We start from the raw sequence: 57,671 nt of genomic DNA on the forward strand, positions 1-57,671 counted from the left end.
GTTTCCAGAAGTGCCAACGTATGGCGAATTTTGTGTGAAATCTACGTCAAATTACTGATTATCCTCATCCAACACTGGATCATGCTCACCGGATTGTGGGAAATACCCCAGCGCAGCCTCACCAAAGGTGTTCAAGCCATTCAGGAACAGGCTTCCCATCTTGCCGCCTGCATCGCTGAGCGACGCAGCTTGATAAAATGCCTCAAGCAACTGGCAAAACTCTTCGCTTCTTCAACCGCTTGCCGACAAAACAAACGGAGGAAAAAACCTAATAATTGGATGAGATTACAGCAAGTTAGGGAATGGAGGGCTTAAAGTTGATGCGTATAGGGTATTCTGCGGATTACCCACGTGGAAGGTTGTACCCTGCAAATGGCGTTGGCTGGACAAATACACAATCGCACGGCAGGCATAATCCGCTGGTACAAAGTTATCCTCACCCAACGGGCTATCCAGCCCTATCCCCAATTGCACGGCGGTTAATATAGAACGATAAAAATTGTCTTTGACCAAGGTAAAGCCGCCATTTGCCAGCATCCCCGCTACCCCACTGACCCGGTGAATGGTCACAGGTAAGCCCCGCTGCCCGGCAAGGCTGACGATTTTATCTGCCACCCATTTGGTTTCCACATAACCATTTTCCAGCAATTCGGGTGAACCGAGATCCGCATCCTCATACATCTCGGTCACTTCCGCCGCAAACACCGACAAGCTGGAGATAAAATGCAAAGGTTTGGTACGAATACGGCACGCCAAACGCAAGGCTTCCTGTGTGCCACCCACGTTTGCGGCTTTCAGCACCGAATACGGGTAGACATGATTCACCCACGCGCCATTGTGGTAGATCACGTCAACCTGCTGCGCCAAGGCATCAAAAGCGGCGACATTCAAACCAAAACGCGGCAAACCCAAATCCCCCAATACGGTAATCAAACGGCTGCGGTACGTTTCCTGCCACAAACCGTGTGCGGTGAGTGTCGTCTGCAAGCGCTCTAAACCTTGCGTGGTGTCACTGGCACGCACCAAACAATGTATGTCCGCTTGTGTTTGGTGCAGCAATTCGTGCAGTAAAAATGCCCCCACAAAGCCGGTTGCGCCGGTCAAGAATACCGCTTGCCAGGTTTCGCGCTCCACGTTGAAATCAGCCGTAGGCGGCACAATGTCATCGTCCAGCCTTACCTCGGCGTGGAAATCCACCGCTTTTACCGTTCCCGGCAAACCTTGACGGGCATGGTCAATGTGTTCAGCAAATGCGCTCAGCGTGGGGAAATCAAACAAGCTGCGCACCGGCAAATCCACCTGAAAAGCTTGCGCCACCTGATGCAGCAAATGCGTAATTAGCAGCGAATGCCCACCTAACTCAAAGAAATTATCCTGTACCCCGACACTAGCGACTTCCAACAACGTCTGCCAAATACCTGCCACCACCTGTTCGGTCGCAGTACGCGGGGCAACATACCCATGCCCGGTTTGCAGATCCGGCTCTGGCAAAGCACGTACATCCAGCTTGCCACTCGGTGCTAACGGCATGGCATCCAGCAATACAAATGCGGTCGGTATCATGTAATCAGGCAAATGCTGGCGGGCGAATTCACGCAATACCTGTTGCAACGCAGACGGGTCAGCCACACTGACCGTATCCGCAAAGGTTGGATGCGCAATCACTTCGGCTGCCTGCCCTGCTACTACATACGCCACCAGATAGGCATGACCGTTAGCGGCCGTTTTTGCCAACACTACCGCTTCACGCACGGCTACATGCTGCTGCAATACCGCAGTAATTTCGCCCAGCTCAATGCGGAAACCGCGAATTTTCACCTGCGCATCCATCCGCCCCAAAAATTCGATATTGCCATCGGGCAGGTAACGCGCCAGATCACCGGTTTGGTACAAACGGCTATCCGCACCCGGCTGGAACGGGTTAGCAATAAACTTTTCGGCACTCAAATCGTCACGGTGCAAATAGCCACGCGCCAGTGCCACACCACCGAGATACAATTCCCCTGGTACACCGACAGGAACGGGCTGCTGGTGACGGTCAAGAATATAGGCTTGCGTATCCGGCAACGGTCGCCCGATCAACACACTATCGGTCAGCCCACGCTGCGTATCTTGCCCCGTATACAACGTTGCGGTAATGGTGGCTTCGGTTGGGCCATAACCGCAATACACCGGCACACGCCCTTGGGTATTCTGTTGCCAGCGTTGCAAGCGGGTTTTCAGTACCTTATCACTGCCTGCAATCACCAGACGCACACTGTCCGGCACGTTGTGGGTTGCCAATTGCGCTACCCATTCATGCCAGTAAGGGGCGGGTAGGTTCAGCACACTGATGTGTTGCTGAGTAACGAACTTCACCAACTCGGCGACGGAATGGGTGCAATCCTGCGGTGCAACCACCACACAGCCACCGCGTAACCACGTCGGAAACAGCTCTTCCCCTGCCACATCGAAGCTGAAAGCCGCAAATTGCAAGACGCGATCAGCGGCACTCAGAACATAACTATCCGCCAAACCCAAGGCGCGGTTGAGCAAAGCGCGTTGCGGAATCATCACCCCTTTGGGTAGGCCGGTTGAGCCGGAGGTATAAATCACATACGCCAGATGTTCCGGGCGCACGGCGGTATACGGTTCAGGGCAATCCAGCGAAGTCGCTGCCAGCCCAAGCTGATCCAGACACAGCACTTGCAAACCACTGTATGAGGTAAAACGCGGTGCCAACGGGCTTTGCGTCAGTAATACCTTGACCTTGGCATGTTCCAGCATATAGCTGAGTCGTTCTGGCGGGTAATGGGGGTCAAGCGGCACATAGGCAGCTCCGGCTTTCAATACACCCAGTACCGCAACACTGGTTTCCAGCGAACGCTCGACACAGATGCCGATCAGGTCATCCGGCTGTACGCCCTGTTGCAGCAAACTGAATGCCAGAGCATTGGCCTGGGCATTCAGTTCCCGATAACTGAGCTGTTGCCCAGCACAGAGGACGGCGGGTGCATCCGGGGTTTGGGCAGCTTGCTGGGCAAACAATTCGTGCAAACACATATCACTCGGATAAGTACTCGCTGTAGCATTCCAGTCCACCAGCAATTGCTGTTGTTCCGCAGCCGTCAGCAAGGGCAGTTGTGCGACAGGCAAACGTGGATTAGCCACGACCCCTGCCAGTAATACCTGCCAATGCGCCGCCATGCGGGTAATGGTGTCGGCATCAAACAAGGCAGTGGCATATTCCCACGAGCCGATCAACCCTTCGGGGCTTTCCTGCAAAGAAAGGGTTAGGTCAAACGCAGACACATCGCTAGGTGCAGCTTGTAACGTAGCTTGCAAACCGGGCAGTTGCAGGCTTTCAGCACGGGTATTCTGCAACACCAGCATTACCTGAAACAGCGGTGAATGGCTGGTGGTACGTTCCGGGTGCAGGGTTTCGACCAGCACATCGAACGGCAAATCCTGATGCTGGTAAGCGTCCAGCGTGGTCTTGCGCACCTGTGCCAGCAACGCCGTAAAGCTAGGATTGCCCTCCAAGCGGGTACGCAACACCAGCGTATTGATGAAACAGCCGATCAGCCCTTCGGTTTCCAGACGGTTGCGGTTGGCAATCGGCGAACCCAGCAACACATCATCCTGTCCCGCATAACGCCCCAGCAATACCGCAAACGCTGCCTGCAACACCATAAACAGGGTGGTATCGGTTTGCATCGCCAGTGTTTTCAGCTTTGCCAGCAAATCTGGCGGTAACACCGCATCGTGTACCGCGCCCTGATTGCTTTGCAGGGGCGGGCGTGGGCGATCCGTCGGCAAATTCAATAGCGCCGGAATGTCGATAAGTTGTTGCTGCCAGTATTCGAGCGGACGGGTGTATTCCCCGCGTTGCATCGCCTGACGCTGCCAATGGGCAAAATCGGCGTACTGAATCGGTAAGGCAGGTAATTCCGCCACGCTTCCCTGCACGGCAGCTCTGTACAGGCTTGCCAGTTCCGTCACCAACACATCCAGTGACCAGCCGTCGGCAATGATGTGATGCAGGTTCAACACCAACAGGTATTCCTGCGCGGGCAGATACAACAAATGCGCCTGCAATAATGGCGCACGCTCAAGACGGAATGGCGTATCAATCAGGTTTTGCACCTGCGCTTGCGCCAGTTCGCGGCTACTGCTTGCCAACACCTGCAACGGTACATGCACGACGGGCAGGATGCTTTGCCGCAACGTGCCATCTTGCTCTACAAACACGGTGCGCAGGTTTTCATGCCGCGCCACGATCTGGTTGATACTGGTTTCCAGTGCAGCGATAACGAGTTCGCCCTGCAAACGCCAGATACAGGGGATGTTGTACACCTGTTTCTGGTCTGCCAACTGGTGCAGCAACCACAAGCGTTGCTGGGAAAACGATAGCGGCAAAGGCTGGTTGCGTGTTACCAGCGGGATGCTTGCCGCTGCTGCTGGGGCTGGGGCTTGTAACTGCTGCAAATACGCCATGATCTCGGCTTTGCGGGCAGACAATTCACCGCGCAAGGCATCGGTCAACACGCCTTTGGCGGCTTTGACACCGAGCTTGTCACCTTCCAAGCGAAACTTGATACCCAAGGCTTGGACTTCATCCAGCAATGCCTGAATCGTTTTCATAGCAATTCCAACTCCTCCTCAGTATCATCCTCATCCGCCAGCAATGACTGGTTGCGCAGCAAGTGTTCCACCTGTACCGCCAGCCCTGCGATAGTCGGGTGTTCAAACAGGTAATGGAATGGCACATCCAGCCCGAATGCCTGACTGACCCGCGAAATCACCTGCGTTGCCAACAACGAATGCCCACCCAAGGCAAAGAAACTGTCATGGACACCCACGGCTTCCAGCCCCAGCACTTCCTGCCAAATGTCGGCAAGCTGCTGTTCGGTTGGAGTAGACGGCAGAGCTTGTACACTGACATTTGTTCCCCAAGCCGGGACAGGCAATGCTTTGCGGTCGAGCTTGCCACTGGGGGTCAGCGGGAAAGCCGCCAGCACCATCACAGCGGCAGGAACCATGTAATCCGGTAGTTTTTCCTGCAAGAAATGCTGCACTTGCACTGCCAAATCTGGCGTATCCGTTGTTGGTACGCAGTAAGCCACCAGCCGTTTATCGCCCGGTTTGGCTTCATGCACCACCACCGCGCCGTCCTGCACAGCAGGATGCTGGTTCAGTACCGCTTCGATTTCACCCGGTTCAATGCGGAAACCGCGAATCTTGAGCTGGTTGTCAGCACGCCCCAAAAATTCCACATTGCCATCTTCACGCCAATACGCCAGATCGCCGGTGCGGTACAGCAAACCATCTCCAAACGGATTGGGCAGGAAACGTTCCGCTGTCAGTTCCGGGCGATTGAGATAACCCTGCGCCAGACAGTCACCCGCCACAGACAATTCCCCCGGAATGCCGCGTGGCACGGATTGCCCATGCCGACCCAGCAAATACAGGCGGGTATTGGCAATCGGTCTGCCAATCGGCGGCAATACCGGCCACTGGGATGCATCACCTTGCAATGTATACGCCGTCACCACATGCGTTTCAGTCGGGCCGTAATGGTTGTGCAGGGCGCAATCACCATTCCTAAACCAGACGTTCAAGGCATCCGTCAGGCGTAATTGCTCCCCAGCAGTAATTACATCGCGCAAGCTCGGCGGCATCCAGCCCATTGCCACGTCTGCCAGTTGCTGCAAGGCTACAAACGGCAGAAACAGGCGTTCCACTTTTGCAGTATCGACAAACCGCAGCAATGCCGCCGCATCACGCCGCAGGTTTTCGGCAATCAACACTAACGTGCCGCCGCCACACAGCGTGGTGAAAATTTCCTGAAACGACACATCAAAGCTGATCGGCGAAAATTGCAGGGTACGTGCCGCCTGCCCCAAACGGATATCCGCCTGTTGCCACAAGGTCAGGTTGACCATGGCACGATGAGGCATGGCAACCCCTTTGGGCTGCCCGGTCGAACCGGAGGTGTACAGGCAATACGCCAAATGCTGCGCTTGGGTTTGGCAAGGCAGGTTACCCACTGGTAAACCGGACAACGTTTCCCATGCGGTAAATGTTTGCAGATTCGCAGTGAGTGGCAATTGCGCCTGCAATTCGGGTGTGGTCAGCAACAAACGGGCTTGCGCATTTTCCAGCATATACTGTAAACGTTCCGCCGGGTAACTGGGGTCAAGCGGCAAACACGCCCCGCCTGCTTTGAGGATACCCAACACACTCACCACCAGTTGCGGCGAACGAGGAAAACACAAGGCTACTGGCCTATCCGGCTGTACACCCTGCTCCCGCAACCACACCGCCAACTGGTTGGCTTGGGCATTCAACTCCCGGTAACTCAAACAGGTATCCGCAAATTCCAGCGCAATGGCATCGGGGTTACGGGCTACCTGTGCCTCAAACAGTTCGTGGATGCACACATCGGCAGGGTGAGGCACGGTGGTTGAATTCAGGTTTACCAACACATCCTGCGCTTCAACAGCCGTCAGCATCGGCACAGCGCATAACAGTGTGTCTGGCTTTGCCACCATATTTGCCAGCAAGGTTTGCACATGCCCCAACAGCCGTGTGATCAGGACAGGCGCAAAGCGGGTAGCATCGTAATGTACATGCAGTTCCATCACCCCGCGCAACATTGCCACGAAACTGAGTGGATACGGCACGCGCTCTATGGCCTGCATGTCACGGATCAGCCCCAGTTGTTCCCAACGCGCATCCAGCGGGTAATTTTCATAGGCAAAAATGCTTTCAAACAGCGGCGAACCGCGTGGCACTTCACTCCAACCCTGAATATCCACCAGCGAACAATGGGCATACTGTTCCTGTTCCACCTGCTGCTGTTGCAAGGTTTGCAACCACGGCAGCAGGCGGGTATTGGCATCGACCTTGACCCGCACTGGCAAGGTATTGGTGAACATGCCCACCATGCTTTCCACCCCAGCGAGTGTCGCGGGTCGCCCGGACACAATGCCGCCAAACAGCACGTCATCGGTGTTGCTGTAACGTGCCAGCACAATTGCCCACACACCTTGCAGCAGCGTATTCAGGGTGAGGCGATGTTGTTGGGCAAACGCACGTAAGGCTGCGGTCTGTTCAGGTGATAACAACAGGTGTTGCGTCTGGTAATCGGCTTGCCCGGTCGGTGTGGGCTTGCTTGCTCCCAAAGGCGTGGTGGTAGTGAAACCTTCCAATTGCCCACGCCAGAAACGTTCCGCTTGCGCCATATCCTGTTGTTGCAACCAGTCGATGTAATCCACAAACGGGCGCGGCAAAGGCAATGATAGCGTTTGCCCTGCGGTAGCCGCCTGATAAAACGCCAACACTTCATTCAACAGGATGGGGTAACTCCACCCATCGTTGATCAGGTGATGTATTGTCCAAACAAACCGGGTGGTTTCGACATTCACCCGGATCAGGGTACAACGGAACAGCGGCGCATCATCCAGCGCGAACGGCTGCTGCAAATCGGCAACCTGCCACTGCCCCCATTCCGCCTCAAGTGCTTCATTATGCCGCCAATCCAGCACCTTCCACGGCAATTCCACATCCAGTAAGGCGACCTGCACCGGCTTATCGAGGTCTTGCCAATAAAAAGCAGACCGCAACACCGCATGACGATCCAGCACCGTCTGCCACGCTTGGTGGAAAGCGGTTTCATCCAGCATTGCCGCATCCAACGTGAGGATAAACTGGATGGTGTACGCATCACTGTCCGGCTTGCTCAGGGTTTCGATCAGCAAGCCTTGCTGCAACGGGGTCAGTTCGTAGATGTTTTCCAGATTGTCCTGCATGGTCACTTCCTTTTGTTGACCTTGATGCGGTTCAACAATTGATCTAATTGGTTTTGTTTGAGTTTGGCTTGGGCAAAGTCACTGCTGGTATAACCGCCTGCTTGCGGGTCACGGCAATGCGCCAGCACGGCTTGTAAAGCAGTCATGAAGGCACCCGCGAACGCTTCCACGGTGGCAGGTTTATGCAAGGCTGTGCTGTAGGCGCAGTCAACTTGTAACTGCCCATCCACCACCAAACAGTTGATTTCCAATGCGTAAGGGCGTTGCTGTTGCGGGCTGTGCGGCTGTGTCGCCATATCCAACATGGCGTGGCGCAGCACCGCAGTGTCGGCGGCACTGGTATCGAATTGCCCCAGATAGTTGAAACACAGCTCGGCTTGCCCTGCCAATTCGTCTGCCTTACCCAGATAGCGCAGGATGCCGTAGCCCATGCCCCGATTAGGGATAGCACGCAACTGTTCCTTGACCGCTTTGATGGCATTCGCCGTATCATTGCCTTGCAGCGTCAAGGCGACTGGGTAAATGCTGGTGAACCACCCCACCGTGCGCGACAAGTCAAACGCGGGAACGGCTACGCCACCCGCCGGAGTATCCAGCACTTCGCGCCCATGCCCTTCCAGATCAAGACGCAAACGGCTTTGCCCGGTACGTTGCTGGTAAGCCTGCAATAACGCCGTCAGCAGCAGGTCATTAACTTGGGTGTGGTATGCCTGATGGGCGTCTTGCAACAGGCTACGGGTATCGGCAACGGATAGTTGCCTGACGATATGCGCTTGCGAAGCTACTGTATTCGCCGTGATATTGGCGGGGTAATCGGCGGATAAGGTCGCAGTCGGGTTGGCACACACTTCTTGCCAATGCGCCCGTTCCGCTTGCACGTAGGGAACGGCATCCTGCACCAGCCACGCTGCCCATGTTTGAAAAGCAGTGGTTTTGGCGGGCAACTTAACGGCTTGCCCTTGCTGCAACTGGCTACAAGCGGTCTGCAAATCTTCCAGCAATACACGCCATGACACCCCATCTACCACCAGATGATGAATGCACCAGAACAGACGGGCGGGTTGCTGTGCACCCAAACGGAACAAAACCATGCGTTGCAATTCACCCGTTGCCAGATTCAGGCTGGCTTGCAGGCGACAGCATTCCTGTTCCCAACGCGCTTGCTGTTCTTCCGGCGGTAAACCTGCTAAGTCGATGACTGCCAGCGTCAGTTCACCCACTTCGGCGGTACAGCGTTGTTGCCATTGCCCGTCTTGCTGTACAAACCGGCTGCGCAAGGCATCGTGGTGTAATGTCACCTGCTGCCAAGCGTGGGTAAACGTTTCCGGGGCAAGCCCTGCGTCAACTTCGGCACGAAATGCAAGATTGTGGTGGTGTGCTTCGGCAAAATCCTGGTCGAAGAACCAGTGTTGCACAGGGGTGAGTTCTACCTTGCCACTGACCTGACCTTGGGTATTCAGGGGGGTGGTACTGGCGAGCTGTTCAACCACGCTTGCCAGTTTCGCAATGGTTTGGTACTGGAATAATTGCTTGGGTTGGAATAACAAACCTTGTTGCCGCGCCCGTGACACCACTTGCAAACTGAGGATGGAATCCCCACCCAGCCCAAAGAAATTATCGTGGATACCGACGCTCTCACGCCCCAAGACACTCGCCCAGATGTCCGCCAATTGCTGTTCGACAGGCTGGGTAGGCGCGGCATATTGGGTGTCGTTAGCCGCTTCTGCTTCGGCGGGAACAGGCAAGGCTTTGCGGTTGATTTTGCCATTGGCGGTCTGTGGCATTACCTCCAGCAGTACGCACACCGCCGGAACCATGTAGGCAGGCAAAGCGGCTTGCAGGTGTTGCATAATGTCGGCGCTACTGACATCCGCAGACGGTTTGGCAGTCCAATAAGCAACTAAACGTTTCTGCCCCGGTTGGTCTTCACGCACAATAACAGCCGCTTCATGTACGTCTGGATGTTGGTTCAACACCGTTTCGATTTCGCCCAGTTCAATACGGAAACCACGCAGTTTGACTTGATGATCGACGCGCCCGATGAATTCCAGTGTGCCATCCGGCAACCAGCGTGCCAGATCGCCCGTGCGGTACAAACGCCCTGCCCCGAATGGATGGGCAAGGAAGCGTTCGGCGGTGAGATCATCACGTTGCCAGTAGCCGCGTGCTACACCACTGCCGCCCAGATACAATTCACCCGGCACACCGATGGGCAAGGGTTGCAAGGCGGTATCCAATACATAAGCCGTCTTGCCGGGTAAGGGGCGACCAATTGGCACTTTGCCCGTGGAAATCGCTTTAGCATCAAGCTCATGGCAAGTGGCAGTAATGGTGGCTTCCGTCGGGCCATAGGCATTCAGCAGGCGAATCCCGCGCCCTATCTCACGCCACAACGCCACGGTTTCCGGCGGTACAACATCATTGCCCACAATCATCAGACGCAAACTGGCAGGCAAGGCTTGCCACTGTTGCGTTTGCCAATGCGCCAAGACCTGATGCAGATAAGTTGGGGGTAAATCACAGACCGTGACTTGCTGTGCTTGCAGGTGTGTGGTGAATTCATCCAGCGACCAATGCGGTTGGGCAATTACGACCCGCGCCCCGCTGATCAGGGCAGGCAGGATTTGCTCCAGTGCTACGTCAAAGCTCATGGACGCAAACTGCAATACCCGGTCATTTGCCCCCAAACCAAACTGTTGCTGCATGGTGCGGGTATGGCTTGCCAGTGCGCCCTGTTCCACCATCACCCCTTTGGGTTGTCCGGTCGAGCCGGAGGTATAGATGAGGTAAGCTAATTGCTCGGCGGCGCTTGCCAACGGAGGATTATCAAGCGGCTGTTGCAGCAAGGCAAACCACTGGCTATCCAGCGCAAACAGGGCAGTATCCGCAGGCAATACCTGAGGGGTGAATACCCGCTCCAGCACCGCCTGCTGGCTCAATACCAGTCTGACCTGTGCCTGCTCCAGCATGAAATGGATACGCTCGGCGGGGTATGTCGGGTCTATCGGCAAATACACCGCTCCGGCTTTGAGAATACCCAGCAACCCCACCAGCATGTCGGCGGAACGTTCCACACACAAACCCACCGGCATGTCAGCGCCAATGCCTTGGGTGCGCAGGTAATGGGCTAACTGGTTGGCACGGGTATTGAGTTCGCGGTAGGTCAGTTGTTGACCTGTAGCGGCATCTACCACCGCAACAGCGTTGGGGATTCGTTCCGTTTGTGCCGCAAACTGTTGACTGATCAAGCAATCCGCTGCATCGACCCATTCGGCATCTTGACCACTCCATTGCGCGAGTTGTTGTCGATCATCATGCGACATGATCGGTAAGTCTCGCAAAGGTATCGTTGCCTGCTCTACCACCGCTTCCAGCAAGGTCATAAAGCTGATTTGCAACCTAGCAATGTCACCCGCATTGAAGTAAGCGTGGTTGTACACAAAATCCAGTTTGACGCTCTCGTGCCCCAGAAAATCTTGTACATGCACCACCAATGGGCTTTGTTCCCAACGTGACCAAAGCAAGGTTTTTCTTGCCGGAATACCCGCAAAACTCAGGTCATAATCCAGCTTCTGAAACGAAAGGTTCACCTCAAACAATGTACCCGCATCAGGCTGGGTACTGACCAAACGCTGAATCTCACTGAGTGGAAAGCGTTGATGACGATAAACCGCTTTCAGGGTGGTATTGATGATCTGCAATAGCTCAGCAAAACTGGCGTTCATATCGCTGCGCAGCAATACCGGACTGACCCCAACAAATAAGCCTGCCGTTTGCTTGAATTTGGCATTTGCCCGATTGAGAACAGGCAACCCCACGGCAAACGTGGATTGTTGGGAGGTACGGGCAAAATAAACGTACAACACCCCTAGCAGCACCTGGAAAACCGTTGCCTGATATTGCTGAGCCACACACTCCAGGCGTTGGTAGAGGGTGCGCGACATCATGAGTTCCTGACAGGTACTAACACCTATGCCTGAAACGCTGGAATCACTAGAACGGCTTGCACCATTCCTAGCCAATAAATGATCGGGAGCAGACGGATACTGTGCCAACCAGAAATCACAGTCACGCTGGAAAGCGGGAGATTCCACATAACTGCGATCATTACGAATAAATTCGGCATAGGAGGGACTATCCAATACTGGGGCAGTACCAGCTACCAAAGCCGAGTAAATGTCTGCCAGCGAACGCGCTACCAACGCTAAACCCCAGCCATCTGTTATCAAATGGTGGTATTGGAGCAGACAGTAATAATCATCATCTGCCAACTTAAGTAGATCACAACGGAACAGTGGCGGCTGGGTCAATGCAAAGGGTTCTTCCAAACGCGCTTGCATCCAGACAACCGCCTCACTAAACGACTTTTGTGCTGATGCGAAATCCTTGAATCCCACATCCACTGCCAATAGCAGCGGTGCGAATGTCTGCAAAGGCAAGCCATCTTCATCACTTGTTTCGAGCAATACTGTCCTTAAGGCATCATGTTTTTGTACTAGCAGTTGTACCGCTTGTGCAAACAAATCAACATTGACGACACCCGGAATATGTAGATAACCACCTACATTGTAGAGCGGCATATCAGGATGCAACATCTGGTCAAACCAGATTTCACGTTGCGCTGAACTCAGAGGAAATGTCGGAGTCGTCATAAATACCCTCGGCGTTACTCATGACCGACTTGTTGATTCTGCACCGCTTTCAGACAAATCTTGCAGTAATCAATCACCATTTCTTCGGCAGCTACTTTGGCATTGGGATCTACGTCAGCTTCTGCATCGAATAGCCAATCCAATTCCACATCCATTTCTACGCAGAATTCGGCGACTTTTTCTGCCAATGCTTGCAAACCTTCGGCAGGCAAGCCCAGCAGCCATGCCTGTAATGCCTGCTCCTTTGCCATCAATGCAGAGGTTTCCACCCAAGCATGGAAGGGAGTTGCCAAGTCTTTGTGTTTGGAAGAAAAAGGCGCGGACAACTCTGTCCAAACTGCTTGCAGTTTTTCTTTAGGTTGGCTCATCGACCAAACCACCAAACCGACCAGTGATGCCAGTGCCACGACAGCAATAAGAATATGCATGGAAACGTTCCCGTATGTTAAAAATTAACCCACGCGAATTTACCATCAAACTGAAGGTCGGCTGAAGGGAATGCAACATTTCTTAACATTTCTCTGCCAGAGTACCCACCATCTTAATCATATCCAGATTATGCTCAACCACCACCACGGTATTTCCGCCATCACGCAAGTGCTGCACCACTTGCAGCAACTGGTCAACGTCGTGGAAATACAACCCCGTAGTCGGCTCATCCAGAATATAAATCGTCTTGTACGTGCCGCATATCGCCAGCACTTCGCTGATGTTCTTGCCCTTGATTTCATTCGCGGCAATGACCTCGAAACCTGCCCGTTTGAAACCGACATCCATGCCACCACCTGCACCCGAAAACAGCTTTCTTTCATGATTGATACTGCATCACAACATCCGCTTGAGAAACTCTCCCGTAAACGAACCCTCAGTTTCCGCCACCTGCTCCGGCGTACCCACCGCAATAATATGCCCGCCACGACTCCCACCTTCCGGCCCCAAATCCACCACCCAATCCGCCGTCTTGATCACATCCAGATTATGCTCAATCACTACCACAGTATTGCCGCCATCGCGCAAGCGATGCAGCACTTGCAGCAATTGGTCAACGTCGTGGAAATGCAGACCCGTGGTCGGTTCATCCAGAATGTAAATCGTCTTGCCCGTGCCGCGTTTGGACAATTCTTTCGCCAACTTAACCCGCTGCGCTTCGCCGCCCGAAAGCGTAGTCGCATTTTGCCCCAGCGTGATGTACGACAGCCCCACGTCCATCAGCGTTTGCAGTTTGGTGTGGATCGACGGCACGGCGGCGAAGAATTCACAGGCATCTTCCACCGTCATCGCCAGCACTTCGCTGATGTTCTTGCCTTTGTAGCGGATGTCGAGGGTTTCGCGGTTGTAACGCTTGCCGTCGCACACTTCGCAGGTCACGTACACATCCGGCAAAAAGTGCATCTCCACCTTGATCAAGCCATCACCGGAACACGCTTCGCAGCGTCCTCCCTTGACGTTGAACGAAAACCGCCCCGGTAAATAGCCGCGTGAACGTGCTTCTTGCGTCGCCGCAAACATATCGCGAATCGCGGTAAACACGCCCGTGTAGGTGGCGGGGTTGGAACGCGGGGTGCGCCCAATCGGGCTTTGGTCGATGTCGATGATTTTGTCGATTTGCTCCACGCCCAGCACTTCGCGCACTGGGGCAACTTCCACGCTACTGTCGTGCAGATGCCGCGCCAGAAATGGGTACAGCGTGCGGTTGATCAGCGTCGATTTGCCCGACCCCGACACGCCCGTAATGCAGGTCAGCAGCCCCAGCGGAATTTCCAGCGATACGTCATTGAGGTTATTGCCGGTCGCGCCGATCAGTTTGATGGTGCGTTCGGGGTTGAACGGGGTGCGTTGCGCGGGCATGGTGATTTTGCGCCGCCCGGACATGAATTGCCCCGTCACCGAATCCGGCGTGGCAAACACTTCTTCGGGTGTGCCTTGCGCAATAATGTAACCACCATGCACACCCGCACCGGGACCAATATCCAGCACATGATCGGCGGAACGGATCGCGTCTTCGTCATGCTCGACCACGATCACGGTATTGCCAAGGTCACGCAGGCGGAACAGCGTTTTCAGCAAGCGTTCGTTGTCGCGCTGGTGCAAACCGATGGACGGCTCATCCAGCACGTACATCACCCCGACCAGCCCCGCGCCAATCTGCGAGGCAAGGCGGATACGTTGTGCTTCGCCGCCGGAGAGCGTTTCTGCGCTACGGCTCAGGGTCAAATAATCCAGCCCGACGTTGACCAAAAATTCCAGGCGCAAGGCAATTTCGCGCAAAATCTTGTCGGCAATTTGCCCCTGCGTCCCCGGCAAATTCAGGCTGCGGAAAAACGCATGGCTTTCGCCAATCGGCAAATGCGTAATCGCAGGCAGGTTGCGCCCTGCGATGAACACGTTCCGCGCCTGTTCGTTGAGGCGGGTTCCACCGCAATCCGGGCAGGCACGGCTGGCGAGGTATTTCGCCAATTCTTCGCGCACCGCACTCGAATCGGTTTCGCGGTAACGGCGTTTGAGGTTGTTCAATACGCCTTCAAACGGGTGGGCACGCTTGTATACCTGCCCTTTCTGGCCGATGTAGGTGAATTCGATTTCCTTCAGGCCACTGCCTTGCAGGATCAGTTTTTGCACTGCTTCGGGCAAATCTTCCCACGCCTGTTCCACATCGAAGCCGTAGTAGTCGGAAAGCGAAGTCAGCATCTGGAAGTAGTAGGCATTGCGCCGATCCCAGCCGCGCACGGCCCCACCTGCGAGACTCAGGTGCGGATTTGCGACCACCCGCTGCGGGTCGAAAAACTGTTCCACGCCCAAGCCGTCGCAGGTCTGGCACGCGCCAGCGGGTGCGTTGAACGAGAACAAGCGCGGTTCGAGTTCGGTCAGCGACCAACCGCAATGCGGGCAGGCGTAGTTGGCGGAAAAAATTATGTCGTCGCCATCACCCTCCATCCACGCCACTGTTGCCAGTCCGTTGGCGAGTTTCAGCGCGGTTTCAAACGATTCGGCGAGGCGCAATTGCATGTCGTCGCGCACTTTGAAACGGTCAATCACCACTTCGATGGTGTGTTTCTTGCGCAATTCAAGCGTCGGCGGCACGTCCAGTTCGTAGACCACGCCATTCACTCGCGCCCGCAAATAGCCTTGCGCCCGCAACGAATCAAACAATTGCACATGCTCGCCCTTGCGTTCGCGCACCACCGGGGCCAGCAACATCAGCTTGCTGCCTTCGGGCAAACTCAACACCTGATCGACCATCTGGCTGACAGTTTGCACTTGTAAATCAACGTGATGCGTCGGGCAACGCGGCACACCGGCACGCGCATACAGCAGGCGCAGGTAGTCGTAAATCTCGGTGATCGTGCCGACGGTGGAACGCGGGTTGTGCGAGGTGGTTTTCTGCTCAATGGAAATCGCCGGAGAAAGCCCTTCGATATGGTCAATGTCCGGCTTTTCCATCATCGACAAAAACTGGCGGGCGTAGGCGGACAGCGACTCAACGTAACGCCGCTGCCCTTCCGCAAAAATCGTGTCGAACGCCAGCGACGACTTGCCCGAACCCGACAAGCCCGTGATCACAATCAGCTTGTCACGCGGCAGGTCAAGGTCGATGTTTTTCAGGTTATGGGTGCGTGCGCCGCGAATGCGGATGAATTTTTCCATGAGTGCAAGCTCGTGCCGAACAAAAAGCGAAGTTTAGCAGGTTTTGGCAGAAAGGGAGATTTCCCTATTTTATGCTTCTACCCGCACATTTCATTCCGGTTTCTGCTTGACTGCCACTGCGAATGTTTCCACGCCTAAACGCTTGAAATCATCCGTATTATTCGTGGCAACGCTCAAACCATGCACCAAAGCGGTTGCTGCAATAATCGCATCCGGCGTTTTGGTTTTGTATTGCTGGCGTAGCGCAATGGTTTTCTCGGCAATCTCATCGCTCAAGCCAAACACTTTGGCATTGCTGATGAATGCCCTTGCTTGCTCGTGCTGCCTTGGGTCAGCAGCAAATTCGCTCCAGCCCAGAAATTCGATTTTGGTGATAATCGAAATATTGAAGCTGTCCGCCAGAATCGCATGGATACGCTCATCATCGGTCAGACCGTTGAAGTAATAGATAATGATATTGGTATCAAATAGATAAGCCATTACCGCCAACCTTCGCGTGCTTCTCTCAGGTAGGCATCAATAGCCGCTTTGGGTTGTCGACCCACGCCGAAGAAAGCCCTAGGGTTGAACACAGCGGGCGTAGTGGGTGATGTCTCATGGGTCAAAACAATGATTCTGGCATGAGCTTTGTGCAAGTTGCGGTAGATGTCAGGGATGCGGATCATCCCGTTTTCAATATCTGTTTCAAACTCGATGGCGTGCATGGCGGATTTCCTCTATTTGAGCTTCAAGAATAGCATACTCGACAAGCCCGTAATCACAGTCAGCTTGTCACGCGGCAGGTCGAGGTCGATGTTTTTCAGGTTATGGGTACATGCGCCGCGAATGCGGATGAATTTTTCCATGAGTGCAAGCTCGTGCCGAACAAAAGACGAAGTTTAGCAGGTTTCGGGAAAGTAACGCCTATTACACTCTTTCTAATCAGGAACAAGGTCAATATTGCTTGCTTTTTAATCAAGCAATCCAGTATATTGATCGACGAAAAGGAATAATGATGACTTTAATTTTTTCATGACAATAGGATTTTTAAAAAATGAACCGAAATTTTTTTATTTGTAGTGCTGGAGATGAAAATAAGGATTTTGGTGATAAAAATCTAGAAAATTGCATTAATAATAAAGCACACATAATGCACAGAGGCACCGCACAAAAAGGAGTCTTTAATTCCATAAAGCCAAAAGATATACTATTTTTAAAATATAATGGAAGATTAGTTGCTTATGGCTTATCGACAGGAAGAGAAGATTCTGAAAAACAAGATTCAGATGGATGGGACTTCTATTCTTATGTTGAAGAATGGTTTTTTCATGATAATAAAAACCCAAGAAATGGAGTAAGTAATGAAGGTGTTTCTAAATATATAAAAGAGGGATCTGGGCAATATGGAACTGTAAAAGAAATTGAACTACCGTATGCAATAAGAAAAATGGAAGAAATTGACAATCAATCATTACTATTCAAGAAGATCAAAGAGGAAGTATCCATGAGTAATTTCAAGTTACAGATTTTAGAATTACTCGACAAGAATAAGAATTTAATTTTAACAGGTGCGCCGGGAGCAGGAAAAACATACTTAGCAAAAGAATTGGCTAAATTAATAACGCAAGCTGAAGAAAATAGTTCACAAATAGCCTCTGTTCAGTTTCATCCATCTTACGACTTACTCTGACTTCATCGAAGGATTAAAACCAAAAATTTCTAACGGTCAGATGGAATTTGAACCTAAAGCGGGAGTTTTCAAATCATTCTGTGAAGATGCGGGAAAACCTGAAAATAAAGATAAGAAATATGCATTCATTATTGATGAAATAAACAGAGCTGACTTATCAAGAGTATTTGGAGAAGCGTTTTCTCTTCTTGAAGAAAGTTACAGGGGTGAATTTATTGAAACACAATACTCATATATAACAGGAAATAAATTTACCATACCAGAAAATGTTTATATTATCGGCACAATGAATGATGTTGATCGCAGTGTTGAGAGTATGGACTTTGCCTTACGCCGCCGTTTTGCATGGAGAGAAATATCAGCAAAAGATTCTGAATCCATTATTGATGTGGCTGATATTGATCAACAATGGAAAGTCGAAGCAAAAAAACGCATGTCTAGCTTAAATGATAAAATCGCAGAAATACTAGAAAGCACATCCTATCAAATAGGTGGTGCTTATTATAAGAAACTCGAAAAATACAAAGCCAGCAATGACTTAACCGAAGCATTCAAGCAACTTTGGAATAATCATATTGCAGTTTTACTTCATGAGTATCTGCGTGGAATACCAAAATCCAAAGACAAGTTTGAAGAAATGAAAAAGGCTTTTGATGCATGATGACGCTAAAAAACCTTCATGACAATGGAAATATTTCCATAGAAATCAGTGATCTTGATAGGACTGTATTGGAAAAATATTCAGCAAAGTCGATTGATGACTTTGCAAAAATGGGCGTGCATGTTGTCTCAACCGAAGCTAACGAAGCTGGATCAGATGAATCGAATAAGTTATCACTTTTTAGTCTATCTGGAAACAAAATAAACACCAATAACTGTATGGGTGTTGTACGTTTATACGACGATAAAACAAAACACCCTACGCTAATTAGAATAAAATCAAGATTCGATGAAAATGATAAGCAACTATTTCTAACATATCTTCTAAGCAAAGTTTTTGGCGGTTCTTTTGTCTCTGATAGCATTCCTTCAGATGATGATTCAATATGGGATATTCTTCTCGCTTTTATTTTCAGAAAAACGTTGAAAGATGCATGTGCAGTTGGTCTATTCAAACAATACCAAACCTTTGAAAACAATGATTTACGTTATCGCGGCAAATTCAATATTGACTCGCATATCAAAATCAACACCCCGTTCCTAGGAAAGATTGCCTACACCACAAAAGATATTACCTTTGACAACCCCACAAACCACTTGATTCGTCATGCCATTAACAAAATAAACAAAAAATGGGCATGGATATTATCTAATGATAGTGAGCTATTGGCGTTACAACATGCAATTGAACAACATACACCATCATGGAGTTCCGAAAACCTAGTCCAATGCATGTATAAAAAGGAAAATCGCCATCCTATAAAGCATCCATTTTTTGCAAGCTTCTATGAACCTCTACGCAAATTATCTTTTAGTATTTTGCGAAATTCAGGCGCGAGTTTGTATGACGCAGGTAGCCATGAAGCTGAAGGTGTTATTTTTGATGGCTCTTGGCTATGGGAAGAATATATCAATACACTATTAATAGCTGAAGGATTTATTCACCCAAGAAACAAAACCGGAAAAAATCCAATCTACTTGTTTGAAAAGTCGAAATACCGTAGGTATCCTGATTTTTACAAAGAAAACATCATATTGGATGCGAAATATAAAAAGATGAACAACTTGGATAAAATAGAACGAAATGACATTCATCAAATCATCTCTTACATGTTTGTTCAAAAAGCACAATTAGGAGGCTTTATATACCCTATCCAAAACGAAACTTCCGCATTAGAAAACATTGGATTATTAAATGGATATGGCGGAAGTATAAAAATAATACCATTTAAAATACCAGAAACTGACTGTGATCACTCTTCATTTATTGACCTCATGAAAACAAGTGAACAATCATTCATTGAATCCATCAGAAAGTGTCAAGAATGAACTATGGATTTATATCAGCCAAAAAACGAATGACATCCTCATTCCGCACTCGCTCATAAATACTTTCCACACTCAAACTCAACTCAACCGATTCCAGAACCACCATATCCCCCCAATAATAATACGAAGGTCGCCAGCTATCGCTACGGCGGAAAACTTCGACCTCTACCGTATCCTGCTCAATCAGCATGTATTCCTGCAAACTGGGCAACTGCAAATACTCCAGCCGTTTAACTTGCCGCACCCGCCGTAACGATCAACCCCAGTAAACAAAACAAAGCGGATATTGGCATCCTGCTCCTTGATTACGGAATAAAAGCTGCGCAAGGTGTTGCGGATCAATTCGTTGAAACAAAAGGCCCGAACCTCACCTCCCCCCCTCAAGCACTTTTCAGCTATAATCAACGTCCGGCAAATTCATCCACCTACCACAGAATTAGAATGCAAGTACTGCTCTATAACGAACTTAACCCACAAGCTATCAACGGTTTCACCAAATGGCGCTCTTTCATGGAAGCCGACGACCTCAAATCTGCAGATGTTAAAAAAATCGGCGATAACCTCTACCGCGCTCGTCTCAATCGCAGCGACCGTCTGCTCCTAGCGTTTTACCACTATCAAGGCGAGCGTTACGCACTGGTACTGGAATATCTTAAAAGCCATGATTACGCTGGTTCACGTTTTCTCAATCATGGTGCTGTCATCGACGAAGACAAAATCCCTGCACTTGTACATATCCCTGAAGACACCCCTGCCCTTGCCTACGTTAATCGCCAGCACGGGCGTTTCAACTTGCTTGACAAAATCATCTCATTTGATGACACCCAGCAAACCGTTTTCAACCTACAGCCACCGCTAGTGATCATCGGCTCAGCAGGCAGCGGCAAAACTGCCCTCACGCTGGAAAAGCTCAAAGCCTGCCATGGCGACGTGCTCTATGTCACACTCTCGCCCTATCTGGTCAAAAACTCCCGTGACCTCTATTACGCACATGGCTATAACAATACCCAGCAAACCGTTAATTTTCTTTCATTTCAAGAGTTTCTTGAAAGCATTCAAGTGCCTATTGGCAAACCCATCGCTTTTCGCGATTTTGCCCAATGGTTCAGCCGTTTACCGAGTAAACCGCTTAAAGATGCTCACAAACTGTTTGAAGAATTCAAAGGTGTCATCACCGGCCCCTCTATCGAAGCGGCTTACCTAAGCCGTGATGAATACCTCAACTTAGGCATCAAACAATCTATTTTTCTTGAAGATGAACGCCCGGTCGTTTATGACATTTTCAGCCGTTATCTCAACTTTTTACAGGAAAATCAGCGTTATGACAGCAATATTCTCAGCCACCAATACCTCAACCGTGTGGAGCCATGCTATGACTTTGTAGTGGTCGATGAAGTACAAGATTTAACCAATATCCAGCTTTTCCTAATCCTCAAAACCCTGCGTGACCCCAGTGGCTTTTTGTTATGCGGTGACTCCAATCAGATTGTGCACCCCAATTTCTTCTCGTGGAGCAAACTTAAAAGCCTGTTCTACACCCATAGCGAGTTACAAGCGGACACTGATCTAATCAGCATCCTCAGCACCAATTACCGCAACTCACCGCAAGTTACCGCACTCGCAAACCGTATTCTCCTGCTCAAAAACGCCCGTTTTGGCTCCATCGACCGTGAAAGCAATTATCTGGTGCACAGTAACGGGCATGTGCAGGGCGATGTGGTGTTTCTGCAAGACCGCGATAACATCCGCCGTGAACTCGATGCCAAAACCCGCAGTTCCACCCGTTTCGCCGTGGTGGTCATGCACCCTGAACAAAAAGCCGAAGCCCAACAACACTTCAACACCCCGCTGGTATTCTCGATCCAAGAAGCCAAGGGCTTGGAATATGACAATATTATCCTCTACAACTTCCTAAGTGCCGAAAACAAGCGTTTCCGCGAGATTAGCGCGGGTGTGACTCATGCCGACCTGCAACAAGACCTGAGTTACGCTCGTGCTAAAAATAAAGCTGATAAGTCACTGGAAACCTATAAATTTTACATTAACGCACTCTACGTTGCCCTGACCCGTGCGGTGCGTAATTTGTATTGGATCGAAGCCGATACGAAACAATATATGTTGGATTTACTCGGCTTGCACGATGCGCAAGAGACACTCAACCTCGCCAATCAAAACTCCAGCCGCGAAGAATGGCAGCGCGAAGCTCATAAACTCGAATTACAAGGCAAGCAAGAACAAGCTGACCGTATCCGCCAAGAAATTCTTCAGCAACAAACGCCAGATTGGGCGATTTACACAGGTGAAACGTTGCAGCAGTTGCACACCCAAGCCATTCAGCAGGGCGACAAAAAAGCCCGGCTATCCCTGTTTGAAGTGGCACTGGTTTACGAAGACCGCCAATGCTTACGCGATTTAATCAAGGTTGATTTCAAACCCGCAAAGCATCCCGCCAATGGTATCAAGCAATTGCAGCAGAAATATTACCTGCCCTATCAGCTTAAAAATCCGGTGGCTTTGCATAGCCATCTCAATAAGTTTGGCGTGGATTTTCGCAACCCGTTCAACCAAACCCCGCTCATGGTGGCAGCATGGTTAGGTAACTCAAGCTTAATTAATGAACTCACGACACTCGGTGCCAACCCCGAATACGTGGATAATAACCACTTCACTGCATTTCAGATTGCCTTGCAACAAGCCAGTAAAGACGAGAAATACGCCAAACATCACCTTGCCAGCATTTACCGGCAACTATCCCCCGACAGTTTAAGCATTCAAATCGACGGTAAATTACTAAAACTCGACCAGCATGGTATGGAGTTTTTCCTGCTCAACCTAATGATTGCACTGTTCTACCGCGCACTACCAGCCAAAATTGGCGATCGCGGTGGCTTTGGCACACAAGATATTATTGACGCAATAACACATTTCCCACCGGATGTATTGAACCCACAACGCAAACAACGCGCTTATATTTCCAGCATTTTCTCGAAAAACGAGATGTACCGCGCCGAACGTTATAACCGCAAATTGTTCTACCGGGTACGCCAAGGACATTACCTGTTCAACCCTAGTCTCATGCTGAAAGTGGAAGGCGAATGGGTCAATATTTACGATCTACTGGATCTTGATAAGTTGGCTTACCACCCCGCCGATACCCCAGATTGGTGGAGCGAGCACGATCAAGCCCGCTGGGATGCTTGGCTGGATGCGGGACGCAATCACATCAAGCACCAACTTCAACAAGTGCGCACTGCCATGCTGAATGACGCGCTCTCCATGTTAAAATCCCTGTGCGAACAAGAGTTACGTAAGATTCAGGATGGTTAAAAAGTGATAAATTACAAACATTTGTATTACTTTCGTGAAGTAGCCACCTTGGGCAGTATTGTGCGTGCCTGCGAAAGCCTGAACCTGACCCCGCAAACCATCAGCGGGCAATTGCAATTACTGGAAGACTCCCTCGGTGTCAAACTTTTCCGCAAACAAGGCCGCAATCTGGAACTCACCGATGCAGGGCATACGGCGCGACGTTATGCAGATGAGATTTTCCAATTAGGCAGTGCCTTAGAACAAGCCTTGCAGACCCATCCTTCCGGGCAGGCACGCCTGTTTCGGGTCGGCATCGTCGATGTGGTTCCCAAAACCATTGCCTACAAATTGTTGGAACCGGCAATGCTGCTCAGCCCGCAAATTCACATTGTATGCAATGAAGGTCCCTTACCCGACTTGCTGGGGGAGCTTGCCATGCACCGTATTGAATTGGTGATTGCGGATAAGCCGTTGCCCAATACGCTACCGATCAAAGGTTTTTCCCACCGTTTAGGTTTCAGCGGCATTAGCTTTTTTGCACACACCACGGTGAAAACGAGTTTGCAAGGGAAATTCCCAGAATGCTTAAACAACGCACCTTTATTGATTCCGAGCGAAGGCACGTCAGTACGTAATGAACTCATGAATTGGTTTCATCAGCAGAAAGTACAGCCGAATATTATTGGGGAATTTGACGATAGCGCTCTGATGCGAGCATTTGGCTTTGGCGGGGCGGGTATTTTTGTCGCGCCCTCGGTGCAGGAAGATACGTTTACCCAAGAACCGGATATTCATTGCATTGGGCAAGCGGACGGGGTGATGGAGCAGTTTTTTGCGATTTCAGTGGAAAGGCGAATTAGCCATCCTGCGGTCTTGGCGATTACCAAAAGTGCGCAGGACTGGCTACAACCGAAAGCCAAGACTTAATTACAAACCGAAATCGTCCGCAGGAACACCCAAATCACGGCAAATTTCACGCACCACTTGCTTTTCCTTGTCATCAAACGTGCCATCAGCACTGCCGATTGCCATGCAAACGCGCACCATTAAGCGTGCTGCATCGGGTTTGCTACGCAGCTTGCCGATCATTTTCAGGGCTTCCGCTTTACCGATTTCGTTATCAAATTCAAAGTTTTCGGTCACTTTGTTGAAAACAGCAATCACGTCTTTGGTTTCAAAGACTTTCAATTCATCCGATTGCTGGATGAATTTCATCATCTTTTGCTTTTCGGACGAATCAATACTGCCATCCGCCGCCGCCACTAAACCGCAACCGGCAACACAGGCTTCCATGAACTCACGGTTTTTGAATTTACCCACTTCAGTTGCCAATTTAGCGCGGGCTTCCCCAACTTTTTCTTTCAAGCTATCAAAAAATGACATCGAATAATCTCCTTATCAGTTAGGCTGCCGCCAATAGTTTCTTTTTGTGACGCAGTGATGACACAATCGACAACACAATAAACGTCACCCCAATCAAACCAGTAATTACTTCAGGAATATGGTAATGAATACTAAACAGCATAATGAATGCTAAAGCACCGATACCATAATGTGCACCGTGTTCCAAATAAATGTATTCATCTAAAGTGCCTTTGTGTACCAAATGCACGGTCAGGGAACGCACAAACATCGCGCCAATTGCCAGACCTAACATAATGATGACGACATCTTTGGTAATCGCAAACGCACCAATTACGCCGTCAAATGAGAACGATGCATCCAATACTTCCAAGTATAAAAAGCCTGCTAAACCGTTACGTTTAACGCTCTTAACAACCGCCTCACCTTCCGCTTCGTCTTCAAAAAACACATCTAAACTACTGACCGCAATGTATAACACCACGCCCGCCAAACCAGCCACTAACACGGTTAAACGGGTTTCATCACTAATCGGCAGGAATTCTTGCAACAAAAACAATGCAATTAACGCCAATAACACGCTAATCACATCGAGCTTACCCATCGCACTCATGCGTTCTTCGATAGCATGAATCCAGTGAACATCCTTTTCGTTGTCAAACATAAAGCTCAGGAACACCAGCAATAAGAACATGCCACCAAACGCAGCGATACCCGCATGGCTTTCCATCAAATGGCGGGAATATTCCTCCGGGTTATTTAACGCCATGCTCATGACATCAATCGTACCCAGCCCCGTTGCGATAGCCACAATCACAATCGGGAACACTAAACGCATCCCGAATACCGCAATCAGGATACCGACGGTTAAAAACAGCTTTTGCCATTTTTCGTCCATTTCCTTGAGGACAGAGGCATTCACCACCGCATTATCAAATGACAGACTCACTTCCATAATGCCCAACACCAAGACCAAGAAAATGGCCGTGGCAATGCCCATCGAGGTAGTCGCCCCCCACCAAATGGCCAAACCTACACAGAGGATGGTGACTAAAATCGAATATTTAAAATCCTGAAACATAGGGTTACTAATTTACCGTAGAGATAAACAAAACAGGCATCTACCACGAGATGCCCGTCAAATCATAAGTGCATTGCGAACAATGCCTTATGCCATTTAGCCAAGGTTAACGCCCATTGAGGCTGCCATCGGACCTAAACCACCGGCAAAACCCTGACCAACAGCTTTGAATTTCCACTCAGCATTGTGACGGTAAATTTCACCAAACAACATCGCCGTTTCTACGCTGGCATCTTCGGACAGGTCGTAACGCGCAATCTCTTTACCATCAGCCGCATTCACCAAACGGATATAAGCATTGCTGACTTGACCAAAGTTTTGCTTGCGTGCTTCAGCGTCATGAATGGTGACAGAGAATACCAGTTTCTTGACAGTTTCAGCCAAGCCTGCCAGATTCACGTTGACTTGTTCGTCATCACCATCACCAGCGCCAGTCTTATTGTCACCCATGTGCTCAACATTTCCACACGCTGATTTTTTGTTGTTGTAGAAAATGAAGGAATCGTCAGACAATACCTTGCCGTTTTCACCCAACATGAAGATGGAAGCATCCAAATCGAAATCTGCGCCATCAGTAGCGCGAGTGTCCCAACCCAAACCCACGGTGACAGCGGTTAAACCCGGAGCTTCTTTGGTTAAAGAAACGTTGCCACCTTTTTGTAAACTAACAGCCATTGTAAAACTCCATTATCTGAATTTTTGAATAAAACACTTAACCAATTTGAATGCCAAATTGATCACACATTGCTTTTAAACCACCCGCATAACCTTGCCCAACCGCGCGGAACTTCCATTCCGCGTTATGACGGTAGAGTTCACCGAACACCATTGCCGTTTCGGTGGAATAATCTTCTGCCAAGTCATAGCGCACGATTTCTGTACCAGTGACATCATTGACCACTCGGATGAAGGCATTTGCCACTTGTCCAAAATTCTGCCGACGTGCTTCAGCATCATGAATGGTCACAGTAAACGCAATTTTCGTAATTTCAGCAGGAACTTTGCTTAAATCAACCTTCATTGCCTCATCGTCACCATCGCCTTGCCCGGTACGGTTATCACCGGTGTGTTCGACTGAGCCGTCAGTGGATTTCAGTTGGTTGTAGAAAATGAAATCTGCATCACCGCGCACTTTGCCACTCGCTGTCAGCAAAAATGCACTGGCATCCAAGTCAAATGCCGAACCATCCGTACTACGCTCATCCCATCCCAAACCGACCAAGATTTTTGTTAAACTGGGGTCAGCTTTGCTTAAGGAAAGGTTGCCACCTTTTTGTAAACTTAATGCCATCTGTATCACTCCTTTGGTTTTATTATACCTAACAACTATTTAGCGCCTGCCCGCCAGTTCAATCCCCAGCGATAAGCTTGATCCATTTCCTGATGCCCACGGAAGTAACGCACTTCCCGGTTGACTTGCAATGCGCCATTAACATTTTCCAGCAACACCACTGCACACATGCCCAGTGAATTGCTGCCCTCGGTCAAACGAATTTCCAGCGGGGGTTCATTGGGCACATAAATGCTCACGACGCCATCAGTTTGTGCCCAGTTGGGCGCACCTTCGTAGATAAAGGCATACACCAGAATCCGTTTGAAGGTTTGCCACTGCTGCCCGTTGATATGCAGCCATTCGCCTTCAGAAATCGCGCCCGTGCGGTCATCGCCTTTGAGTTCGATGTAAGGGTCACTGCGGAACGAACCAAAGCGGTTGCCGAGGGCTTGAATGGCGCTGATCGTGCCGTCACGCTGCTCGTACAAACAACCCACATCCAGATCCATGCCTTTATTGCTGCCGACGCCGAATAAGCCGCCCAGCAAACCGCCACTTTTCGCAGCCGGTGCTTGACCACGATTCCAGTTCAGGTTGATACGAATTTCGCCGAAGCCTTCGGTCTTTTTTTCCAGACTGACACGCGGCTTACCTTTATCCAGCGTCACTTTGCTCAAGGAAATCGGCTTTTTCGCTGGCGCAGGTGGTGGTGTTACTGGCGGTGCAGCCGCTGGTGCAGGGTCACTGATTTCCACCCCGAAATGTTCCGCCAAGGGCTTTAAGCCGCCCGCGAAACCTTGCCCAACCGCACGGAATTTCCACGCCCCTTGGCGCAGGTACAATTCGCCCAGAATCAGCGCCGATTCGACCATACCCTTAGCAGGCAAGGTAGCTTGCAATACCGCTTGCCCCGCCGCGTTTTTCACAGTGACTTGCAAACGGGTGAATGCGCCGAAATTGGTGCGGTTTTCGTGAATGGTGGCGGTGAACGCTATTTTTTCTGTGCCTGCCAATACATTCGGCAAATCGACGACGAATTCAGCACGACCAGCACTGTTGTCGACAAACGCCACACTGCCATTGCCGGGGCGCGGTTGCCCGTAAAACACCATGTCATCATCGCCGCGTACTTTGCCGGTAGCGGTCAGGACAAAGGCGGAAATATCCACCTCTGCCCCACTGACTTGGGCTGGCGATAGCAGGACTTCAACGTGCAGTTTTTCACGCGGTACAGGGCAATTCGCCCCAGCCACCAGTTGGGTCACTGACATCGCATTACTCCTAGAGTGCTGCCAATACCGCAGGCATCATGTCGTTGGCGACTGCACCTGCCGTCGGTGTGCCAACCGCTTTCATCTCCCAGCCTGCACCGTTACGGCTCACAATCGCCATAACCACACCCGTGTGTGCGCCTTTGTCGGACAGGTTGAATTTCGCCATTTCGGTATTGTTGCTGTCATCCACCAAACGGCAGAATGCGCCGCCGACTTCATTGAAAGTTTGCCCACGGAACGAGCAGACCGTGAATGCCAGATGTGCCACATTGCCTGGTAAACGGGTCAAATCGACGAAAATCACTTCATCATCGCCCGAACCTTCGCCCGTCAGATTGTCGCCGGAATGCTTGATTGAACCGTCACGGCTTTGCAATTGGCGGAACCACACCACATCCAACAGGTTCTTTTGTGCATCCAGCAACAGGCAGGAAGCGTCCAAGTCGATGTCTGCCGCCGCACCGCCGCCGAACATGCTACCAAAGAAACCGCTTTTTTTCGGTGCTTCTGCCGGATCCCAGCCCAAGCCCATGCGTACTTTACTCAAGCCACCGCCGCCGGTTTTTTCCAGCGAAATGCGTTGCCCTTTGCTTAAACTTACAGCCATGAGAATCTCCATCCTTTTGTATTGTTGAGTGACAACATCTTAGAGAGTCGCCTAAATGCAAGCAACACTCACCCAGAATTGTCAGGTTATTTCAGCCTAACGGTTGCAATACCACGGGGGTACTGACTTCGCTGACCCGCAAACCGTAACGCAGCGGTGCGATGCTCAGGGTTTCCCCTTGCAAGCTTTGCAAGAAAACCTCAGCCAGATTCACGCCTGCGAGACACGCCATACCAAAACCACCGGAAGGACGCGGGTTGATTTCCAGCAAACGCGGCTCGCCTGCCGCATTCGCCTTGAATTGAATATTAAACAAACCATTCAAGCCGTAATACACGGTCAAACGTTCAACCATGCCTTGAATATCAGCGTTATTGTCGATTGCCTGCCCGTACCCCGCTTGCGGATGCTTTTTGCGTTGGATGGCGCATAGCAATTGCCCGTCGCGCCCGGCACAATCCACGCTCCATTCATCACCGGGCAAATGTTCCATCACCAGCAACTCGGGGAACGTCGGCGTGTGTGCCATGCCTGCGCGTAATTCTGCCAGCGGGATTTCGTACTCCACACCCTCAAGCAAATGCGTAATGCTGTCGCGTTGCGTGTCCAGAATACGGAATCCCAAACCAAACACCGACTCGGCAGGTTTTACACACAAGGCCGTATGTTGGCGTGAGAGTTCCGCCACTGCCTGATCAAAACCGTTGCTATCCGTCACCGCGATACAAGCCATCGCGGATGCCACGCTCGGCGGCAACGTGTGGTAAAACTCGCCTTTATGGTGCAATAACTTCAGCGTTTTAGGGGATGCCACCGCAATCAACTGCGTTCCGATTTGCGCAAAATCGGCTTGATGACTCACCAGCAAGACCGCCTCTTTTGCAGGCCAGAAATAATCAATGCGATGTTGTTGGCAAAAGCTCAAACACCAATCCAGATAAGCGGCTCCCACCAAACCGGGTGGCTCATGCCAAGCTTCATCAGCCGCCAACAAAGCAACCGCAGCAGGATTCGTGTGAGTAGCAATGACGGTGACACCCTGCCCCACACAGGCTTGGCGAAGGTTATTGAATACCGAGGTAATGCTGGAAAATGTCTTATTGAACCAAATGCGCATGGTATGTCCTGTTTAGAATTTTAGTGATGATGACCTACGCTAGTATGCCCGATTCGTCGCAATAATTTCAGGCATTTTCACCCAAATTCTTGCTATCATGCTGCGCATAATCATCCAGCTCGGTAACAATAATTATGATGAATTTACCCCTAGGAGCAAACCTGCCATTGACCGGCAATCGCTGGACAGTCGCCCTCACCTTTCCGCACGACATCCGCCACGATTTAGGGCTGGCCGTGTTGCCAGTGAACGAAGCCAAACAGTTAGTCATTCCCCCGCAATTAGCCCACGCCAATGCCACCGAATGGGCAAGCGCTAAGCTGAATGACACAGGCACGAGCTACGCCCTGACACTGGATACCAGCGTCTTATCCAATCCCAACATTACCCGCTTGTGCGTGGTGCTATACCGCTACGGCGCACGCGGGCCGGTGAATGTCGGCAGCAATGTCAGTGTGCAAATGGATGCCGTTTTCAGCCACAGCATTGCACTGGGGGACATGCAAGCCTCCGCGCTGATTGCCGCCGAATTTTACCAGCGAGCGGGGCAATGGAAAGTACGCGCCTTAGCCGAAACCTCCGCCTACGGGCTTGCCGCATTGGGGCGCAGAATGGGCATGGAGGTGGATGAAAGTTCACCCTTCAACACCCCAAACAACCCCGAACGCCAACCCGGTAACTGGACAGGCACAGCCTTTCTGGTTGCCCCGAATGTCTTCATGACCAACGCGCATGTAGCAGACGGCGCAAGCCGTATCCGCCTCAGATCCCTGCAAGGCAATCTCGATGCCGAACCGATTATCAGCGACAGTACCAACGACCTTGCCCTATTACGGGTAGCAACACCGAGTCATCTGCAACCACTCCCGTTCCGCAACAGCGGCGTAGGTTTGGCACAAAGCATTACCACGCTAGGCTATCCACTGGCAGGCTTGATGGGCAGCGGCATTCAAGTCACGCAAGGCGTTATTTCCGGCTTGTTCGGGGCGCACAACGACATTCGCTTACTGCAATTCACTGCCCCCATTCAACCCGGTTCCAGCGGTAGCCCCTTGCTGGATGAAACGGGCGCGGTGTTGGGCGTGGTGTCGTCCACGTTTACGCACGCGCAGAACATGAATTTTGCCATCCGTCACAGTTTGGCGATTGCATTAATGGAAGCGGCTAATATTCAATACCACCTACAAAGCAGTGCGCAAACGCTATCAGCCGCGCAAATGGTGACGCAAACCCAAAACGCCATCTGGCGTGTAGAATGAGCCAGCTAAACCAATACCGATAAACATCACAATAAATGGGAGTCACACCATGCAAATTCAGAAAGGACAACGCCTGAAATTAGCGGATATTGTCCCCCCTAACCGTGCTTTCACCCTGCAATGCCAATGCGAAACCAAGGGTATTACCTTGGATATTGCCTGCTTTGGCTTAGATGCAGCAGGCTTATTGTCTGATGATCGTTACATGACGTTTTTCAATCAGCCACAAACGCCCTGTGGCAGCATTACCTTGCAAGACACCTCCAGCAGCAGCACGATTTTTGGCTGCAATCTCACTACCTTGCCAGACACGCTTGAACGTTTAGTGATAACCGCAGCCATTGATGGGCAAGCCACCATGCGTGACATCCACAGCGGCACGGTCAATTGGCAAGTTGCAGGCAACACGGTGGCAACCTTTGCGTTTACTGGCAGTGATTTTCAGCAAGAACGTGCCGTGATGTTGGTCGAACTCTACCGTAAAGCGGGTATCTGGCGTATCAGTGCCACCGCTCAAGGCTTTAACGGCGGCTTGGATGCCTTGGTCAAGCATTTTGGTGCCAGTGTCGCGGAAGAAACTGCTCCCACTCCGCCCCCGCCGCCTGCCAATCCTGCGCGAGTATCATTGGAAAAACGCTTGGAAAAAGAAGCCCCGGCATTGCTAAGCCTCGCGAAAAAATCCGCGATTTCACTGGCAAAAGTCGGGCTAGAAACGCATCGTGCCAAAGTCTGCTTATGTTTAGATATTTCAGGCTCGATGAAACGCCTGTACCGCGAAGGCTTAATTCAGGCATTCGCCGAGCGCATTTTAGCACTGGCGTGCCGCTTTGATGATGACGGGGAAATCGACGTATTTTTATTCGGCAAACACGCCCACCAGCCGACCCCAATGGGTATTGGCAATTACGCCAGCTATATCACCCACATTATCCAACAACATCCGCTGGAAGGTGACACCCGTTACGGGCGTGCCATGCAAGCCATTCGTCAACACTACTTCCCCGATGCCGCTGGGGGTGAGCGCACGCAACCGTTCACCGCAAGTGTCCCCGTTTATGTCATGTTTGTTACCGACGGCGGCACATCTGACCAAAGCTTGACTGAAAAACAAGTGCGTTGGTCAAGCCACGAACCGATTTTCTGGCAATTCATGGGCATCGGCAAAGGGCGCAAATCGCGTTCTAAGTTGCTGGCAGCGTTTGCCGATTCCGACTTTCCGTTTCTGGAAAAGCTGGATGAACTGCCAGGGCGACTGGTGGATAATGCCGATTTTTTCGCCGTTGAATCACCCAACGAACACAGTGATGAAGCCCTTTATGACCTCATGATGGGCGAATACCCCGGCTGGATCAAACTCGCTACCCAACAAGGAATCCTTCGTTAATGACGCTAACCGTTACCCTCGAACAGGGCACGCTCAACCTGACCATCGAATCCGGCACACATTCGCCGGATGAACTCTTCGGCTTTGCGCAACGCCGCAACCCGAAACGCGCGTTTCTGTTTGTGTCCAAAGTGTTGGGCAGGCATATTCCGGTATCGCCAGCGGTCATGCGCAACGCCACGGATACCCTTGCCGCGCAAATCCCCGCTGACTTGCCGGGGCCAGTCGTCGTCATCGGCATGGCAGAAACCGCGATTGCCATGGGCGCAGGGGTGCAACAAGCCCTTAGCCGCAGCCGCGACGACACCCTGTACCTTTGCACCACGCGCCACCCGCTGGACTTGCCGATCTTGGTCGAATTCCGCGAAGAACACAGCCACGCCACCCAGCAAGTACTGCATCTGCCGCAACACGCCGCCGATGTCGAATTGCTACGCACAGCACGTACTTTAGTGTTGGTCGATGACGAAGCTTCTACTGGCAAGACCTTCGCCAATTTGCTGGAGGCCTTGCAACGCGCCGGATTGGATCAATTTGAACACATCGTTGCTGCCACTCTCACCGACTGGTCGGGCGGTGCTGCTGCCGCACGTCTGGGCAAACGCGCTATTGCCGTTTCACTGCTGGCTGGACATTGGGATTGGCACGCGAATGACGCGCCCCCGCCGGAAATGCCACAAGTCGATGTGCTCGGTACGGGCGCATGGCACGCCAACCCCGCCAATGATTGGGGACGGCTGGGCGTGCGCGAACATCTGCTTACCCCGTTTGCCCAGCAACTGAACGTCACGCCCGGCGAACGCATTCTGGTATTAGGCACTGGCGAATTCGTCTGGCCGCCCTTCTTGCTGGCAGAGTACCTCGAACAACAAGGTGCAACCGTGCATTTTAGCGCCACCACTCGTTCGCCGATTGCCTTGGGTCACAGCATCCAACACCGCTATTGCTTGCACGACAATTACGGGCAAGGCATTGCCAACTTCCTCTATAACGTCGTGCCAACCGACTACGACCGTATTCTGCTGTGCAGCGAACCACCCGCGCATTTGCTGGATAAAGTGCTGATCACCGCTTTAAACCCAACGTGTCTGGAGTTTTACCCGTGAAGCCTTTATTACTCACCGATTTGGATGACACGCTATTCCAGACTGCCCGTAAAATGCCAGCGGATGCGGACAAAATCCCCGCTGCGCAAGGCAAAACCAGCGACAGCGGAAGCTTTATGCACCCCTGGCAACACGATTTCATCCATTGGGCGCTGGACTGCATGACCGTGATTCCGGTGACGGCGCGGGGAATTGCCTCGTTCAAACGTGTTCACCTGCCATTCCAGCACGGCGCGGTATGCGTACACGGTGCGGCTATCCTTACCCCCGATGGTCAGGTGGATGGAGCATGGCATTCACACATCCAACCGCAACTTGCCCCTTACCAAGAACGCTTACCAGAAATGTTAGCAATCGCGCTGCAAATCGGTGAAACGCTGGGGTTATCTTTACGCGGCTGGCTAGAATCGGTAGAAGACAATGCGGCGTATCTGGTAATCAAAAGCAATACCGCCAACGCGGCAGACCTCCAGCAACTGCTGCACACCCTAAGTGAAACCCTTAACTTGCAAGGCTTCTACACCCACATGAATGGCAACAACCTCGCACTGCTGCCCGATTTCGTCAATAAACGCGCCGCAGCGGCAGAAATTCTGCGGCGGCACACGGCTGAACACGGGCGCACCCCGGTATTCGGCATGGGTGATAGCGTGTCGGATTTGGGGTTCATGCGCTTGTGTGATTTCGCTGCGTTTCCGCCCAACACGCAAATTTGCAGGCAATTACCATGAGCGCAACCCACGGTTTTCACGGCTCGTATGCTGCCAGCGATGTCACGTTTTTGTTGCGGCAAATCGTGATGGAAACCACGCCCGTGGAGGAAAAGGAACGCCTGATTCAAAGTGGGCAGCGCCATTATTCCGAAATGCTGACGCTGGAATCGCCGCCTTCCGCCGCGCATCAAGCCTTGTTCCAGCAAGCACTGGATGATGGGCTGGAACGCCTTGCCCGCGAAGTACAAGCCTTGGCACTGGCCTTGCTGCAACGTCGCCCAAACCGCCCGATTGTGCTGGTCAGTTTCGTGCGGGCGGGTGTGCCGTTGGGCGTATTGCTGGTGCGTGCCTTGCGCGAGTTGGGGGTGGAAAGCGAGCATTACGGCATCAGCATTGTGCGTGACAAAGGCATCGACCAAGCGGCGGTGGCTTGGATCGAGCAACGCCATGCCTTCGCTGACATTGTGTGGGTGGATGGCTGGGTCGGCAAAGGCGCGATTCACGGCGAATTACAACGTTCGCTGGGCAAACGTTACCCTGATGGCGAAATTCCCTTGGTGGTGTTGGCTGACCCAACCGGCAAGGCGTGGCTATCCGCTTCCGGTGAGGATTGGCTGATTCCGTTTGGCGTTTTAGGCTCGACCGTTTCCGGCTTGGTGTCACGCTCGATTTTACGCGAGGATGGCGGTTGGCACGCTTGCGTCAACTACGCGCATTTGGCGGAATACGATGTTAGCCAATGGTTTGTCGATACCGTGGATGCTTGCCGTCGTCGTCAACAGGGTGTCAGTGCAGCAGATTGGGCAGATGCATTGCGTCATACATTACTGGCACAATCGCAAACCATCATTGCGCAATTACTTGAAAATTATGAGATTACCAACCTTAACCGCCTAAAGCCGGGGATTGCGGAAGCCACCCGTGCGGTCATGCGGCGTGTGCCAGAGCACATTCTGGTGCAACGTCTCGATGACCCGAATATCCGCTTATTACGCCATCTTGCCGAATCGCGGGGTATCCCCCTGCAAGCGGTTGGGGATGGGCTTGCGCCTTACCGTGCGATAACCATAATCAAGAAGACCACATGACCACACAAATTTCCCCTTATCAGTTAGGCGCAACCTTATACATGCCAGCGACGCGCCCCGATTTGCTGGATGTGATTTTACGGCAGAAAATCCCCGATCTGCGTTCGATGGTGATTTGCCTCGAAGATGCAGTGCGTGAGGATGAAGTCACCAAAAGCCTAAGCAATCTGCAATATTGTTTACGCGAATTACACGGACAAGAGCGTGGTGTACCGCTGGTGTTTATCCGTCCCCGTCATCCGCAGATGGCACATCAATTATTGGCGATGCAAGGTATTGCGTGTATTGACGGTTTTGTGCTGCCCAAGTTTGATAACCACTCATTTGTGGCATGGTATGCCGTGGTGCAAGCCGCCCCCGCCCACTTGTTGTTTATGCCCACACTGGAAACGGCGCAAGTATTGGATCCGCTGGCAGTGCGTGAATTGTGCGAACGTTTACAAGATGAGAAGATTAAGTCACGGATATTAGCACTACGGATTGGCGGCAATGATTTATTGTCGTGTTTACGCTTGCGTACTCACCATGCGCACACTTTATATGATGGCCCGTTGGGGTATGTGGTGGCGATGTTGGTCACGCATTTTGCTCCAGCAGGTTTTCACTTGACTGCGCCCGTGTTTGAATATTTTCAGGATCACACTATCTTGCAAGCCGAATTCCAGCGCGATTTGCTGCACGGCTTGGTAGGTAAAACCGTGATTCACCCCAGTCAGATTGCGGTGATTCATCAGGCGTTGAAAGTCGATAGCCGTGATTACGAAGCGGCGTTGCGGATTCTGGATGATGCCATGCCTGCGGTATTCCAGTTTGAGGGCGCGATGTGCGAACCGGCGACACATCACCATTGGGCAGTGCAAGTGATGGAACGTGCCAAGCATTTTGGCTGCCATTTGCACGCGGTGGCGGTGGATGAGGGGATGGAGAAGGAGTGTGCGGCGTTGTATTAATACACGCCACCCAACTGCGCCGAAATCGCTTTCCCCGCCGCCTGCACAGCCTCCACCCACACCATCTGCCGCCGTTCCATCGGAGCAGATACCGACAGACCCGCCACTGCCCTGCCGGTACTGTCATAAATCAGCACGCCGATGCACCCTACCCCGATTTCCGCCTCTTCATTATCCAGCGCGTAGCCCTGTTGCGCGGCTTGCTGGCAAACGCTCAGCAATTGCGGCAAGGTCGACAACGTGTTGCGAGTATACGCGGGTAAATTGGTGCGTTGCGCGTAGCTGCGAATATTATCATCACTGCCCACCCCCAACATCAGCTTGCCGACGGCGGTAACGTGCAGCGGCGCACGGCTGCCGACCACTTGTTGCACATGCATCATACGGTTCGGCGTGGCTTTTTCGATGTACACCACCACGTCACCTTCGCGCAAAGTGAGGTTGACCGACTCGTTCAATTGATCGCGCAAGGCTTCCATGTAGGGCAACGCCACCGAACGCAAGTCGATCTTATTGTGCAAACGTACCCCCAATTGCAACAGGTGAATCCCTAATCGGTAGCGCCCTGCCGGATCACGTTCCACAAAACGATTGTCGATCAGGGAACTGAGGATGCGGTGCGCAGTGGAAGTATGTAACCCCGTTTCCGCGCTCAACACTTTGAGGCTGATCGGTTCAGGGTAACGGGCGATGGCATCAAGCAACGCGGCGGCGCGGTCGATGACTTGGATACGGGTGGTGTCGGTGTCTGCTTTCATGGAAAAAAGCATAGCATCAAATACCACAATACGGGAAATAATTCTTATATTTTTGCATTATGGTATAAGTTATTTGATTACCTACGGATTTTTATAGGAAATCAGACTAATCTATTCATACTATCAACCAATGCGAGAGAGAAAGAACATGCATCACTTTATTTTGCGCCTGCTTGCAACTGTGGTTTGTAGCTTGGCTTTGCCAGCCTACGCTGCAAGCACTCCAATAGACAGTCTCTACACCCCTTTGGAGGGTTCCTCCTGTAAACCCATAGAAGAAAATGCCGAAGAAGGCTGGGCGAAAGGTCGCTGCGATGGCATCGCCGGTTACAAACTCGACTGGATGGAAGGCGATCTGCGCCAGAGCGTTAACGTGATTGCGCCGGATGGCAAGGAGTTTCCGCTGGAGCTTTGGTCTACCGTTTCCGGTGGCTTTTCCGCACTGGGCGACAAGGCCGAGTGGCGGGTACAAAAGGCTGGCAAAAAAACCACGCCTATTGCCCTGATTGTGCGCTTCAATGTTAGCGAAAACCCGGATCAGCCAGAAAAAACCACCTCCTACCTGACGGTCAGCAAGATCACCGCTAGCGAGGTATGCGTTACCGATGTGGTCAAACCGGGTGCGAATGCCAACCAACAAGCTCGCGACCTTGCCGATGCGGCTACTGATAAGCCTTGTATGAAAACAAGCACTGAAGAACAAGCACAAAGCGCAAACAGTGAAAAAGCGCCGTCTTACCTGTGCAAACCTGATGAGCAAGTGGTATTTGGCTGCCATTCCAAAGACAAGATGATTTCATTATGCGCATCACCTGAGACCAGCAACGGCTATCTTCAGTACCGCTTTGGAACGCCTGACAAAATTGAGCTTGAGTACCCCACACAGCGCACATCACTCAAAGGGAATTTTTTCCACAGCTTTGAGCCTTATTCCGGCGGCTACTCCAAGCGCGTCCGCTTTGAGAACGGCAAAGTTCAATACATTGTTTTTGAGGACATGATCAGCACCGGACCTGCTTCATCGACCAAAGAAATGCATTACGGTGTCGGCATTCTAATGCCCGGCAAGAAAGCGACTTCACGCTTGTGTGACGGCTCCAGCAAAGAAAGTGATGGTAACACTGAGTCCGAAGGCTTCATTTTTGATCAGGAAAAGCTGGCGCTTGACGACCTGATGAATAATGAAGATTACAACTTTGATTTTGACTTTCCACGCTAAAAGGACTCCCTCATGAAAACATTGCCAATGACTACTGTTCTGCTGCTGGCAACGATGGGCTTATCCCTGCCAGCGTGTCATGAACACACGGGTACAACGAATACTCAAACGGCTACTGCTGACTCAACAGCAAATGCGATGTTGTCGCTGGAACAAATCCGCGCCAAGGTAGGCCCGCTGGATGTCTTTCACCCAGCAGATGGCGACCTCCCCAGCTTCGATGAACTCGTCAAATTGACGGCTGATGTCAAAGCAGCCGCCGCCAGCGCGACTGACCCGGAAATCAAGGGTGAATTGGAAATGGCTCATTTGCGAGCACTGCAAATGACCTTGGCGACACTGCCGCCAGAGCCGGGTAAAGCCGCTGCCGAGGCGTATGCAAGCTGGCTAAAAACACAAAGTGAGCTGGTTTTTCAAGATGAGGTTTCGGGTTCTTGGTTAGTTCCTGTCAGCCAATACTGGGCGCTGGCTGATAAATACCAAGGTGCTGCTGTGGGTGACGCGATTGCGTTTCAGGCAGTCAATGCCCCCATGGGTGGCGAATGTGAAGGGCTGATGTCTTGTAACTCCACTGCCAGCCTGCGTTCCGAGGGCGAATACCTGAAACGTTTCCCCACGGGCAAGTTCGTCGAAATGGCGCTGAACTTGGTGAACGACAATATGGATACGATGTTAGCCGATTGGGACAGCCAACCGGAAGAACAGGCTGAAACCCAGAAGACACTGGCAGAGTGGGAAGCCCTTCTGACTCCGCTAGCTGACAGTGACATAGCCAAACAGGTACGCAGTAAACTTAGCAAGTTACAGCAAAAACCAGTATCAGCCAGTACAACGCCCACCCAAGGCAATTAAAACAGCGTGAACATGGCAATTCCCACAATGTGGGAATTGCCATCAAACAATCCCGTATAACAAAAAATAACAACAGAACAAGCATTTACCACAACTTCCAACCTTATCGCCCATAATTTCCCACAATGTGGAATTTATTCTGTATTGCGGTAAAAAATCGTATCCCTTACTGTGGCTGCATACACACAAATCAGGAGACACGACCATGACCGCACCCAGCACTCACCCCGCTTTCTGCGAAGGCATCTTGCATTTTGGCGCACCATCCAGCGCGTTCACGCAATACGGCGCAAGTTCCGCGATTGCCCCTAATCAAACCGCGATCACCGAAATCAATGACCAAGCCGTTTACCAATGCCGCTTAATCGTTGATGCCTTGCGCTATACCACGCTGCAATTGTGCGCCTCGAAAGAATCCGGGCATCCCGGTGGCTTTGCCAGTTCTGCCGATGCTTACGCGGCGTTGGTGCTGCTGGGGCATACCAATATCGTGACGGAAGTGGGGCATCACGCGCCCGGTTTCTACAGCGCGATGTTCCTCGATGGCTCGTTGGAAGACATGGGCATTCACACCATGAACGATTTGCAAGCCCGTTTCCGCGAACGCGACGGCTTGCTGGGGCATTTATCCGGCGCGATTCCGGGCTTGCTCGCTCCCGCTGGCCCTTTAGGTCAAGGGCAGCATTTTGCGATGGCGGGCGCGTATTTGAATCGTGACAAGCTGTTCCCCTGCACCATCGGCGACGGCGGTTTGGGCGAACCGTACATTTTATCGGCATTCAAGCACTTCCACACCAGCTACCCCGATGTGACCAATTTCTTGCCGGTCTTGGTGTGGAACGGTTTCAGTCAGGAACACCATTCGATGGTGTCGCTGATGAGCAATGCGCAAATGCGGGACTACTGGAAAGCGCACGATTTCGGCAATGTGGTGCTGATCGACGCGAAAGATTTCGACGACGCAGGGCAGGAAGGCGCGTATGTGGATAGCACCTTGTTCAGCGATGCGGCGCGAACTGCCTTCACCCGTGCAGTCTTGGAAGGTGCAAAAGCCGCCGCCGATAGCGCGATGAATGGCACAATGTCGGTGCTGATTATCAAGCAAATCAAAGGTTCAGGGATTCACATTCACGGCGCAAAATCGCACAACCTTTACCCCGGTGACACGGTGCAGAAACCCGCGATTGCAGCCGCCTTGGAAAAAGGCGCACTCACCCCCGCTGCATGGGAATTGGTACGCACCACGATGCAACGTGCCGGTGGCGGTTCTGCCAGCCGCACGGTCGTGACCGAATTTGAACGCGCCCTGCCTGATGCCAGCAACTTGCCACGGCAAGATTTCGCGGTTGGTGATAAAGCCGTGCCCGCAACCGCAATGGGGCACATGGTGGCGGAACTCGGCAAGCGTGACCCGCTATTCGTCGTCACTAATGCCGATGGCAACGAAGCCTCGAACATGAAAATCATCAACGATGTATTGAAAATCCGTCACCCGACCGTTGACCCGCTCTACAACCAAAGCCCGACAGGGCAAGTGTACGAACCGCTCAACGAAGACGCTTGCGCCGGATTCGCCGCTGCCTTGGCATTGTTTGGCGGGCGTTCGCTGTGGTTGTCGTATGAAAGTTTCGCCATCAACGGCTGGCCGATTGTGCAAACCGTCGGTCAGGCAATGGCAGAATTGCGCCGCAAAACCCCCGCCGTCGTGACCATGTTTACCGCTGGCGCATTGGAGCAAGGGCGCAACGGCTGGACACACCAACGCCCCGAAATAGAAAACTACATCGGCGGACAAATGCGCAACGGCAATGTGTACCTGCTGTATCCGGCGGATGCCAATATGATCCAGGCCGCTTACGGCTGGGCGGTGGAACAGGTCAATAAAAACATCAGCATTATTGCCTCCAAATCGCCGCTGACGGTATACACCACGCCTTCGCAAGCCAACGCCGCGATTGAGCAAGGCGCGGTCACGCTGTACGAATCGCGGGACAGCAGTTGGGAAACCATCGTGTTTGCGGTCACGGGCGACATGATTTACCAGCCGGTGTTTGAGGCGAAAGACAAGCTGGAAGCAGCGGGCTATCGGGTACGCATTGTGTGCATTGCCAATCCGCGCCGCTTGTACCGGGCTGCCGATGTCGCTTGGCAACACAGTTCCGAGGCGGATGGCGCATTCATGAGCGATACCGATTTCCACGGGCTGTTTGATGGCGATGCGCTGATCGGGGTCAGCGGCGGCGGCACGATTGCGCTCGAATCCGTGTTATTACGCAGTCGTGCGCCGAAGCGCGATTTGTTCGGCTGGCAACGCGGCGAAACCACCGCCAGCGCCAACGAACTCATGGCTTACAACGGCATTACGGCGGATAACTTGACCGCGTGTGCGCTCGGCATAGTAGGTGAGGCGCATGAATAACACCGCACTCACCAAAATCATTGCCATCGACGACGATCCGACGGGTTCGCAAACGGTACACAGTTGCCTGCTGCTCACCCGTTGGGATGTCGCCACCTTGCTGGAAGCCCTACAAGATGACGCGCCGCTGTTTTTCGTGCTGAGCAATACACGCGGGATGGATGCGGCGAGTGCCGCCAGCGTGACGCGGGAAATTTGCGTCAACTTGCGGGAAGCCTTGGCGCAAGCAGCGGATGCGGGTGTGATGATTCAACCCCTGGTAGTCAGCCGTTCGGATTCGACCTTGCGCGGGCATTATCCGGTGGAAACCGATGTGATCGCGGCGGAACTGGGGCCGTTTGATGCACACTTCCTAGTTCCTGCGTTTTTTGAAGGCGGGCGCATTACCCGCGATGGCACGCATTATTTGCTGGTGGATGGCGAGCCTGTCCCCGTGCATGACACCGAGTTTGCCAAGGATTCGGTGTTTGGGTTCAGCACCGCCTTTTTGCCGGATTATGTCGCGGAAAAAACCGGTGGACGCATTCCCGCCAGCGCGGTGCAACGCTTTGGTTTGGAAGACGTGCGCGGCGCATTGGGGGAACGCTTGCAGGCGTTACAGCATAATGTGTGTTGCGTGGTGGATGCGGAACAGCAAAGCGACTTGGATAAGTTTGCGCAGCAAGTATTGGCGGCGGCACAGACGGGCAAGCGGTTTCTGTTTCGCAGTGCGGCGAGTTTGCTGACCGCGTTTGCCGCCCTGCCCCCGCAACCCGTTGCTCCGGCAGCAATGGCGCAATTTGTACGCAACGGCAAGGCGGGCGTGGTGCTGATGGGGTCGTATGTCGGCAAGTCCACCCTGCAATTGCAGTATTTGCTGGCGCATACCACTGTATTGCCGCTGCATATCGACCTTGAGCAATTGGTGGTAGATGAAGAGGGATTGTTTGCGGATTTGCAAGCGCACATACAGGCGGCAAATCAGCAGAATCGTGGCGTGGTGTTGTACACCAGTCGTGGCGAAAAGCAGTTTGCCAGCAAAACCGAACGGTTGGCGTTTGGGGATCGGGTGGCGGCGTTTTTGGTGCGGTTGGTGCAACACTTGCCTGCGGACGTTGGCTTTTTAATCAGTAAGGGGGGGATTACCTCGAACGATACCTTGAGCAAAGGCTTGGCGTTGCGTACTGCGCGGGTGTTAGGGCAGATTCGGGCGGGGTGTTCGGTGGTGATCTGCCCCGATGATCACCCGCGTTTTTCCCAATTGCCGGTGGTAATTTTTCCCGGCAATGTGGGGGGGGATGAGGCATTGGCGGAGGTGTATGGCTTGCTCAGTGATTCGTAACGCGATTACCTTACATTTGCCCTGTTATTATTCCATAGTATGATTCCGGTTTTAGCCAACGACAGAGAACTTTGACGCATGACTGTAAAATCTTTCCACCCACCCGTTCGTACCCTCATGGGGCCTGGCCCTTCCGACGTTAGCCCGCGTGTATTGGGCGCAATGGCTCGCCCGACGCTGGGGCATCTTGACCCTGTATTCGTCGGCATGATGGACGAAGTGAAAGCGATGTTGCAATACGCTTTCCAAACCAAAAACGAGCTGACGATGGCGGTGTCTGCCCCCGGTTCGGCGGGCATGGAAACCTGCTTTGTGAATCTGGTTGAGCCGGGTGATAAGGTCATCGTTTGCCAAAACGGTGTATTCGGCGGGCGCATGAAAGAAAACGTCGAACGTTGCGGCGCAACCGCGATCATGGTGATGGATGACTGGGGCAAGCCGGTTGACCCGAACAAAGTTGAAGCTGCACTCAAGGCAAATCCTGATGCCAAAGTCGTGGCGTTTGTCCATGCAGAAACCTCCACGGGTGCGCAATCCGACGCGCAAACGTTGGTGAAACTGGCGCACGATTACGGTTGCTTGACCATCGTGGATGCGGTGACTTCATTGGCAGGTACACCGCTGAAAGTGGATGAGTGGGAAATCGACGCGATTTATTCCGGCACGCAAAAATGCTTGTCGTGCGTCCCCGGCATTTCCCCGGTGAGCTTCGGTGAACGTGCGATTGAACGCATTAAAAACCGCAAAACCCCGGTGCAAAGCTGGTTCATGGATATGAATCTGGTCATGGCTTACTGGGGTGGTGCGGGCAAACGCGCTTATCACCACACGGCTGCGGTTAACACCCTGTACGCGCTGCACGAATCGCTGGTGATGTTGCAGGAAGAAGGCTTGGAAAATTCATGGGCGCGTCATGCGCGTAACCATCAAGCCCTGAAAGCCGGTATCGAAGCAATGGGCTTGCGATTTGTGGTGGATGAAGCTTACCGCTTGCCGCAACTGAACTCTGTCACCCTGCCCGAAGGTATAGATGAAGCGGCGGTGCGTAGCGCGTTGCTCAACGATTACAGTCTGGAAATCGGGGCGGGCTTGGGCGCATTGGCGGGCAAAATCTGGCGCATCGGCTTGATGGGCTTTGCCAGCAATGAGAAGAACGTGCTGAATTGTTTGGGCGCGTTGGATGCGGTGCTGTCGGGGATGAATGCGCAGATTAATAGCGGTGTGGCGGTTAAGGCAGCGAAGCAGGCTTTCGCGCAGTAATCGTAGTAACTGACCCCAGACGTAGAAACGCAAAATCTTGCGTCTCTACGGCGCTATTCACCAGTATGCAAAGCTAATCTAGTTTTCGTAACCGCCAATCTGAATAACCTAGAAACAACAACATCAGCAAGCTTAAAAATCTCCACTTAAATAACGGACATCATGGAGATTTTCACATATGGACATTCAGAGCCGCAACAAAGCCAATACCTCGCCGGTACTCCCCAGAAGTGGCGGCAATCAAAACCAACAGGTGCGCAATGCCGCCGAACACCTGAACAACTTTTCCAACGGGACAAAAAACCCACCACACGTGCAGCAAGGCGATAACGGACGCAAGGATCTGTTGCAAAGCATTATGAACCTGATTCAGCGCCTGCTGGCACAATTTAACAAAGAACCCACACCGCCGAACGTACAGCCGGTTTACGGCGCGATCATTCCCGACAAACCACCCGTGCAACCGGTTTACGGCGCAATTATTCCTGATGAACCGTCCGTACAGCCGGTTTACGGCGTAATTCTTCCCGGTGACCCGATTGGCGTGCAACCGGTTTATGGCGCAATCAGAACACCTGCCGAGCAATCCGGCAACAAAACAATCTAAGGCCATCACCACATGACCGACACCCAAACAACCACACAATATACCCCCGGCGAACGCAGTTGCTACGCCGTCTGGGAGATTACCCTGAAATGTAATCTCGCCTGTAGTCACTGCGGTTCACGGGCGGGTGATGCGCGGGTCAATGAACTATCCACGGCTGAAGCACTGGATTTGGTGCATCAAATGGCAGATGTCGGCATCACCGAAGTCACGCTGATCGGTGGCGAAGCTTTCTTGCGCAGCGACTGGCTGGAAATAGCGGCTGAAATCGTCAAATGCGGCATGATTTGTTCCATGACTACGGGTGGTTATGGCATCAATTTAACCACCGCACAACGCATGAAGGCAGCGGGTATCAATCAGGTATCCGTTTCCGTGGATGGAATGCGCCACACCCATGACCGTTTGCGCGGCAAAATCGGTTCATGGAAATACGCCTTTGAAACGATGGGGCATTTACGCGAGGCAGGCATCCCGTTTGGTGCCAACACTCAGGTTAACCGCCACTCCGCCCCTGAGTTTCCGTTGTTGTTTCAGGCATTAATTGATGCCGGGGCAAAAGCATGGCAAATCCAAATGACCGTGCCGATGGGTAACGCAGCGGATAATTCCGACATCCTGTTGCAACCTGATGAGTTGCTATTATTCCACCCTCTACTGGCAAACCTCGCCAAACGTGGCTACCCGCAAGGCTTTTATGTGCAACCCGGCAATAATTACGGCTATTACGGCCCTTATGACCGCATGTTGCGCGGCTTTGGCAAACCCACCGAGTGGTCATTCTGGCAGGGTTGTTTTGCAGGCTTGCGCACTATTGGCATTGAAGCGGATGGCACAATCAAAGGCTGCCCGTCGCTGCCGACCGCTGCTTATTCGGGCGGAACTATCCGCGATGCTTCACTGGCGACTATTCTCACCGAACGCGACGAACTCACCTTCAACCTAAGTGCCGGAACACCTGCCGCCACGGATCACTTGTGGGGCTTCTGCAAAACCTGTGATTTTGCCGAATTGTGCCGGGGCGCGTGTAACTGGACTGCGCACGTATTCTTTAATCGGCGTGGCAATAATCCCTATTGCTACCACCGCTCGCTAGTCAATGCCGCGAATGGCGTGCGCGAACGCTTTGCCTTACGCAAAGCCGCCAGCGGTTTGCCCTTCGACAATGGTATTTTTGATCTATTTGCAGAAGATGCTCTCAGCACTGCTGCCGCTGATCCCATGCGCTTCACGTCCGATAAAATCCAATGGCCACAAGCGTGGTTGGCGGAAAATCCTAAATTATCCAGCGCATTACAGCACGAGGTAGAGCAGAATGTCAGGGATATGCGCAATGCCCGCTTATCCGCCCAAATTTGACCAAATAAATTAATTTAATTATATTAATCCCACAGTAAATGAACCCTTGCCTATTGAACAGTGGATCGCTGTTCACGCAAAAAGCCTGTCAAAGCGACATCAGCTTGCTCTTTACTAGGGCGGGGACTGACGGGTAGTGCGAATTGCATTGCGTTTCTAGGAAACCAATATCGCACTACCCGTCGTCCCCGCATCGAGTGTAGCAAGCTGATCTTCTGGATGAACGAAGGTATTTACTGCCCAATAGCCGACTTCGTGTCGGCTATTTCATTAAAAATAATAGAAAATCAGGGATTTGCATGAGCCAACTCACCCGCCAGCAACTCTACGACAAAATTAAAGAAACCTCCAAGGATGAATACATCCTAAGCGAGATGCAACGCTTAGGCTACTGGAAGGAAGACGCACAGCCAACGCTGGCAGCATCCCTGATCAAACGCCGTGGCGACTTGCAACGCCAAATCAATGCCTTATCGTCGCAAATCACTGACCCGCAAGCCGCGCTCAAAGCCATCCACCAAGAACGCATGGCAGCAGCTCGTCAGCAACGCATTGATACCAAGGTCAAACGCGAAGTCGACCGCTACCACCGCGCACAGGCTTGGCACGAAAAGCAGCAAAATCACATCCATTACCTCGGTGACGCTGCCGGATTCAAACCCTCTGCCGCCGCTGATGTGTCCGATGCAGAACGCCTCAACAGCCTCGGCTTACCCGTCTATTCCAATGCCGCCGAACTCGCCGCAGGCATGGGCATTACCCTCAACGAATTGCGCTTTCTGACCTACAGCAATCAAGTGTCGCGGGTGTGCCACTACCAGCATTTTGCGATGCAGAAAAAATCCGGCGGCACACGCCTGATTTCCGCGCCGATGCCGCGCTTGAAACGCCTGCAATACTGGGTGTTGGACAATATTCTGCAACCACTGGAACTCACCGAACAAGCGCACGGTTTCGTCACTGGGCGCAGCATTGTCAGCAATGCCCAGCCACATTTGGCGCAAAAAGTCGTGATCAATATGGATCTGAAAGACTTTTTCCCCACCGTCACCTACCCGCGCATCAAAGGCACGTTTGCGCAACTCGGCTACAACAACGAAGTTGCATCGCTGCTCGCGCTGCTGTGTTCCGAAGCCGATACGCAAACGGTGGAAATGGACGGGCAACGTTATTATCTCAACAGTACCAGCCGCCGCTTGCCGCAAGGTGCACCCACCAGCCCCGCCTTGAGTAACGTGATTTGCCGCACGCTGGACAAACGCTTGCAAGGCTTGGCGACCAAACACGGTTTTGCCTACACCCGTTACGCCGACGACTTAACGTTTTCCGGCACGGATACTGCCGCCGTTCCCGCCTTGTTATACGGCGCAAAAGCCACGGTGACAGCGGAAGGTTTCAACGTCCACCCCGACAAAACCCGCATCATGAAACAGGGCAGCAAGCAGGAAGTCACCGGCATTGTGGTCAACCAACACCTGTCGGTCGATAACAAAAAGCTTAAGCAATTCCGCGCCCTGCTGTTCCAGATCGACAAAGACGGCTACGGCGACAAAAGCTGGGGCAATGGTTACAACATTCTCGCCAGCATCAAAAGTTACGCGCATTACGTGCGCATGGTGAACCCCGAAAAAGGCAGCCAATTTCTGCAACAGATTGCCGCCATCCAGCAAAAACACGGCAAACCCAATGTGGCGATGAAGTTCAGCACGACGCAATTCCGTGAACGTGCTGCGCAAGGTAAGTTACCGCTGGACGCGATGCACGTTGCGCCCATCAAACCAGCCCCGACGCTGGATGACACGATTCAACACCGCGACGTTTTGCCACAAGTAGAAGCTGCGCTAGGTCTGTCTGTACCCGAAGCTGTCGAAACTGAGCCTGAATCTACGCCCGCTACAACGCCTGAAACACCTAACCAGCCGCAAGGTTTGGTATCCACCCTGATGTCCTTGCTGAGAGGTAAATCATGAAACTGATTCGCCGTACTACCTTGCGCTTTCAGGACGGCACGTCCGACAAAGTGTACGAAGTTGACATAGTGGAAGCCGCTGATGACAGCTATTTGGTCAATTTCCGCTACGGACGTTCCGGCAAACCATTGACCGAAGGCAGCAAAACCGCCGCACCAGTGGATTCTGCCAAAGCCCAAAAAGTCGCCGATAGCCTGCTGGTCAGCAAGATGAACAAAGGCTACCAAGTGCTAATGGGCTACAACCCTGTAACGGGTGAAACCATTGGCGCAAGTGCCGCTGCGCAACCCGCAGCCGCGCCCCGCAAAGGCAAAAAAGCCCAAAGCCGTGACCAGCAAATCCTCGACCGCTTACACAAGTTTGCCGAGAGCGACACGATTACGATTGACGGTTACAGTTTGAGCCGCAGCGTGTGGAAAGCGGGCGAATTGCGTATTCCTGAACTCACCCCTACCCTGCAAACCTTGCTGACCAACCTACCAGCAAAAGCCAAAGATGATGCGATGACTTATTACAGCATCGCATGGGCAGCAGGACGTACCCGTGACCCTGCCGCCTTCACTGTCTTGCAACAGCTTCAAGACAAAATTCCCGCACACTTGTACCAATTTGCGTGTTTGCAAGTGGGGCAACCACCGGAAAGCGTGTTGCCAGCCTTCGACCAAACGTTGGATGCGATACAAGCCATCGAAGCCATCCAAGCCTTCGACCATTATGCCGCGATGTCTTTCGACCGTTTGAATAAGGAAGATCGGGAATACATTAAACAGGTGCTGCATTGGCAAGGGCTGACCGCCGTTGTCGAACAAGCCTTAAGCCAAACCGTGTTAACGGATGCCGATCAGGATTTCATGCAACTGCGCCTTGATGCCACCAGTTACGCGCAAATTCAGATGAATAAAGCTGCCGTGCCAGAACTCGAAACCGCGATTATGGACGTATTGCGTTATCACTATAACGCCTTGCTTGATCATAAAAAACATGAATACAAAGATGATTTCAACTTATATACCCAACTGTTAGCAGGTATGAATCTGGAAACCGTGTTGGCAAACGACACTTGGAGTATTGAACGCGCCCGCGAAGGCAATGTGCAATACCTCTGGGGTGACACCAAACGCAACCTGCAAAATGCCCTGAAAGCCACCGGTAAAGTGAAAAGTATCAGCAGCTTGTGGCAACGGGTGATCAACTACTACGAGCTACACAGCAAACGCCAACAAGACGTTTCCGCCGAACGTTTACAGCAATGCTACGCCCTGTTGCGCACCCACGATGCCTATGAGGATGTCGTCAAGTGTATCGTCCCTAAGATCAGTGCCGACCGCTGGTTTTATGGCTACCAACACGAAGTTAGCCCCACCATTCGCAGCAAATACGACACTTCATTGTCTTACCATGTACGGCGTTTGTTCCAAAACCGCTTTGCTGATTTACGCCAAGATGCTCTCAAACCTAAAGAGCAATTGCTGGAACATTACAGCCAACAGGTGGTAAGTTTGTACGCGCTTGCCAGCATCCAACCGGAAAAACGTGCGTTAGCAATGACCGCTATCCAACACGCGCCCGTCAATCAATCGTTTACGGCATCGTTCCGCAAACTCTACAAAATGGCAGAGTTTTTGGATGACCACGCCGCGCTTGCAATCTTGAATCATCGGCTGGAAACCACGCCCGACGATGGCAAACGCTACGATTGGCGCGACGAAAACCCCAGTTTTACCCAGCAAAGCAAACGCTATTTGCGCCGCCGCACCGTGCGTCATTTACGCAATCTCGGTAAATTTGCGCCCAACGATTATTTGCAACTAGCCCGGGAAATTCTGGTGTTGGCAGACGATGCGTCACCGCAAGCGCAACGTACCCCGAAAAAACAGCTTATTTATTTCCCTGCTTTGGCTGCCATGAACTTTATCTTGCACCGTCACAGCCACTTGTACGAAATGAGCTACAAAGGCGACTGGATGTTGCACGAAAACCGTTCTAATGAAGCCAATCAACCGGAAGCGTTCGCGACACTGTGGGCGTATGCGGGGCAAGATTTGCTCTACATTTTGCGCCGTTGCAAAGCCGCGATGGTGAACAATTTTGCTTTCCGTCGCCTGCAACCCCAAACCGTATTTTTACAGGAACAAGCGCAAGCGACATGGTTGGAACTGGTGGTGCGTCCTTACGAAAATACCGCGCTGCTGGCGTTGGAACATTTACGCGATAACTTGCAGCAAACCGAGGTGGTGTTCGCGCTATTGAATGCACAGTTTGCCGCCATTCGTCATCACGGTTTGGCGAATTTGACCCCGACACATTTTGCGGAAAATCCCGATTTGCTATTGGATTTGCTGCTCTCACCCCACGACGATGTGCGGCTATTCGCCAAAAACTACGTGTATGCGATGCAGGATAATCATCACCTGCTGCCGATACTGTTAGCACGCCCCGAAGCTGAGCTGCAAGCCTTAGGCATTGCCTTGATCAGCAAACTCAGTGATGCTGAAAAACTGCAATACCGCGTGCTGTTGTTCAACGCACTGACGGATGAAAATGCCGAATTACGCCGTGGAGTACGCAGCGTCGTGCTGTCAATCCACGATGCTGCTTTCCAGAAAGACATTTTCGCGCACATTTTACCGGTGCTGTTCAAAGCCGAACCTGTCGACGGTTACAGCGACGACATGCTGGCGATTGTGCAAGCAGTTGCAGCGATTCATGCCGAAATTGATCAAAACTTGCTGTGGCGTTTGCTGACCGCGAAAAGCAAATTGGCGGAACGGGCTGGGGCATTGATCTTGCCTGCTCACTCTGCCAGCGCGTTTTCAATCAAGCAGTTGGCGATGTTGACCAAAATTCCCACTTTGCAAGTTCGTGCGTGGGCAATGGCAGCATTGCAAGCCGATCCTGCGCGGGTGACTGAACAATTCGCCGAAGCGGTGCGGATTTTAGACAACCGTTGGGACGATACCCGCACCCAAGCGATTGCGCTGTTTGCGGCGTTTGAGGCGGACTTTTGGACAAGCGAACGCGTGGTGGCGGTTTGTGATCAGGTCTACCATGATGTACAGCAATTCGGGCGCGAACTGGTGTTGCGCGGCTTTGAACACGGCGAAGGTGAAACTTATTTGCTGCAATTGAGCCAGCACCCTGCCAATAACGTGCAATTGTTCGTGTCAAATTTCTTGCAGCAATACGCCAGCGACAAGCCCGCCACAATCCTCCAGTTGCAAGGCTATTTCAATACCGTGTTGTCGCAGGTGAATCGTGGGCGTTTGGTCAAAGACCGGGTGATTGCCTTCCTGTTCACCGAATCCGGCAAGGATGAGCAAGTGGCACGCATGGTGGCGGCATTGTTCACCGACCAATCCCTGAGCCGCGTGATTGCCGATAAAGCACGTTACATCAAGACTTTGTTTGAATTGCAAAACCGCTACGGCATCCAACAAACGCCGGTCAAAATCATTGCGCCAACGGTGAGGGCTTACTGATGGAATTTTCCCGCAAATACCACGGCAACTCGCAAGTCTCGAACAATAGCCGTGAAACGAATATGTCCTTCGTGCCGGATGCATTGCGTAACCCGACATTTTTTGCGGCGGATTTGGGGCAACATATTCCATTCCGCGAAGCCATGTCCGCGCTGCATCAGGTGGTGGTGTCGGATATGAGCTTCCAGCCCAAAGACAAATCCGATTACAAAGCCTGGCTGAAAGCGCAAGAAGATGTGTTTTTAGCAGAAGCAATGGCAAAACAGGGGAAAATTAAGGCGCAACTGGATGAATTACGCCAGCAAATGCGCGAAGTGCAACACGCTGAAAGTGCCGTTTTGTCGCCGTTCTACACTGCGCGTTCCAAGTATTTCCAGTATTTGTACAAGAACGATATTGATGCGTGGTATGTGCTTGATCCGGTGATCACCGTTCACCCTGACAGCATTTTCTTTGAATGCTTTTCGCAGGACGAATCGAGTTACGGCAAACTGAGTTGCCGTTACGAAGTGTTTAAGAATGTACGCGAACACGCTTACGGCACGACCAATATCGACTATTCGCACGAGTTGTATCAGGAATTCCAGAAAATCCGCGATTACAAACGCACCGAATTTGTGATTGATCCGTCGGGCTTTGAAGTTAAAACTGATCTGAGCGATGACTTTAAGGAGGAGAAAATCGACCTGCCCGACAGTTGGGTACGCGGTTTTCTGCAAGTCAGTTCGGCGATGAGTTTGCCGTTTACGACCCTCAATCTGCACCCGATGGATATGTACAATGTCTTGCTGTTTTTGAAGCGGCATAAGGAAAAAACCGGGCCGCGTTCCTTGCGGTTTTGCCTGACACCGGATCAGCCGATTCAGGTAAAGTTTGATCCGTGGGGCGAAACCTTGACGTGTCCGCGCAGTGTTTACACCGGCAATGCGGCGCAGGAAGTACGAATTTGGGGACGGCGGCGGTTGTTCATACTGGAACGTTTGCTGCCTATCGTGAAACATTTCCGCGTGAGTTTGCTGGGTTCGGGTTTGCCGAGCTTTTGGGTGGCGGAAATGGAGCACATGACCTTCACGCTGGGTTTGTCGGGTTGGAGTGCTAATGACTTTTCGCGCATGGGCAATTTCGACCTGATGGCTCCGCGTGGGGAAGTGGATAACGTCACCGCCGAGCGTGTGTTTGCGGCGTTACAGACGACTTGGCAGGAAAGTGCGACCTCACTAGCGTTGCGATTGGGGTTAGATGAGCTAACGGTTAAATCCGCACTAGGGATTTATTCACAATACGGGCGCGTGTTGTACGACATGGATAAGGATGTGTACCGCATCCGCGAACTCAGCAAAGACCCGTTGCCAATGGATAAGCTGCGTTTCAGCAATGAGCGCGAGGCGAAAGCGGATAATTTCCGTAAGGCGGGCTTGGTGACGGTGATTGCGCGGGAAGCGCAGCAGAATGGCAGGCAGTTAGTGCGTGGCGAAGTGATCGACAATACGCATACTTACCAGCCGGAGATTACGCTGGATGCGGATATGCGGCTGGTGGAAGCGAAGTGTTCTTGCCACTTCTACATTCAGAACAAGCTGAATCAAGGGCCGTGTGAGCATATGTTGGCGGTGCGCTTGGAAACCAATAACGCCAATTCCTAGTAAAATACTAAGGTTTATGGGTAATCGTAACTAAGAGCTTCTACAATTCAGTCATCGTAATATTGGTAGCAAGAGGAAATTGTTATGTTTAATCCCATTGAAATTCCATTCGGTGCCACGATGTTGTTTAATGTGGTTGACTTGAAAGAAGGTGTAACCGTTGAAGACGTAGAAATCTTATTGGGCGAAATGTGTAATGTCGTCAAAAATAACTACGGCGATGATAATGGAGGATTTATAGGCGGACAAGTCTACCGCAATGCCGGTTTTATTTCCGAAGAGGGCAGCGTCGGTAGCGATGACAGTCACAAAAATAAGCGCGTTAAACAAAACATGGGCGATATTGTCATCGTGACTTATTGGAAGTCTTTTGAACAACACGAAAAATCTCATGCTGACAAATTGTTTAAAGAGAAATTCTCACAATTAGCCGCATATTGTGATGATACCTACGAAGTCGGCTATGAAATGTTGTGGCAGGGCGTCCCTGAAGAGCATTGATGCATAGTAGCTTTGCGAAGGCAGTTTAATTGGCTGCCTTTGCAGCAACACTTTGACGCAATAGACTTAAGTAATGCTGGGTTGCGTAACCATCCGCTGGTAAATTGACATCTAGCTGCCAGCGACGTAACGCAGAACGGGTATTTGGCCCTAATTTACCATCCACGCCATCGGTGTTATAGCCTACTGCTGTCAATAACGTTTGTAACTCAATTTTTTCTGCATGACTTAAGGGCTTATCTTCCGTAGGCCAATCCGCCGATAATGGTGGCTTACCCTGAATACGATCCCCCAAATACCCAACCGCCAGCGCATAATTCTGAGCGTTATTGTATTTGAGAATTGCCTGAAAATTACGTAATGCCAAAAATGCAGGGCCACGATACCCGGCGGGTAAAAATACAAATGCTTCATTCGTACTGTCCAGCACTTGTCCATTTATGGCATTCACACCACCAACCATGCTCCAGATATTCAGCGGCAACCAATAATCAGTATCAGCTTTTGACCAATCAAAACTGGCAGGCAAGCGTACCTCAAAACCCCACGGCTGATCACGTTCCCAACCAGAATGGGCGAGGTAATTGGCAGTAGAGGCTAAAGCATCCGGGATACTACTCACTAAATCACGATGCCCATCTCCATCAAAGTCAACAGCATAAGCTTCAAAGGTCGTTGGAATAAATTGCGTATGGCCAATAGCGCCCGCCCATGAACCTTGCATAGCAACAGGCGGCATATCACCATTTTGCAAAATCCGTAAAGCCGCAATCAGTTGTTTTTGCCAAAACTCACGCCGTTCTATCTCACCCGCATACGCCAACGTTGCCAATGAACGCACAATGCTATAGCGCCCCGTATGGTTACCAAAATTACTTTCCAGTCCCCATACAGCTAATAAGTACTCAGGTTGTACACCATATTGAGCATGGATACGCTGCAATAGGGGAGCATAATCGTGCAGGAGTTTTTGCCCATTAGCAATGCGCTCAGGCGAAGCAGCTGTTTCGAGGTATTCCCAAACAGTTTTAGTAAATTCAGGTTGATGAGCTTCTAAGCGTAAGACTTTTTTGTCCAGTAACAGACTTCGCAATGCACTATCAACCGTTTCGGCGTGAATGCCTTCTGCAATAGCAGCCTCACGAAATTGTTGCTTCCATGCATTGAATGCACTATCAACCGTAGTGCTATATCCAAATAACACCGCAGCAAGCAACAACACTATCGGCAGCCAATGTAACCATTTCCGGTTCATTCAGCCGTTCCACACACTCGAAAAATCATCGAAGTATAATAGCAGAGTTATCTGAAAACGGTTGGTGAAGACCAAACTTTAGTCTTTCTTCTTGCCAGCAGGACGGGCAAATGGACTGACATTCCCTGCCACACTCCCCCCATCCAACGAATGAATTTTACTAACACCCGTGTGTTCCACCTCGTCAATACGAATCACGGAATGGATAGGAATGAAACTGCGCTTCACCGCTTCAAACTCTGTCTTGAGACGCTCTTCACCTGGGTCAATGACCAAAGTACTTTGCGTACCAAAAACAATTTCTTCTACCACAACGAAACCGTACAAATCGGATTCATAAACTTGGCGAGCAAAGATTTCATAAATTTTGTCTTGGTTAACAAAGGAAATGCGGTAGATGCTGCGGTCACTACTCAACGGTTTTGCCTCAAAAAATTGACTAGTTGTAGCAGAAAACAGGAAAAAAGTCACTGCCTCCTAATAGTATAGCCCAGCCCCTGCTATTTAGTGTTTGAATAAATGAGGCGCTTTTGCTTTATTGACTTGCCAACCAGCTCGACCCGGCTTACCTCTCGGCAACACTTGCTTCACTTTGAGACTACCTTGCTTTTTCGCTGTCGTATTCACCACGGGTAAAGCAATCGCTTGCCCACTCAAACCGTTATACACGGCTAATACTTTACGCACATAATGTTGAGTTTCATGATAGGGTGGAATGCCCTGATATTTATCCACGGCTCCTTCACCTGCATTATAAGCAGCAATCGCTTTATATAAATCACCATTATAACGTTTCATCAACCAACTCAAGTAGCGGGTTCCGCCGTGGATATTCTCACGCGTATCAAAAGCATCCGATACACCAAAACGTTCTGCCGTCGCCGGAATCAATTGCATCAAGCCTTGTGCACCTTTAGGTGACACAGCAGTGCTGTTATAACACGATTCCACCGCGATCACAGCTTTAACCATATCGGCGCTAACACCATACTTTTCGGCGTATTTCTCGATAGATTCAAGGTGTACTTCTGCTTTTTGATTGACTGCACCTGCATTCGTACCGCAGCCCGCAGCAACAGGTGCACTCACAAGACCGAGCAAAATGGTAATCATAGTATTTCTGAGACGAATCATGTGTTTTTTCCAAAGCAAACTAACGCCCAGTATATTAGAAAAATCTAATGTTTCAAGTAAGCATTAGAAAGTAGGGGTAAAAGCCTAGTTCACCCCTACTCCAGCTATTAAATATCGCGCAACAATTCGTTAATACCCACTTTACTACGGGTTTTCGCATCAACTTTCTTCACAATAACGGCACAATACAAGCTGTATTTACCATCGCTGGATGGCAAGTTGCCAGAAACTACCACAGAACCCGCCGGAACGCGCCCATACATGACTTCGCCGGTTTCACGGTCGTAGATGCGCGTACTTTGACCGATATACACGCCCATCGAAATCACCGCGCCCTCTTCCACAATCACACCCTCAACGACTTCCGAGCGTGCGCCAATGAAGCAGTTGTCTTCGATAATGGTAGGGCCTGCTTGCACTGGCTCTAACACGCCACCGATGCCCACGCCGCCGGACAAATGCACGTTCTTACCGATTTGTGCACAAGAACCCACCGTTGCCCAGGTATCCACCATCGTGCCACTATCCACATACGCGCCAATATTGACGTAAGATGGCATCAGTACACAGCCCGGAGCAATATAGGAACCACGCCGTGCAATCGCATTCGGCACCACACGCACACCACCAGCAGCAAATTCATCCGCACTCATCCCCGCAAATTTGGAAGGCACTTTGTCGTAATAGTTGGTGCAACCGCCATCCATCACTTCGTTATCGTTTAAGCGGAACGACAATAGCACCGCCTTTTTCAACCACTGATTCACTTCCCAGTTACCCACACCGTGTTGGGTAGCGATGCGCAATTTACCTGCATTCAGCAGTTCCAAAGCCTCATTCACGGCATCGCGAACTGGGCTTTCAGCATTGCGCGGGTTGATGTCGGCGCGGCGCTCGAAGGCTTCTTCGATAATGCTTTGCAGTTGGCTTACGTCTGACATTCTTTTCTCCAAATTTTACAGGGTTTTAACTACGCGTCGGATACGTTCCGCCGCTTCAATACATTCATTTAAGGGGGCAACCAGAGCCAAGCGTACTCGCCCTGCCCCCGGATTTATCCCACCCGCTTCCCGTGACAAATAGCTACCGGGAACCACATTGACGTGCGCACGGGCAAACAATTCACGGGTAAACACGGCATCATCTACCGGCGTTTTGGGCCACAAGTAAAAGCCTGCTGGGGGCATGGTCACATCCAGCACGGGGGCAAGTATATCCATCACCGCCGTGAATTTCTGCCGGTACAAGTCACGGTTTTCCAGCACATGTGCTTCATCCGCCCACGCCGCCACACTTGCCGCTTGAAAGGGTGGTGACATCGCGCAACCATGATACGTGCGGAATAACAAAAACTGCTGGAGAATAGCGGCATCGCCCGCCACAAAACCGGAACGCATCCCCGGCGCGTTGGAACGTTTCGACAAGCTATGAAATACCACGCAACGCTTCCATGCCGTATTGCCCATCGCCGCAGCCGCTTGCAATAACCCTGGCGGTGGATTGGCTTCATCGGCGTAGAGTTCGGAATAGCACTCATCCGATGCGACAATAAAGTCATGTTCTTCTGCGAGTTTCAGGATCAATTGCAAGGTTTCCAACGGCATCACAGCACCCGTGGGATTA

46 protein-coding genes (1 of these 46 running past the window's edge) are annotated in these 57,671 nt (G+C 51.6%); 22 read left to right on the plus strand and 24 right to left on the minus strand.

The window, feature by feature from the left end; translation table 11 throughout:
- Nucleotides 1-51: 51 nt before the first annotated feature.
- The 10 genes from BLV87_RS19330 to BLV87_RS19955 form a co-directional block, all read right to left on the minus strand.
- The gene (locus BLV87_RS19330; RefSeq protein ID WP_175517813.1) at nt 52-210 is read right to left on the minus strand and encodes a hypothetical protein; all 159 of its coding nucleotides are present in this window, start codon (nt 208-210) and stop codon (nt 52-54) included.
- A 75-nt stretch (nt 211-285) separates the two neighbouring features.
- Nucleotides 286-4,623 (minus strand): non-ribosomal peptide synthetase, encoded by a 4,338-nt coding sequence (locus BLV87_RS08740; protein ID WP_093067582.1) that lies wholly within the window; start codon nt 4,621-4,623, stop codon nt 286-288.
- The gene (locus BLV87_RS08745; RefSeq protein ID WP_093067585.1) at nt 4,620-7,793 is read right to left on the minus strand and encodes a non-ribosomal peptide synthetase; all 3,174 of its coding nucleotides are present in this window, start codon (nt 7,791-7,793) and stop codon (nt 4,620-4,622) included. The genes BLV87_RS08740 and BLV87_RS08745 overlap by 4 nt, the downstream gene beginning before the upstream one ends.
- A gap of 2 nt (nt 7,794-7,795) precedes the next feature.
- Nucleotides 7,796-12,445, minus strand: a complete 4,650-nt coding sequence (locus BLV87_RS08750) for a non-ribosomal peptide synthetase (RefSeq protein ID WP_093067588.1) — start codon at nt 12,443-12,445, stop codon at nt 7,796-7,798.
- A 14-nt stretch (nt 12,446-12,459) separates the two neighbouring features.
- Nucleotides 12,460-12,873, minus strand: coding sequence for a hypothetical protein (locus BLV87_RS08755; RefSeq protein WP_093067591.1), 414 nt, complete (start codon nt 12,871-12,873; stop codon nt 12,460-12,462).
- An 82-nt stretch (nt 12,874-12,955) separates the two neighbouring features.
- Nucleotides 12,956-13,222, minus strand: coding sequence for a hypothetical protein (locus BLV87_RS08760; protein ID WP_093067593.1), 267 nt, complete (start codon nt 13,220-13,222; stop codon nt 12,956-12,958).
- A gap of 48 nt (nt 13,223-13,270) precedes the next feature.
- The gene (uvrA, locus tag BLV87_RS08765) at nt 13,271-16,090 is read right to left on the minus strand and encodes an excinuclease ABC subunit UvrA (protein WP_093067596.1); all 2,820 of its coding nucleotides are present in this window, start codon (nt 16,088-16,090) and stop codon (nt 13,271-13,273) included.
- A gap of 90 nt (nt 16,091-16,180) precedes the next feature.
- Nucleotides 16,181-16,570 carry a type II toxin-antitoxin system VapC family toxin gene (locus BLV87_RS08770; protein WP_093067599.1) on the minus strand — a complete coding sequence of 130 codons (390 nt, stop codon included), beginning with the start codon at nt 16,568-16,570 and terminating at the stop codon, nt 16,181-16,183.
- Entirely contained in the window at nt 16,570-16,794 is a 225-nt protein-coding gene (locus tag BLV87_RS08775; RefSeq protein WP_093067602.1) for a hypothetical protein, read from the minus strand. Before BLV87_RS08775 ends, BLV87_RS08770 begins: the two co-directional genes overlap by 1 nt.
- 12 nt (nt 16,795-16,806) lie before the next feature.
- Nucleotides 16,807-16,935, minus strand: coding sequence for a hypothetical protein (locus BLV87_RS19955; RefSeq protein WP_281241313.1), 129 nt, complete (start codon nt 16,933-16,935; stop codon nt 16,807-16,809).
- A gap of 188 nt (nt 16,936-17,123) precedes the next feature.
- Between BLV87_RS19955 and BLV87_RS08780 the strand changes: the two genes are divergently transcribed.
- The 3 genes from BLV87_RS08780 to BLV87_RS08790 are packed head-to-tail and all read left to right on the plus strand — an operon-like array spanning nt 17,124 to nt 19,748.
- Complete coding sequence (locus tag BLV87_RS08780) at nt 17,124-17,759, plus strand: nSTAND3 domain-containing NTPase (protein WP_093067605.1); 636 nt, start codon at nt 17,124-17,126, stop codon at nt 17,757-17,759.
- Nucleotides 17,760-17,799: 40 nt separating this feature from the next.
- On the plus strand, nt 17,800-18,420 hold the full coding sequence (locus tag BLV87_RS08785; RefSeq protein ID WP_245706974.1) for an AAA family ATPase: 621 nt from the start codon (nt 17,800-17,802) through the stop codon (nt 18,418-18,420).
- A complete protein-coding gene (locus BLV87_RS08790) occupies nt 18,417-19,748 on the plus strand; it encodes a 5-methylcytosine restriction system specificity protein McrC (protein ID WP_093067610.1) in 1,332 nt (443 codons plus the stop codon). Before BLV87_RS08785 ends, BLV87_RS08790 begins: the two co-directional genes overlap by 4 nt.
- Nucleotide 19,749: 1 nt before the next feature.
- Here the strand turns inward: BLV87_RS08790 and BLV87_RS08795 are convergent, their stop codons facing one another.
- A complete protein-coding gene (locus BLV87_RS08795) occupies nt 19,750-19,992 on the minus strand; it encodes a hypothetical protein (protein ID WP_093067612.1) in 243 nt (80 codons plus the stop codon).
- A 197-nt stretch (nt 19,993-20,189) separates the two neighbouring features.
- On the opposite strand from BLV87_RS08795, the gene BLV87_RS08800 reads away from it, so the two are divergent.
- Nucleotides 20,190-23,075: a DEAD/DEAH box helicase gene (locus BLV87_RS08800; protein ID WP_093067615.1), complete on the plus strand. Its 2,886-nt coding sequence runs from the start codon at nt 20,190-20,192 to the stop codon at nt 23,073-23,075.
- A 3-nt stretch (nt 23,076-23,078) separates the two neighbouring features.
- Nucleotides 23,079-23,984: a transcriptional activator NhaR gene (gene nhaR, locus BLV87_RS08805; protein ID WP_093067617.1), complete on the plus strand. Its 906-nt coding sequence runs from the start codon at nt 23,079-23,081 to the stop codon at nt 23,982-23,984.
- On the opposite strand, the gene BLV87_RS08810 is transcribed toward nhaR, so the two are convergent.
- From BLV87_RS08810 to BLV87_RS08840, 7 genes are all read right to left on the minus strand, one after another.
- Nucleotides 23,985-24,440 (minus strand): tellurite resistance TerB family protein, encoded by a 456-nt coding sequence (locus BLV87_RS08810; RefSeq protein WP_093067620.1) that lies wholly within the window; start codon nt 24,438-24,440, stop codon nt 23,985-23,987.
- A gap of 19 nt (nt 24,441-24,459) precedes the next feature.
- The gene (locus BLV87_RS08815; RefSeq protein WP_093067623.1) at nt 24,460-25,500 is read right to left on the minus strand and encodes a DUF475 domain-containing protein; all 1,041 of its coding nucleotides are present in this window, start codon (nt 25,498-25,500) and stop codon (nt 24,460-24,462) included.
- Between the two features lie 96 nt (nt 25,501-25,596).
- Nucleotides 25,597-26,175, minus strand: a complete 579-nt coding sequence (locus BLV87_RS08820) for a TerD family protein (protein WP_093067626.1) — start codon at nt 26,173-26,175, stop codon at nt 25,597-25,599.
- A gap of 37 nt (nt 26,176-26,212) precedes the next feature.
- Nucleotides 26,213-26,791: a TerD family protein gene (locus tag BLV87_RS08825; protein WP_093067629.1), complete on the minus strand. Its 579-nt coding sequence runs from the start codon at nt 26,789-26,791 to the stop codon at nt 26,213-26,215.
- 35 nt (nt 26,792-26,826) lie between these two features.
- Nucleotides 26,827-28,044 carry a TerD family protein gene (locus BLV87_RS08830; protein ID WP_093067632.1) on the minus strand — a complete coding sequence of 406 codons (1,218 nt, stop codon included), beginning with the start codon at nt 28,042-28,044 and terminating at the stop codon, nt 26,827-26,829.
- A 10-nt stretch (nt 28,045-28,054) separates the two neighbouring features.
- On the minus strand, nt 28,055-28,654 hold the full coding sequence (locus tag BLV87_RS08835; RefSeq protein WP_093067634.1) for a TerD family protein: 600 nt from the start codon (nt 28,652-28,654) through the stop codon (nt 28,055-28,057).
- Nucleotides 28,655-28,745: 91 nt separating this feature from the next.
- A complete protein-coding gene (locus tag BLV87_RS08840; protein ID WP_093067637.1) occupies nt 28,746-29,771 on the minus strand; it encodes an ATP-grasp domain-containing protein in 1,026 nt (341 codons plus the stop codon).
- A 134-nt stretch (nt 29,772-29,905) separates the two neighbouring features.
- Here BLV87_RS08840 and BLV87_RS08845 point away from each other — a divergent pair, with 134 nt between their 5' ends.
- The 6 genes from BLV87_RS08845 to BLV87_RS08870 are packed head-to-tail and all read left to right on the plus strand — an operon-like array spanning nt 29,906 to nt 36,271.
- A complete protein-coding gene (locus BLV87_RS08845) occupies nt 29,906-31,030 on the plus strand; it encodes a trypsin-like peptidase domain-containing protein (RefSeq protein WP_245706975.1) in 1,125 nt (374 codons plus the stop codon).
- A 49-nt stretch (nt 31,031-31,079) separates the two neighbouring features.
- Nucleotides 31,080-32,414, plus strand: a complete 1,335-nt coding sequence (locus tag BLV87_RS08850) for a VWA domain-containing protein (protein ID WP_093067642.1) — start codon at nt 31,080-31,082, stop codon at nt 32,412-32,414.
- Entirely contained in the window at nt 32,414-33,520 is a 1,107-nt protein-coding gene (locus BLV87_RS08855) for a phosphoribosyltransferase domain-containing protein (protein ID WP_093067645.1), read from the plus strand. Before BLV87_RS08850 ends, BLV87_RS08855 begins: the two co-directional genes overlap by 1 nt.
- The gene (locus BLV87_RS08860; protein ID WP_093067647.1) at nt 33,517-34,251 is read left to right on the plus strand and encodes an HAD family hydrolase; all 735 of its coding nucleotides are present in this window, start codon (nt 33,517-33,519) and stop codon (nt 34,249-34,251) included. Before BLV87_RS08855 ends, BLV87_RS08860 begins: the two co-directional genes overlap by 4 nt.
- Complete coding sequence (locus tag BLV87_RS08865) at nt 34,248-35,321, plus strand: cysteine protease StiP domain-containing protein (RefSeq protein WP_093067650.1); 1,074 nt, start codon at nt 34,248-34,250, stop codon at nt 35,319-35,321. Before BLV87_RS08860 ends, BLV87_RS08865 begins: the two co-directional genes overlap by 4 nt.
- The gene (locus tag BLV87_RS08870) at nt 35,318-36,271 is read left to right on the plus strand and encodes an HpcH/HpaI aldolase/citrate lyase family protein (protein WP_093067653.1); all 954 of its coding nucleotides are present in this window, start codon (nt 35,318-35,320) and stop codon (nt 36,269-36,271) included. Before BLV87_RS08865 ends, BLV87_RS08870 begins: the two co-directional genes overlap by 4 nt.
- Here the strand turns inward: BLV87_RS08870 and BLV87_RS08875 are convergent.
- Entirely contained in the window at nt 36,268-37,029 is a 762-nt protein-coding gene (locus tag BLV87_RS08875) for an IclR family transcriptional regulator (RefSeq protein WP_093067656.1), read from the minus strand. The genes BLV87_RS08870 and BLV87_RS08875 overlap by 4 nt on opposite strands.
- A 148-nt stretch (nt 37,030-37,177) precedes the next feature.
- Between BLV87_RS08875 and BLV87_RS08880 the strand changes: the two genes are divergently transcribed.
- The 11 genes from BLV87_RS08880 to BLV87_RS08930 all read left to right on the plus strand — a co-directional run bounded on the left by BLV87_RS08880 (nt 37,178) and on the right by BLV87_RS08930 (nt 53,659).
- Nucleotides 37,178-38,248: a hypothetical protein gene (locus BLV87_RS08880; RefSeq protein WP_093067659.1), complete on the plus strand. Its 1,071-nt coding sequence runs from the start codon at nt 37,178-37,180 to the stop codon at nt 38,246-38,248.
- 12 nt (nt 38,249-38,260) lie between these two features.
- Nucleotides 38,261-39,100 carry a hypothetical protein gene (locus BLV87_RS08885; protein WP_139282149.1) on the plus strand — a complete coding sequence of 280 codons (840 nt, stop codon included), beginning with the start codon at nt 38,261-38,263 and terminating at the stop codon, nt 39,098-39,100.
- A 205-nt stretch (nt 39,101-39,305) separates the two neighbouring features.
- Nucleotides 39,306-41,519, plus strand: coding sequence for a phosphoketolase family protein (locus BLV87_RS08890; RefSeq protein ID WP_093067665.1), 2,214 nt, complete (start codon nt 39,306-39,308; stop codon nt 41,517-41,519).
- A complete protein-coding gene (locus tag BLV87_RS08895; protein ID WP_093067667.1) occupies nt 41,512-42,840 on the plus strand; it encodes a four-carbon acid sugar kinase family protein in 1,329 nt (442 codons plus the stop codon). Before BLV87_RS08890 ends, BLV87_RS08895 begins: the two co-directional genes overlap by 8 nt.
- Before the next feature lie 78 nt (nt 42,841-42,918).
- The gene (locus BLV87_RS08900; RefSeq protein ID WP_093067670.1) at nt 42,919-44,100 is read left to right on the plus strand and encodes a pyridoxal-phosphate-dependent aminotransferase family protein; all 1,182 of its coding nucleotides are present in this window, start codon (nt 42,919-42,921) and stop codon (nt 44,098-44,100) included.
- Nucleotides 44,101-44,278: 178 nt separating this feature from the next.
- A complete protein-coding gene (locus tag BLV87_RS08905; protein ID WP_093067673.1) occupies nt 44,279-44,707 on the plus strand; it encodes a hypothetical protein in 429 nt (142 codons plus the stop codon).
- 12 nt (nt 44,708-44,719) lie between these two features.
- Nucleotides 44,720-46,066 (plus strand): radical SAM/SPASM domain-containing protein, encoded by a 1,347-nt coding sequence (locus BLV87_RS08910; RefSeq protein ID WP_093067676.1) that lies wholly within the window; start codon nt 44,720-44,722, stop codon nt 46,064-46,066.
- Between the two features lie 299 nt (nt 46,067-46,365).
- On the plus strand, nt 46,366-48,036 hold the full coding sequence (locus tag BLV87_RS08915; RefSeq protein ID WP_093067679.1) for a reverse transcriptase family protein: 1,671 nt from the start codon (nt 46,366-46,368) through the stop codon (nt 48,034-48,036).
- Nucleotides 48,033-51,515, plus strand: coding sequence for a hypothetical protein (locus BLV87_RS08920; RefSeq protein ID WP_093067682.1), 3,483 nt, complete (start codon nt 48,033-48,035; stop codon nt 51,513-51,515). Before BLV87_RS08915 ends, BLV87_RS08920 begins: the two co-directional genes overlap by 4 nt.
- A complete protein-coding gene (locus BLV87_RS08925) occupies nt 51,515-53,158 on the plus strand; it encodes an SWIM zinc finger family protein (protein WP_093067685.1) in 1,644 nt (547 codons plus the stop codon). The genes BLV87_RS08920 and BLV87_RS08925 overlap by 1 nt, the downstream gene beginning before the upstream one ends.
- Nucleotides 53,159-53,242: 84 nt before the next feature.
- Nucleotides 53,243-53,659, plus strand: coding sequence for a hypothetical protein (locus tag BLV87_RS08930; protein WP_093067688.1), 417 nt, complete (start codon nt 53,243-53,245; stop codon nt 53,657-53,659).
- Between the two features lie 25 nt (nt 53,660-53,684).
- Here the strand turns inward: BLV87_RS08930 and BLV87_RS08935 are convergent, their stop codons facing one another.
- From BLV87_RS08935 to dapC, 5 genes are all read right to left on the minus strand, one after another.
- Nucleotides 53,685-54,914, minus strand: a complete 1,230-nt coding sequence (locus tag BLV87_RS08935; protein WP_093067691.1) for a lytic murein transglycosylase — start codon at nt 54,912-54,914, stop codon at nt 53,685-53,687.
- Nucleotides 54,915-54,992: 78 nt separating this feature from the next.
- Nucleotides 54,993-55,331, minus strand: a complete 339-nt coding sequence (locus tag BLV87_RS08940) for a DUF1820 family protein (RefSeq protein WP_093067935.1) — start codon at nt 55,329-55,331, stop codon at nt 54,993-54,995.
- Between the two features lie 87 nt (nt 55,332-55,418).
- Nucleotides 55,419-56,048, minus strand: coding sequence for a lytic transglycosylase domain-containing protein (locus BLV87_RS08945; protein WP_093067693.1), 630 nt, complete (start codon nt 56,046-56,048; stop codon nt 55,419-55,421).
- Between the two features lie 107 nt (nt 56,049-56,155).
- Entirely contained in the window at nt 56,156-56,989 is an 834-nt protein-coding gene (dapD, locus tag BLV87_RS08950) for a 2,3,4,5-tetrahydropyridine-2,6-dicarboxylate N-succinyltransferase (RefSeq protein WP_093067698.1), read from the minus strand.
- Nucleotides 56,990-57,004: 15 nt separating this feature from the next.
- A protein-coding gene (dapC, locus tag BLV87_RS08955) for a succinyldiaminopimelate transaminase (RefSeq protein ID WP_093067700.1) crosses the window boundary here: on the minus strand, nt 57,005-57,671 show its 3' portion. Its footprint extends 527 nt past the window's final position; only the last 667 of its 1,194 coding nucleotides appear in the window; the start codon falls outside the window, past its right edge; the stop codon is at nt 57,005-57,007.

The sequence above is a fragment of the Thiothrix caldifontis genome (assembly GCF_900107695.1).
In the GTDB taxonomy this organism is placed as follows: Bacteria; Pseudomonadota; Gammaproteobacteria; order Thiotrichales; family Thiotrichaceae; genus Thiothrix; species Thiothrix caldifontis.

Excerpts from the sequence above, each read along its gene's own strand:
- BLV87_RS08830 (WP_093067632.1), bottom strand. The coding sequence starts at position 28,044 with ATGTCAGTGACCCAACTGGTGGCTGGGGCGAATTGCCCTGTACCGCGT.
- BLV87_RS08915 (WP_093067679.1), top strand. The coding sequence starts at position 46,366 with ATGAGCCAACTCACCCGCCAGCAACTCTACGACAAAATTAAAGAAACC.
- BLV87_RS08945 (WP_093067693.1), bottom strand. The coding sequence starts at position 56,048 with ATGATTCGTCTCAGAAATACTATGATTACCATTTTGCTCGGTCTTGTG.
- BLV87_RS08815 (WP_093067623.1), bottom strand. The coding sequence starts at position 25,500 with ATGTTTCAGGATTTTAAATATTCGATTTTAGTCACCATCCTCTGTGTA.
- BLV87_RS08810 (WP_093067620.1), bottom strand. The coding sequence starts at position 24,440 with ATGTCATTTTTTGATAGCTTGAAAGAAAAAGTTGGGGAAGCCCGCGCT.
- BLV87_RS08920 (WP_093067682.1), top strand. The coding sequence starts at position 48,033 with ATGAAACTGATTCGCCGTACTACCTTGCGCTTTCAGGACGGCACGTCC.
- BLV87_RS08745 (WP_093067585.1), bottom strand. The coding sequence starts at position 7,793 with ATGCAGGACAATCTGGAAAACATCTACGAACTGACCCCGTTGCAGCAA.
- BLV87_RS08800 (WP_093067615.1), top strand. The coding sequence starts at position 20,190 with ATGCAAGTACTGCTCTATAACGAACTTAACCCACAAGCTATCAACGGT.
- BLV87_RS08750 (WP_093067588.1), bottom strand. The coding sequence starts at position 12,445 with ATGACGACTCCGACATTTCCTCTGAGTTCAGCGCAACGTGAAATCTGG.
- BLV87_RS08910 (WP_093067676.1), top strand. The coding sequence starts at position 44,720 with ATGACCGACACCCAAACAACCACACAATATACCCCCGGCGAACGCAGT.
- BLV87_RS08900 (WP_093067670.1), top strand. The coding sequence starts at position 42,919 with ATGACTGTAAAATCTTTCCACCCACCCGTTCGTACCCTCATGGGGCCT.
- BLV87_RS08785 (WP_245706974.1), top strand. The coding sequence starts at position 17,800 with ATGGAATTTGAACCTAAAGCGGGAGTTTTCAAATCATTCTGTGAAGAT.
- dapD (WP_093067698.1), bottom strand. The coding sequence starts at position 56,989 with ATGTCAGACGTAAGCCAACTGCAAAGCATTATCGAAGAAGCCTTCGAG.
- BLV87_RS08905 (WP_093067673.1), top strand. The coding sequence starts at position 44,279 with ATGGACATTCAGAGCCGCAACAAAGCCAATACCTCGCCGGTACTCCCC.
- uvrA (WP_093067596.1), bottom strand. The coding sequence starts at position 16,090 with ATGGAAAAATTCATCCGCATTCGCGGCGCACGCACCCATAACCTGAAA.
- BLV87_RS08865 (WP_093067650.1), top strand. The coding sequence starts at position 34,248 with ATGAGCGCAACCCACGGTTTTCACGGCTCGTATGCTGCCAGCGATGTC.
- BLV87_RS08845 (WP_245706975.1), top strand. The coding sequence starts at position 29,906 with ATGATGAATTTACCCCTAGGAGCAAACCTGCCATTGACCGGCAATCGC.
- BLV87_RS08855 (WP_093067645.1), top strand. The coding sequence starts at position 32,414 with ATGACGCTAACCGTTACCCTCGAACAGGGCACGCTCAACCTGACCATC.
- BLV87_RS08790 (WP_093067610.1), top strand. The coding sequence starts at position 18,417 with ATGATGACGCTAAAAAACCTTCATGACAATGGAAATATTTCCATAGAA.
- BLV87_RS08840 (WP_093067637.1), bottom strand. The coding sequence starts at position 29,771 with ATGCGCATTTGGTTCAATAAGACATTTTCCAGCATTACCTCGGTATTC.
- BLV87_RS08740 (WP_093067582.1), bottom strand. The coding sequence starts at position 4,623 with ATGAAAACGATTCAGGCATTGCTGGATGAAGTCCAAGCCTTGGGTATC.
- BLV87_RS08885 (WP_139282149.1), top strand. The coding sequence starts at position 38,261 with ATGAAAACATTGCCAATGACTACTGTTCTGCTGCTGGCAACGATGGGC.
- BLV87_RS08755 (WP_093067591.1), bottom strand. The coding sequence starts at position 12,873 with ATGCATATTCTTATTGCTGTCGTGGCACTGGCATCACTGGTCGGTTTG.
- BLV87_RS08760 (WP_093067593.1), bottom strand. The coding sequence starts at position 13,222 with ATGGATGTCGGTTTCAAACGGGCAGGTTTCGAGGTCATTGCCGCGAAT.
- BLV87_RS08835 (WP_093067634.1), bottom strand. The coding sequence starts at position 28,654 with ATGGCTGTAAGTTTAAGCAAAGGGCAACGCATTTCGCTGGAAAAAACC.
- BLV87_RS19955 (WP_281241313.1), bottom strand. The coding sequence starts at position 16,935 with ATGGAAAAATTCATCCGCATTCGCGGCGCATGTACCCATAACCTGAAA.
- BLV87_RS08870 (WP_093067653.1), top strand. The coding sequence starts at position 35,318 with ATGACCACACAAATTTCCCCTTATCAGTTAGGCGCAACCTTATACATG.
- BLV87_RS08780 (WP_093067605.1), top strand. The coding sequence starts at position 17,124 with ATGAACCGAAATTTTTTTATTTGTAGTGCTGGAGATGAAAATAAGGAT.
- BLV87_RS08930 (WP_093067688.1), top strand. The coding sequence starts at position 53,243 with ATGTTTAATCCCATTGAAATTCCATTCGGTGCCACGATGTTGTTTAAT.
- BLV87_RS08890 (WP_093067665.1), top strand. The coding sequence starts at position 39,306 with ATGACCGCACCCAGCACTCACCCCGCTTTCTGCGAAGGCATCTTGCAT.
- BLV87_RS08770 (WP_093067599.1), bottom strand. The coding sequence starts at position 16,570 with ATGGCTTATCTATTTGATACCAATATCATTATCTATTACTTCAACGGT.
- BLV87_RS08880 (WP_093067659.1), top strand. The coding sequence starts at position 37,178 with ATGCATCACTTTATTTTGCGCCTGCTTGCAACTGTGGTTTGTAGCTTG.
- BLV87_RS08775 (WP_093067602.1), bottom strand. The coding sequence starts at position 16,794 with ATGCACGCCATCGAGTTTGAAACAGATATTGAAAACGGGATGATCCGC.
- BLV87_RS08820 (WP_093067626.1), bottom strand. The coding sequence starts at position 26,175 with ATGGCTGTTAGTTTACAAAAAGGTGGCAACGTTTCTTTAACCAAAGAA.
- BLV87_RS08935 (WP_093067691.1), bottom strand. The coding sequence starts at position 54,914 with ATGAACCGGAAATGGTTACATTGGCTGCCGATAGTGTTGTTGCTTGCT.
- BLV87_RS08850 (WP_093067642.1), top strand. The coding sequence starts at position 31,080 with ATGCAAATTCAGAAAGGACAACGCCTGAAATTAGCGGATATTGTCCCC.
- BLV87_RS08925 (WP_093067685.1), top strand. The coding sequence starts at position 51,515 with ATGGAATTTTCCCGCAAATACCACGGCAACTCGCAAGTCTCGAACAAT.
- BLV87_RS08895 (WP_093067667.1), top strand. The coding sequence starts at position 41,512 with ATGAATAACACCGCACTCACCAAAATCATTGCCATCGACGACGATCCG.
- BLV87_RS08875 (WP_093067656.1), bottom strand. The coding sequence starts at position 37,029 with ATGAAAGCAGACACCGACACCACCCGTATCCAAGTCATCGACCGCGCC.
- BLV87_RS08825 (WP_093067629.1), bottom strand. The coding sequence starts at position 26,791 with ATGGCATTAAGTTTACAAAAAGGTGGCAACCTTTCCTTAAGCAAAGCT.